This window comes from Dorea sp. D27 (genome assembly GCF_001185345.1).
Classification (GTDB): domain Bacteria; phylum Bacillota; class Clostridia; order Lachnospirales; family Lachnospiraceae; genus Extibacter.
Map to the genome: position 1 here is coordinate 424,729 of NZ_KQ236743.1, position 56,811 is coordinate 481,539.

General features: G+C 47.7%; 56 protein-coding genes and 1 pseudogene (2 of these 57 cut by a window edge). 42 read left to right on the forward strand and 15 right to left on the reverse strand.

Going from position 1 to position 56,811, the window contains the following annotated elements:
* The 4 genes from HMPREF0980_RS02015 to HMPREF0980_RS02035 all read left to right on the forward strand — a co-directional run.
* Positions 1-632: the 3' portion of an RNA-directed DNA polymerase gene (locus HMPREF0980_RS02015; RefSeq protein ID WP_049727473.1), read on the forward strand. 1,429 nt of this gene lie to the left of the window's left edge; the window shows 632 of its 2,061 coding nt (coding positions 1,430-2,061); its start codon lies beyond the left edge, outside the window; its stop codon occupies positions 630-632.
* Between the two features lie 471 nt (positions 633-1,103).
* Positions 1,104-1,952: a methyltransferase domain-containing protein gene (locus HMPREF0980_RS02020; RefSeq protein WP_049727474.1), complete on the forward strand. Its 849-nt coding sequence runs from the start codon at positions 1,104-1,106 to the stop codon at positions 1,950-1,952.
* Positions 1,949-2,779, forward strand: a complete 831-nt coding sequence (locus HMPREF0980_RS02025) for a restriction endonuclease (protein WP_049727475.1) — start codon at positions 1,949-1,951, stop codon at positions 2,777-2,779. The genes HMPREF0980_RS02020 and HMPREF0980_RS02025 overlap by 4 nt, the downstream gene beginning before the upstream one ends.
* Positions 2,780-3,371: 592 nt before the next feature.
* On the forward strand, positions 3,372-5,126 hold the full coding sequence (locus HMPREF0980_RS02035; RefSeq protein WP_049727476.1) for a DUF262 domain-containing protein: 1,755 nt from the start codon (positions 3,372-3,374) through the stop codon (positions 5,124-5,126).
* A 575-nt stretch (positions 5,127-5,701) separates the two neighbouring features.
* Here the strand turns inward: HMPREF0980_RS02035 and HMPREF0980_RS20000 are convergent.
* Positions 5,702-5,776 (reverse strand): small, acid-soluble spore protein, alpha/beta type, encoded by a 75-nt coding sequence (locus tag HMPREF0980_RS20000; protein ID WP_442855426.1) that lies wholly within the window; start codon positions 5,774-5,776, stop codon positions 5,702-5,704.
* Positions 5,777-6,165: 389 nt separating this feature from the next.
* Here HMPREF0980_RS20000 and HMPREF0980_RS02040 point away from each other — a divergent pair, with 389 nt between their 5' ends.
* From HMPREF0980_RS02040 to HMPREF0980_RS20005, 5 genes and pseudogenes are all read left to right on the forward strand, one after another.
* Complete coding sequence (locus HMPREF0980_RS02040) at positions 6,166-6,777, forward strand: class I SAM-dependent methyltransferase (RefSeq protein WP_242847321.1); 612 nt, start codon at positions 6,166-6,168, stop codon at positions 6,775-6,777.
* A gap of 44 nt (positions 6,778-6,821) precedes the next feature.
* Positions 6,822-7,229, forward strand: a complete 408-nt coding sequence (locus tag HMPREF0980_RS02045) for a DUF3795 domain-containing protein (protein WP_049727477.1) — start codon at positions 6,822-6,824, stop codon at positions 7,227-7,229.
* Between the two features lie 15 nt (positions 7,230-7,244).
* A complete protein-coding gene (locus tag HMPREF0980_RS02050; protein ID WP_049727478.1) occupies positions 7,245-7,547 on the forward strand; it encodes a DUF3795 domain-containing protein in 303 nt (100 codons plus the stop codon).
* Between the two features lie 16 nt (positions 7,548-7,563).
* The gene (locus HMPREF0980_RS02055; RefSeq protein ID WP_049727479.1) at positions 7,564-8,349 is read left to right on the forward strand and encodes an EFR1 family ferrodoxin; all 786 of its coding nucleotides are present in this window, start codon (positions 7,564-7,566) and stop codon (positions 8,347-8,349) included.
* Positions 8,350-8,529: 180 nt separating this feature from the next.
* Positions 8,530-8,697, forward strand: a pseudogene (locus tag HMPREF0980_RS20005) (GNAT family N-acetyltransferase); the annotation flags it as partial.
* Between the two features lie 6 nt (positions 8,698-8,703).
* Here HMPREF0980_RS20005 and HMPREF0980_RS02065 read toward each other — a convergent pair.
* Positions 8,704-9,180, reverse strand: a complete 477-nt coding sequence (locus tag HMPREF0980_RS02065) for a flavodoxin (RefSeq protein ID WP_049727480.1) — start codon at positions 9,178-9,180, stop codon at positions 8,704-8,706.
* Positions 9,181-9,358: 178 nt separating this feature from the next.
* Between HMPREF0980_RS02065 and HMPREF0980_RS02070 the strand changes: the two genes are divergently transcribed.
* Complete coding sequence (locus tag HMPREF0980_RS02070) at positions 9,359-10,672, forward strand: IS30 family transposase (RefSeq protein WP_049727481.1); 1,314 nt, start codon at positions 9,359-9,361, stop codon at positions 10,670-10,672.
* Positions 10,673-10,722: 50 nt separating this feature from the next.
* On the opposite strand, the gene HMPREF0980_RS02075 is transcribed toward HMPREF0980_RS02070, so the two are convergent.
* A complete protein-coding gene (locus tag HMPREF0980_RS02075) occupies positions 10,723-11,850 on the reverse strand; it encodes a zinc-dependent alcohol dehydrogenase (RefSeq protein ID WP_049727482.1) in 1,128 nt (375 codons plus the stop codon).
* 180 nt (positions 11,851-12,030) lie between these two features.
* Positions 12,031-12,201, reverse strand: a complete 171-nt coding sequence (locus HMPREF0980_RS19075; protein ID WP_198146140.1) for a hypothetical protein — start codon at positions 12,199-12,201, stop codon at positions 12,031-12,033.
* Positions 12,202-12,465: 264 nt separating this feature from the next.
* Between HMPREF0980_RS19075 and HMPREF0980_RS02080 the strand changes: the two genes are divergently transcribed.
* The 3 genes from HMPREF0980_RS02080 to HMPREF0980_RS02090 all read left to right on the forward strand — a co-directional run bounded on the left by HMPREF0980_RS02080 (position 12,466) and on the right by HMPREF0980_RS02090 (position 14,527).
* Positions 12,466-12,753, forward strand: a complete 288-nt coding sequence (locus HMPREF0980_RS02080) for a hypothetical protein (RefSeq protein ID WP_049727483.1) — start codon at positions 12,466-12,468, stop codon at positions 12,751-12,753.
* Between the two features lie 95 nt (positions 12,754-12,848).
* Complete coding sequence (gene rsmH, locus HMPREF0980_RS02085; protein ID WP_049727484.1) at positions 12,849-13,901, forward strand: 16S rRNA (cytosine(1402)-N(4))-methyltransferase RsmH; 1,053 nt, start codon at positions 12,849-12,851, stop codon at positions 13,899-13,901.
* 47 nt (positions 13,902-13,948) lie between these two features.
* Positions 13,949-14,527 carry a DNA-3-methyladenine glycosylase I gene (locus HMPREF0980_RS02090; protein ID WP_049727485.1) on the forward strand — a complete coding sequence of 193 codons (579 nt, stop codon included), beginning with the start codon at positions 13,949-13,951 and terminating at the stop codon, positions 14,525-14,527.
* Between the two features lie 32 nt (positions 14,528-14,559).
* On the opposite strand, the gene HMPREF0980_RS02095 is transcribed toward HMPREF0980_RS02090, so the two are convergent.
* On the reverse strand, positions 14,560-15,123 hold the full coding sequence (locus HMPREF0980_RS02095) for a YdeI/OmpD-associated family protein (protein WP_049727486.1): 564 nt from the start codon (positions 15,121-15,123) through the stop codon (positions 14,560-14,562).
* A 175-nt stretch (positions 15,124-15,298) separates the two neighbouring features.
* On the opposite strand from HMPREF0980_RS02095, the gene HMPREF0980_RS02100 reads away from it, so the two are divergent.
* Entirely contained in the window at positions 15,299-16,291 is a 993-nt protein-coding gene (locus tag HMPREF0980_RS02100) for a DnaJ C-terminal domain-containing protein (protein ID WP_049727487.1), read from the forward strand.
* A gap of 61 nt (positions 16,292-16,352) precedes the next feature.
* Here the strand turns inward: HMPREF0980_RS02100 and HMPREF0980_RS02105 are convergent, their stop codons facing one another.
* Positions 16,353-17,429: a GGDEF domain-containing protein gene (locus tag HMPREF0980_RS02105; RefSeq protein ID WP_049727488.1), complete on the reverse strand. Its 1,077-nt coding sequence runs from the start codon at positions 17,427-17,429 to the stop codon at positions 16,353-16,355.
* Between the two features lie 176 nt (positions 17,430-17,605).
* Between HMPREF0980_RS02105 and HMPREF0980_RS02110 the strand changes: the two genes are divergently transcribed.
* On the forward strand, positions 17,606-19,711 hold the full coding sequence (locus tag HMPREF0980_RS02110) for a penicillin-binding transpeptidase domain-containing protein (protein WP_049727489.1): 2,106 nt from the start codon (positions 17,606-17,608) through the stop codon (positions 19,709-19,711).
* Positions 19,712-19,784: 73 nt separating this feature from the next.
* Positions 19,785-20,960 carry a DUF6070 family protein gene (locus HMPREF0980_RS02115; protein ID WP_049727490.1) on the forward strand — a complete coding sequence of 392 codons (1,176 nt, stop codon included), beginning with the start codon at positions 19,785-19,787 and terminating at the stop codon, positions 20,958-20,960.
* Between the two features lie 8 nt (positions 20,961-20,968).
* Here the strand turns inward: HMPREF0980_RS02115 and HMPREF0980_RS02120 are convergent, their stop codons facing one another.
* From HMPREF0980_RS02120 to HMPREF0980_RS02140, 5 genes are all read right to left on the reverse strand, one after another.
* Positions 20,969-21,397 (reverse strand): DUF2871 domain-containing protein, encoded by a 429-nt coding sequence (locus HMPREF0980_RS02120; RefSeq protein WP_049727491.1) that lies wholly within the window; start codon positions 21,395-21,397, stop codon positions 20,969-20,971.
* Positions 21,394-22,074, reverse strand: a complete 681-nt coding sequence (locus HMPREF0980_RS02125) for a hypothetical protein (RefSeq protein ID WP_049727492.1) — start codon at positions 22,072-22,074, stop codon at positions 21,394-21,396. The genes HMPREF0980_RS02120 and HMPREF0980_RS02125 overlap by 4 nt, the downstream gene beginning before the upstream one ends.
* Positions 22,075-22,139: 65 nt before the next feature.
* On the reverse strand, positions 22,140-22,694 hold the full coding sequence (locus tag HMPREF0980_RS02130; protein WP_049727493.1) for a TetR/AcrR family transcriptional regulator: 555 nt from the start codon (positions 22,692-22,694) through the stop codon (positions 22,140-22,142).
* Between the two features lie 150 nt (positions 22,695-22,844).
* The gene (locus HMPREF0980_RS02135) at positions 22,845-24,638 is read right to left on the reverse strand and encodes a BlaR1 family beta-lactam sensor/signal transducer (protein ID WP_049727494.1); all 1,794 of its coding nucleotides are present in this window, start codon (positions 24,636-24,638) and stop codon (positions 22,845-22,847) included.
* Position 24,639: 1 nt separating this feature from the next.
* Entirely contained in the window at positions 24,640-25,026 is a 387-nt protein-coding gene (locus HMPREF0980_RS02140; RefSeq protein WP_049727495.1) for a BlaI/MecI/CopY family transcriptional regulator, read from the reverse strand.
* Positions 25,027-25,188: 162 nt separating this feature from the next.
* Between HMPREF0980_RS02140 and HMPREF0980_RS02145 the strand changes: the two genes are divergently transcribed.
* On the forward strand, positions 25,189-25,776 hold the full coding sequence (locus HMPREF0980_RS02145) for an NAD(P)H-dependent oxidoreductase (RefSeq protein ID WP_049727496.1): 588 nt from the start codon (positions 25,189-25,191) through the stop codon (positions 25,774-25,776).
* An 87-nt stretch (positions 25,777-25,863) separates the two neighbouring features.
* Here HMPREF0980_RS02145 and HMPREF0980_RS02150 read toward each other — a convergent pair whose 3' ends face one another.
* Entirely contained in the window at positions 25,864-26,181 is a 318-nt protein-coding gene (locus tag HMPREF0980_RS02150; RefSeq protein WP_198146141.1) for a winged helix-turn-helix transcriptional regulator, read from the reverse strand.
* Positions 26,182-26,390: 209 nt separating this feature from the next.
* Between HMPREF0980_RS02150 and HMPREF0980_RS02155 the strand changes: the two genes are divergently transcribed.
* The 7 genes from HMPREF0980_RS02155 to HMPREF0980_RS02185 all read left to right on the forward strand — a co-directional run bounded on the left by HMPREF0980_RS02155 (position 26,391) and on the right by HMPREF0980_RS02185 (position 37,367).
* A complete protein-coding gene (locus HMPREF0980_RS02155) occupies positions 26,391-27,230 on the forward strand; it encodes an SIR2 family NAD-dependent protein deacylase (RefSeq protein WP_049727497.1) in 840 nt (279 codons plus the stop codon).
* Between the two features lie 9 nt (positions 27,231-27,239).
* Positions 27,240-27,854 (forward strand): 4Fe-4S binding protein, encoded by a 615-nt coding sequence (locus HMPREF0980_RS02160; protein WP_049727498.1) that lies wholly within the window; start codon positions 27,240-27,242, stop codon positions 27,852-27,854.
* Positions 27,855-29,393 carry an ABC transporter permease/substrate-binding protein gene (locus HMPREF0980_RS02165; protein ID WP_049727499.1) on the forward strand — a complete coding sequence of 513 codons (1,539 nt, stop codon included), beginning with the start codon at positions 27,855-27,857 and terminating at the stop codon, positions 29,391-29,393.
* Positions 29,394-29,402: 9 nt separating this feature from the next.
* A complete protein-coding gene (locus tag HMPREF0980_RS02170; protein ID WP_049727500.1) occupies positions 29,403-30,146 on the forward strand; it encodes an ATP-binding cassette domain-containing protein in 744 nt (247 codons plus the stop codon).
* 87 nt (positions 30,147-30,233) lie between these two features.
* Entirely contained in the window at positions 30,234-32,654 is a 2,421-nt protein-coding gene (locus HMPREF0980_RS02175; protein ID WP_049727501.1) for an ATP-binding protein, read from the forward strand.
* Positions 32,655-32,675: 21 nt separating this feature from the next.
* Positions 32,676-35,999, forward strand: a complete 3,324-nt coding sequence (locus HMPREF0980_RS02180) for an ATP-binding protein (RefSeq protein WP_330375816.1) — start codon at positions 32,676-32,678, stop codon at positions 35,997-35,999.
* Positions 36,000-36,233: 234 nt separating this feature from the next.
* Positions 36,234-37,367: a glycosyl hydrolase family 18 protein gene (locus HMPREF0980_RS02185; RefSeq protein ID WP_049727502.1), complete on the forward strand. Its 1,134-nt coding sequence runs from the start codon at positions 36,234-36,236 to the stop codon at positions 37,365-37,367.
* On the opposite strand, the gene HMPREF0980_RS02190 is transcribed toward HMPREF0980_RS02185, so the two are convergent.
* Positions 37,352-38,359 (reverse strand): NAD-dependent epimerase/dehydratase family protein, encoded by a 1,008-nt coding sequence (locus tag HMPREF0980_RS02190; RefSeq protein ID WP_049727503.1) that lies wholly within the window; start codon positions 38,357-38,359, stop codon positions 37,352-37,354. The genes HMPREF0980_RS02185 and HMPREF0980_RS02190 overlap by 16 nt on opposite strands.
* Before the next feature lie 184 nt (positions 38,360-38,543).
* Between HMPREF0980_RS02190 and HMPREF0980_RS02195 the strand changes: the two genes are divergently transcribed.
* A complete protein-coding gene (locus HMPREF0980_RS02195; RefSeq protein ID WP_049728293.1) occupies positions 38,544-39,128 on the forward strand; it encodes a TetR/AcrR family transcriptional regulator in 585 nt (194 codons plus the stop codon).
* 42 nt (positions 39,129-39,170) lie between these two features.
* Here the strand turns inward: HMPREF0980_RS02195 and HMPREF0980_RS02200 are convergent, their stop codons facing one another.
* Positions 39,171-39,794, reverse strand: a complete 624-nt coding sequence (locus HMPREF0980_RS02200) for a DedA family protein (protein WP_049727504.1) — start codon at positions 39,792-39,794, stop codon at positions 39,171-39,173.
* Positions 39,795-40,003: 209 nt separating this feature from the next.
* On the opposite strand from HMPREF0980_RS02200, the gene HMPREF0980_RS02205 reads away from it, so the two are divergent.
* The 13 genes from HMPREF0980_RS02205 to thiI all read left to right on the forward strand — a co-directional run bounded on the left by HMPREF0980_RS02205 (position 40,004) and on the right by thiI (position 54,187).
* Entirely contained in the window at positions 40,004-40,795 is a 792-nt protein-coding gene (locus HMPREF0980_RS02205; protein WP_049727505.1) for a Cof-type HAD-IIB family hydrolase, read from the forward strand.
* Positions 40,782-41,387, forward strand: a complete 606-nt coding sequence (locus tag HMPREF0980_RS02210) for a YdcF family protein (RefSeq protein ID WP_198146142.1) — start codon at positions 40,782-40,784, stop codon at positions 41,385-41,387. Before HMPREF0980_RS02205 ends, HMPREF0980_RS02210 begins: the two co-directional genes overlap by 14 nt.
* A gap of 72 nt (positions 41,388-41,459) precedes the next feature.
* Positions 41,460-42,275, forward strand: a complete 816-nt coding sequence (locus HMPREF0980_RS02215; protein WP_049727506.1) for an alpha/beta fold hydrolase — start codon at positions 41,460-41,462, stop codon at positions 42,273-42,275.
* Between the two features lie 124 nt (positions 42,276-42,399).
* Complete coding sequence (locus HMPREF0980_RS02220) at positions 42,400-43,371, forward strand: leucine-rich repeat protein (RefSeq protein WP_049727507.1); 972 nt, start codon at positions 42,400-42,402, stop codon at positions 43,369-43,371.
* Between the two features lie 32 nt (positions 43,372-43,403).
* Complete coding sequence (locus HMPREF0980_RS02225) at positions 43,404-44,708, forward strand: vWA domain-containing protein (RefSeq protein ID WP_049728295.1); 1,305 nt, start codon at positions 43,404-43,406, stop codon at positions 44,706-44,708.
* Positions 44,705-46,201, forward strand: coding sequence for an AAA family ATPase (locus HMPREF0980_RS02230; RefSeq protein WP_049727508.1), 1,497 nt, complete (start codon positions 44,705-44,707; stop codon positions 46,199-46,201). The genes HMPREF0980_RS02225 and HMPREF0980_RS02230 overlap by 4 nt, the downstream gene beginning before the upstream one ends.
* A gap of 71 nt (positions 46,202-46,272) precedes the next feature.
* The gene (locus HMPREF0980_RS02235; protein WP_049727509.1) at positions 46,273-48,339 is read left to right on the forward strand and encodes a GGDEF/HDGYP domain-containing response regulator; all 2,067 of its coding nucleotides are present in this window, start codon (positions 46,273-46,275) and stop codon (positions 48,337-48,339) included.
* On the forward strand, positions 48,332-49,213 hold the full coding sequence (locus HMPREF0980_RS02240) for a glycoside hydrolase family 25 protein (protein ID WP_242847322.1): 882 nt from the start codon (positions 48,332-48,334) through the stop codon (positions 49,211-49,213). Before HMPREF0980_RS02235 ends, HMPREF0980_RS02240 begins: the two co-directional genes overlap by 8 nt.
* Positions 49,214-49,440: 227 nt before the next feature.
* Positions 49,441-50,007, forward strand: a complete 567-nt coding sequence (locus HMPREF0980_RS02245; protein ID WP_049727511.1) for a manganese efflux pump MntP — start codon at positions 49,441-49,443, stop codon at positions 50,005-50,007.
* Between the two features lie 10 nt (positions 50,008-50,017).
* The gene (gene prmA, locus HMPREF0980_RS02250) at positions 50,018-50,980 is read left to right on the forward strand and encodes a 50S ribosomal protein L11 methyltransferase (protein WP_049727512.1); all 963 of its coding nucleotides are present in this window, start codon (positions 50,018-50,020) and stop codon (positions 50,978-50,980) included.
* A gap of 1 nt (position 50,981) precedes the next feature.
* Positions 50,982-51,722 carry a 16S rRNA (uracil(1498)-N(3))-methyltransferase gene (locus HMPREF0980_RS02255; protein WP_049727513.1) on the forward strand — a complete coding sequence of 247 codons (741 nt, stop codon included), beginning with the start codon at positions 50,982-50,984 and terminating at the stop codon, positions 51,720-51,722.
* Positions 51,723-51,762: 40 nt separating this feature from the next.
* Positions 51,763-52,923: a cysteine desulfurase family protein gene (locus HMPREF0980_RS02260; protein WP_049727514.1), complete on the forward strand. Its 1,161-nt coding sequence runs from the start codon at positions 51,763-51,765 to the stop codon at positions 52,921-52,923.
* A gap of 82 nt (positions 52,924-53,005) precedes the next feature.
* On the forward strand, positions 53,006-54,187 hold the full coding sequence (thiI, locus tag HMPREF0980_RS02265; RefSeq protein WP_049727515.1) for a tRNA uracil 4-sulfurtransferase ThiI: 1,182 nt from the start codon (positions 53,006-53,008) through the stop codon (positions 54,185-54,187).
* Between the two features lie 74 nt (positions 54,188-54,261).
* Here the strand turns inward: thiI and HMPREF0980_RS02270 are convergent, their stop codons facing one another.
* On the reverse strand, positions 54,262-54,495 hold the full coding sequence (locus tag HMPREF0980_RS02270; protein ID WP_049727516.1) for an HPr family phosphocarrier protein: 234 nt from the start codon (positions 54,493-54,495) through the stop codon (positions 54,262-54,264).
* A 196-nt stretch (positions 54,496-54,691) separates the two neighbouring features.
* On the opposite strand from HMPREF0980_RS02270, the gene mtaB reads away from it, so the two are divergent.
* The 4 genes in view from mtaB to HMPREF0980_RS02290 are tightly spaced (at most 57 nt apart) and all read left to right on the forward strand, a layout consistent with a single transcriptional unit that may run on beyond the window.
* The gene (gene mtaB / locus HMPREF0980_RS02275) at positions 54,692-55,975 is read left to right on the forward strand and encodes a tRNA (N(6)-L-threonylcarbamoyladenosine(37)-C(2))-methylthiotransferase MtaB (protein WP_049727517.1); all 1,284 of its coding nucleotides are present in this window, start codon (positions 54,692-54,694) and stop codon (positions 55,973-55,975) included.
* A gap of 57 nt (positions 55,976-56,032) precedes the next feature.
* A complete protein-coding gene (locus HMPREF0980_RS02280) occupies positions 56,033-56,296 on the forward strand; it encodes an IreB family regulatory phosphoprotein (protein WP_006442140.1) in 264 nt (87 codons plus the stop codon).
* Between the two features lie 5 nt (positions 56,297-56,301).
* The gene (gene ruvX / locus HMPREF0980_RS02285) at positions 56,302-56,733 is read left to right on the forward strand and encodes a Holliday junction resolvase RuvX (protein WP_049728296.1); all 432 of its coding nucleotides are present in this window, start codon (positions 56,302-56,304) and stop codon (positions 56,731-56,733) included.
* Between the two features lie 18 nt (positions 56,734-56,751).
* Positions 56,752-56,811 carry the 5' portion of a DUF1292 domain-containing protein gene (locus HMPREF0980_RS02290; RefSeq protein WP_049727518.1) on the forward strand. 201 nt of this gene lie beyond the right edge of the window, so 60 of the gene's 261 nt are visible here — the first part of the coding sequence; the start codon lies at positions 56,752-56,754; the stop codon falls past the right edge of the window.

The window sequence follows — 56,811 nt, forward strand, 5'->3', positions numbered from 1 at the left end:
ATATAAATGACGAAACGGAATTTTTAGATTCGACAGATGTATTTCAGAAACTAATATCTAAATATGCTGTTGTATTTGAGAAATCTAATATAAATGATGTGGTAAATCTAATTTTACTTTGTTCAGAAAAAGGGATAGAAATACCGTATAGACAAGAATGTAAAATTGAAGAAAAGATTAAAAAGGAAGATAATCCTATACTATTTGCTACATACTTAATATATGCAAAATATGATTCGATTTATTTTGAAAAAATATTGAATGAAATTGAGAAAATTTTAGAACTTAAATTGGATGCTATATTAAAAAAAGATAACATACTTACATACAGAGAATTTTGGTGGATTATAATTTTCAATAAATGCCCCTTTATTAAAGGAGCATTGCAAAATAAGTTTGATATACTAATTGCCAATAGATTTTCATTAACAGTTACTGATTCCTCAAATGCAGTTAATATTTGTACACATCTTTTAGGGGATTTTTTCTTGAACAGTAGCAAACAATTTTTCGAATGGGATATATCAAGGAGAAGTTTTCTTAAGGAAATTACGTTTAAAACATATGAAAGAAGTGTATTTAAGAATTACAAATTCAATTATAATTTTATGGAGTTTAATAGTTTGGAGTGAGAAATTGTTATTTATTAATTTACTTTAGACTAAATGAAGAGGGGTAAATATCTCAAAAAGGGTAAAAGGGGTGAAAAGATATAAAAAGGGGTAAGAGGGGTAAAAATCCAAACTTGGCACTCTATAACAAAACGAAGGGGAGAACCTTTTGCCATGTAGTATAAAAGACAACTTTCACCGCATGTTGAAACCGTCGTGCTTCTGGCACGAAAAGCCCAGTAAATCAAAGGGTTTCGGGGTTTTTCTTGAAATGTGTAGGTGTGCTTTTGGGGTGTTTTGAGTAAAATATGTTTCCTATTACTGGGGTGGGGAAGGAAAATGAACGTTTTGGCAAAAGAGAAAATGAATGCAATTACGGAAACGATTGGAAAAAGTCGCTGCGTGGGGATTAACTTAAGCTAGAGTTTATTTGATAAGATATAGAAGTGAAGCAATAAAAGAATATAATATTGTATAAGAAGGGTGGAGCGTATGCCTGTTATTGGAGATTCATCAGCAATTTTGGAATTTGAAAAAATGCTTCCTCAACATCAAGCAGCTATTACATTAATGAATTCTGTACTACAGAATCCGTTAGTAGATAAAGTTAATTGGCTAGATTTAGCATGTGGAAAAGGACAGATAATTTCTCAGCTAAATGAAAATTTAACATTAGAAAATAGAAAGAAAATTACTTATTATGGCTATGATATAAATGTTGATTACACTAAGATAGTGAGTAAAATAGCCGATAATCTCAACTTTATGGATTATGTCATACATATTGGAGATTTGTCATCATTTGATAATATCTTACCAAAGGACTTAAAGTTTGATTTTATAACTTGTACAAATGTAACTCATGAAATTCATCCACAGAAATTTTTAGAAATAATACTTGGAGTAATAAAGAGACTCAATGCATATGGGCAGTTATTTCTTTATGATATGGAATCTTTATCAAATCCAGAATTAGGAGCATTGCCCCTAAAAGCGAGTGATATAAAAAGACTAGTTGAAACAATTTTAAGAGTGGCAGGAAGTGATTTTAAAGTATGTCCATCTACATGGTCACATAGAACATGTAAAGGATGGTCGCTCGTTATTAATCGCAATTATTTAGGAGTTAGTAATGATAATTTTGTGAAATCTACTACAAAAATTTTAGATGCCCTTCATAATGAAATAGGTATGATGTTAAATATGAAGTTAACTGAATGCAAACAGGTACTAGATACATTTACATCATATGGAACAGAAACAAGTGATGAAGAAGAACAAAAGATGACATCTCTGTACGAATTTTGGTCTTTACATAAAGCATTGGAGGATTTGATATGAGTTCTGTTTTTATTTCTTATTCATACGCAGATATATTAGCAAGAAATATCGTAGAAGGTTTGAAAAAATCAACTATAGAAAATCTTGCTATACTAACAACATACCAAGGGATTGGAGGTAATAATCCAGAAACACAATTATTTGACGCTATTAGAAAATGTGATTATTTTGTTTGTATATTTGATAATTATAGTCCGAATGTTATGCTTGAATTAGGATATGCATTGGGGAGAAATAAGAATATTATTTTGGTTGGAGATTATAATGAGATCCCTTTTGATTTGCGAAACTTTGACTATATAAAGAGGAATGAAAATATAAGTGATGTATTAATGGAATTGAACAAACGGATATATTCCAGCGAGATATTACCCAAAGAAGTTATTTGTTATAAAGATTATAAAGAAAATATTTTACATGCTTTGAACGAACAAGAATTTTTAGATGGTTTGAGTTATAGAGATTTTGAAGAATTGATTTATGAATATTTAAAAGCACAAAACTTGCCTGTAAATTATCAACCATTAACCAGAGATAGAGGATACCATTTTTTACTTCCAACAATGAATTGTATCATTGAAATAAAGAAATATAGTAAAAATAATAAAATATCGTTATCTGTGATTAGAGCATTGTTAGGAACAATGGTTGAAAACAATATGAGCAAAGGAATTATAATTTCAAGCTCTGGTTTTACACAATCAGCAATAAATTTTGTTCAAAACTTAAAACAGAAGATAGTATTGTTATCACTGGATGATTTGTTAAAGATTGATGGTAATTTTGTTTCTTTTATAATGAGGGAATATGAAAATCAACCTTTTTGATAATTATCTAATATAGTTATTAATCATCATAGTATATATAAAGTGGATGAGAGCATTTCAACGATTTCTATTCTGATAGAAAGGGGTTTAATGCTATAAACATTAAATGCGGCGACTGTTATAGTTCTAGCCAGGAGAATAGGCAAATAAATGTTGATGAGGTAAGTTTATACTTATACCATGTAGTATAAGACTTCGGTCTCACCGCACGTGGAGACGGTTGTCAAATTATCCATCAAAAGAGATACACCGAAAATTGAGGTTGCAATACAACCATCCAATGTGAGTAATTACACGCCAGAGGAAAAGGCTACTTATTTAAATATCTAGCAGTATATCAAGGATAGATATAGCGTGAATGTGCATACCAGTTATATTGCCCAGGTTAAGCGGATGTGTAGGCTTGATGTGGGTGAGAACTATAATAAATCTAAGAAGGAAAAAGCAGATGTGAAGCAGTGTCCGCCGGAGAAGATGGAATATATCAAAGATTCGCTGAAATATTTTAAACTTTTGTAAGAAGCATATATGTGTAAAGAATTAGAAGATAGTAGAAACGATATAGAATTAAGAAATTATGGAGGATCAAATAATGGCTTATGAAACACCTTTAACGATATTTGAGGTTATGAGGGATATTTCTAATAATAAGTATGTGCTACCCTCAATTCAAAGAGAATACGTATGGGATACTACACAGATAGAAACATTATTTGATAGTATAATGCAGGACTACCCTATTGGAGCATTCCTTTTTTGGGAAATCAATAAAGATAGGCTTGGGGATTATGATTTTTATGAATTTCTTAAAAACTATCATGAAAAGACTTCTACTCATAATAAAAAGGCTAACCTTAAAGGAGAAGACCGGGTGACAGCAGTTCTTGATGGACAGCAACGTTTAACTTCCATGTATATAGGGTTGAAAGGTTCTTATGCATACAGGCTAAAAAACAAGCAAAGAACAAACGCTAATGCTTATCCTATAAGAAAATTGTATTTAAATTTAATTTCAAAGGCGAAAGATAGTAGTAATAAATATGATTTTCAGTTCTTGACATGTGATGATGCAATACATACCAATGAAGAATATTGGTTTGAAGTTGGTTGCATTTTAGATATGGAAGATTTGGGCGATGTAGCTACCTATGTGACTGATAATATAAGTTATTCCGAAGACCATCAGTATTCAAGAGAGCAGGCTAAGTTTGCCACAAATACACTTTCACAGTTACATAAGGTGGTTCATACATCTCGTACTTTGAGTTATTATAAGGAAAAATCAACAGAGCTGGACAAAGTTTTAAATATTTTCATCCGTGTAAATAGTGGTGGTACAGTGCTTACATATTCAGACCTTTTACTTTCGATTGCATCTGCACAATGGGAGAATCATGATGCAAGAGAGGAAATAATTGAATTTGTTGATGATGTAAATTCAATTGGTGGGGGATTTAGAATTAATAAGGATTTTGTATTGAAAGCAGCACTTGTCCTTACTGATTTTTCTGATATAGCATTTAAGGTGGATAATTTTAATAAGTCCAACATGATGAAGATTGAGTTAAATTGGGATAACATCAAAAGGTCAATTAAGCAGACGGTCAATCTTATATCCTCGTTTGGCTATTCAGGAGAAACATTAGGTTCTAATAATGCACTCATTCCAATAGCATATTATTTAATGAGTATTGGAATGCCGGATAATTTTGTTGATTCAAATTCGACTAAAGACAATCGAAATAAGATTAAGAAATGGCTTGTTTTATCATTGCTTAAAAAGACGTTCAGTGGTCAGCCAGATAATGTAATTCGACCAATTCGTGAAATTATTAGAGAAAATAAAGTTTTAGATTATCCAATTGATAAAATCATTGAAAAGTTTAAAGGTACAAATAAGTCCATTCAGTTTACAGAGGATGACATTGATGAATATTTGTTGAAGTTAAAATATGGTATAAAAGAAACTTTATCAACGCTTATGCTTTTGTATCCTTCGTTAGATTTCAGTAATAAATTTCATGTAGACCATATGTATCCGAAGAGCAAGTTTAAGAAGAGTTATCTTAGGAAGATAGGGGTACCGGAAGATAAATTGGATAAATATATTAATACAATAAATGATATCAGTAATTTGCAGCTTCTTGCAGCACAACTGAATGAAGAGAAACTAAACACAGATTTTGATGAATGGTTTAACAAGCAGTATAAGAATGAAAGTGAAAAGATTCAATATAGAAAAATAAACTATCTTCCAGAAATGGATTATAGTTATGCTAATTTCTTGGAAGTTATGGATGAACGAAGAAAGCTTATGAAAGCTGAACTGGTAAAGATACTTCTATAATTGAGGGCTTTGTTTCTAACATGAACAAATAATATATACTTTCAACAAGAAATGGTATATTAAGGATAAGTATAAATAACAGACTTTATAAATAGAACCAGACAACTTAATTGTCGGGTTCTGTTTTTTTAGATAGCAATCATTCAGATTGCCGAGAGGAATAAGTAAATCAGTACATCTAATCATTATTTTCATCTAATAAAATTTTAAGTGATTTTATCACATCTGTTATAATTTTCAATTCGTGTGGTTTACATGAACTGAGAATATCACTGATTTCATTTGTCATTATTGTTCTGTTCACTTGGTGAGCATTGAAAAGAAGAGCATCCGTCGAAACAGATAAAGAATCGTCTATTTTAACCAGCACAGCAAGGCTTAACTTGGTGTTTCTGTTTCTATATGGCTCATATGGGTTGCAGAGATTCTTACCATATCAGTAAGTTGTTTTTGTGACAGACTGTATGCTTTTCTGTATTTACACTGTTTTATTTAAGCATTTTTTTAAAATTCCCTGAACCTAAAGACAAATTCACTGAGGAAATTATTGAAATTTCTAAGAAAATATGTAGTACCTAATTTTCTTGCTGCTCAATCATTTTCTTAACCATATAACCACCAACTGAAACAGACAATACAGGAAATGCCACTCAAGTTGAATCTATAACATACAATAAGAATCGCTATAATTTTTACGATTATTTTTCGACAGATAACGATACTTGGTATGTACAAGACTAATCCGCGGGAGCAAAGCCCCAAGACGCAGCTCTTTCGCCTATCCCTTACTATAATAAAAATAAGCATATAGTCAATAGTTTTAATTGACTATATGCTTAGTGCACTAGCCGTAGAGTAACATCTACGGCTTTTATTCTTGCACGTAATTGTTCAACGATAGCCATACTTCTTATAAAGTAATAAAATAATACGAATGGCTTTTGAGCGGGCCGCCCAAAGCCCTAATAGTGTCCTTGTCATAGACAGTTTATCCTAAATGTAGTAAACTGAACTCACTAGAAAACAGAATTTTGGAGGAATGGATGTGGGGAAAAAGACGGAACAGTCACAAAAAGTATATAATAAGATGGCGTGGGAATATGATAATGCCCCGGAGGGAAATTATACAAGGCCCCATAAAAATGAAATCATTAAAAAGGCTGCAATCGGGGATGGGGATAATATCCTGGACGTTGCCTGCGGTAATGGGTATCTGCTCGGAGAACTTTCCAAAAAGGCTAGAGTCAATGCATTTGGCATTGACATTTCGGAGAGCATGATTGCCGTTGCCAGAGAAAGATATCCGGATTGTACTTTCGCAGTGAGTCCCTGCACCCCTCTCGGTTTTGAAAACGAGAGTATGGATGTCATAACGGTATCCTGCGCCTTCCATCATTTTGAGACGCCCCAGGTGTTTGCCAATGAATGTATGCGGGTCTTAAAGAAAAATGGAAGAGTCTTTATTGCCGAACCGAATTTCTCGCCCGTGGTACGGTGGCTCGCCAATGTGGTGGTGTATCCAATTTCAAAAACGGGCGACGTGAGAGTGTATGATCAAAAAGAAATTCGGTTATTCTTTGAACTGGCTGGATTTACTGATATGGAATCGTACACGACAGGCAGCGTGTTATTTTTCACAGCAGGAAAATGAATGCCATTTTGCCAGACGTAAAATGGGAATAGGAGCGATTGGATATGAAGATGCCAGAAAAGATAGAACCAGCCATGTTTGCGCCCTGCGGGATGAACTGTCTCGTTTGTTATAAGCACTGCTATCATAAAAAGCCATGTGCAGGATGTTTGAAATGTGACATGGGAAAACCGGAGCACTGTAGAAAGTGCAGGATAAAAGATTGTGTGACAAAGCAGCAGATTACATATTGTTTTGAATGTACCGAATATCCGTGTAAGCAGATAACGCGGTTGGAGAAAAGTTATAATACCCGTTATCGTGCCAGCCTGACGGAAAACAGCCGGATGGTTAAGGATTATGGGCTGGCCGCATTTTTAGAACGGCAAAAAGAGAGGTATACGTGTCCGGAATGTGGTGGGATTATATCAATCCATGATGCGGAGTGCAGCGAGTGCCAGTATAAAGTGTAATGAGGAGAAATGAATATGGAAAAAAAGATGAGCTGCTGCGGTATGATATGCTCTGATTGTGAGTATTATCCAGCAGAGTGCCGGGGATGCCGGGAGATAAAAGGAAAGGTATACTGGCTGGAGTACACGGGGGAAAGCTGCTGTGATATTTTTGAATGCTGTAATAATCAAAGAAAATACGAGCATTGCGGACAGTGTGCGGAATTGCCATGCGGCCGCTATGAGCGTGATGACCCGACAAAAACACCGGAAGAAAATGCGGCCGATTATAATATGCAGATGAATAATTTAAGTTCTGGAGGCCGGGGAAAAGAATAAAGGAAGAAGGTTTTGGATGGTTGGTATATATTTCAGCGGTACAGGTAATACAAAATTCTGTGTGGAGAAGTTTTTAACCTGTTATGAAGGCAGAGCAGAGGCATTTCCCATTGAAGACGTGCAGGCAGCCGCCGCGGTAAAGCAAAACGAAGAAATCGTATTCGCGTATCCGGTATATTTTAGCAATCTGCCGAAAATAGTGTACGATTTTATAGACAGCAATCAATCAATATTTTCAGGAAAGAAGATATTCATTATTGCGACCATGGGATTATTCAGTGGGGATGGAGCGGGGTGTTCTGCAAGGCTGCTTGCAAAATGCGGAGCTTGTATTTCAGGCGGGCTTCATCTGAAAATGCCGGATTGTATCGGGGATGAAAAGGCGCTGAAAAGAACGAAGGAACAAAATCATCTTCTTGTAAAAGAAGCGGAGAATAAGATAAAGAAAGCAGCAGAGAGTCTAAAGCAAGGCACGCCTGTGAGGGAAGGACTTGGCTTTTGGTATCATATGGCAGGCTTATTCGGTCAGAGATTGTACTTTTATAATAAGACTAAGAAGTATACGGATAAGCTGCATATTGACAGAGAGAAATGCATCGGGTGCGGAATATGCGTATCCGCCTGTCCGATGGAGAATATATCACTACAGTCGAAAAAAGCCCGGCAGCAAGGAAAATGCACCATGTGCTACCGGTGCGTGAATCATTGCCCAAAGCAGGCAATTACGCTGTTGGGTAAGAAGCTGTATGAACAATGCTCAATAGAGAAATATATAGAAGGAGACGAGCAATGCTGGAGTTAAGATTACTAAAGGACAGTGATATTCCGCTGGTAGAGACCTGACTGAATTAAGAGCACGTGAAGAGGTGATATGAAATTCCCCATCTCGGTGTTACGATTGAAGAGTGGATGAACGAGATAAAGGAGCGCAATGGGGAATTTCAATGGTTAACATACCTCATTGTAATGTGGCGGAGGACTAGGTAAAAATATGGTTTCCCTGCTTGTTGATAAAATCTTTGCTTTCCCGGATGCCCTTAGGATTACCGCCGATATCGATGAGAATAACAAGGCATCTGAAAGAACATTATTATCCTGCGGTTTTGAGCTGGCTGATTCTGAAAAAAGCCGTTATGTGATACAGAAATAACGATAGTTACAGCCATTTTGCCGCCCAGTCCGAAAGCTCCTTGCCGGATACGCTTACGGGAAAGCATTTGCCGTCTGATACTTTTGCATCGGGTGCAAGAGCTGCCATGTTTCTGCCGGAACTGCCCATGCCGCTTCCGCCGGATGTTGCGAAAGGGATAACGGACTTGCCGCTGAAATCACAGGATTCCATGAAAGTGTCGATGATAGACGGTTCTCTGTACCACCAGATCGGGAATCCGACGAATATGACATCATACTGTGCCATATCTGTTATTTTAGTACGCATTGCCGGACGGCAGCTTCGGTCATTCATTTCGATGGAACTTCTGCTGTTTCTGTTCTGCCAGTCCAGATCTGCATCTGTGTAAGGTGTCTCTGGCTGAATTTCAAACATATCTGCTCCAATCTCATCTGCCAGCCTTTCTGCCAGTCTTTTTGTTACACCACTTGCGCTAAAGTACGCCACTAATGATTTGCTCATAAGAATCCTCCTTGTATTGTAACGTTGGTTGCGGTTATTCCGCTGTCTACAAGTTGAATATACAACTTGAAGTTCACTTCAAGTCAATAGGAATTTTGAAAATTGTAGTAAAATGTAATAGTTAATTCTTGATTCACCATTTAAATTCGTGATTGACGATTTTACTCTTACACGGAATATGCTATGGTTATATTGGCTAGTGGATTCCTCTGGAAAAGGACTGAATGATGGACTCTCTTTTGCTGCAATCGCTCGAAAGATAGACAAGCATCCCAGCACCATTGCAAAGGAAGTGAAGAAATACCGTACCTTCCAAAAGCGGGAAACGGATCCAAGGCATCCTCTCCGGTGTGCGAGATTTAAAGAATGTTCCCTACGCTTCCTTTGTGACAAGCCCAATTGTGTGAAAGTCTGCAAATACTGTTTTGATACCCGGCTCCAGATCCCCATATGCTATCCCTTATGCCCGGAGTACATGGAACCGCGATGTCCTGCCATTACGAAGGCGCCGTACGTATGCAATCACTGTGCCAGGATTAGAACCTGTAACAAAAACAAAGCCTTCTATATGGCTCAGAATGCAGATGAATCCTCACATGGGCTGCTGGTATCCTGCCGTTCCGGTATTAATCAGCATCCTGCCGATATTGCCTTGCTTGATGATTTGATCTCTCCCTTGCTAAAAAAGGGGCAGTCTCTTGCACATATTTATGCCTTTCATGGACATGAAATCCCTTGTAGCCGTAAAACGCTATATAACTACATTGATCAAGGCATATTTACCGCCAGGAACATAGATATGCGGCGGAAAGTACGTTATAAATGCAAGCCACGCAAAAAAGGAACCCGGGTCAGCCTTGCCGCCAAGGAATTCCGGATGGGCAGGACCTATGAAGACTTCCAAAAATATATGAAGGCCCACCCTCAGTCCCCTGTCGTTGAGCTTGATACGGTGGAAGGGGGACGTGATAACAGCAGACAGGCTTTTATGACAATGCTCTTTCGGAACTGTTCCCTGATGTTGATTTTCGTTCTGGAAGAAAAAACACAAGACCATGTGATTGAAGTGCTTGATACGCTAAGTGAAAAACTGGGAATCGAAACATTTCGAGAGCTTTTCCCCGTCATCCTGACCGACAACGGGATCGAATTTCAATTTCCAGTGCGCATGGAATGTGATAAGGCTGGTGAAATCAGGACAAGAATGTTTTATTGCAATCCGAATGCCTCCCGGCAGAAAGGGATGCTTGAAAAGAACCACGAATACATTCGTTATGTGATTCCTAAGGGAGAAAGTTTGGATTTATATGACCAGGCTGATGCTGAGCTCCTTATGAATCATATCAACAGCGAAGCAAGAGACAGCCTGAATGGATGCACCCCATTCAGACTGTCTGAGCTTCTCCTGGACAGCAAGCTTCATAAGCTGCTCAGGTTAAAAGAGATCCGACCGGATCAAGTATCTTTGAAGTCATCGTTGCTAAAAAAATAGAGCCATGACCAGGACGGAATCCACCACCGAATTTAATCTTACATAAAGAATTACGGCTTTAAAATGACTTTGATACAGTCCTCCTCTTTTTTATCAAAGATGCTGTAAGCATGGCTTCCTTCTTCTAGAGAAAGCTTGTGGGTTATGATGTCTGTCGCATCAAATTCTCCTTTTTGGATTTTCTCCAGCATCAGATCAACGTATCTTGTGGCAGGGCACTGACCCATCTTTAAAGAGATATTCTTGGAAAAGAAGTTTCCAAGAGGGAAGTTGTTATATTTATTGCCATAGACTCCGACAAACGCTACCGTGCCGGTTTTCCGGATGCACTGAGAAGCCGTCTCTATCGCTGACTTTGAACCTCCCTGCAATTTGAGCGCAGTTTCTATCTTTTCCATGACCGAGGTCTTGCCGTCCAGCCCCACGCAATCGATGACGGAATGAGCCCCTCCGTGCGTGATCTCTTTTATATGTTCCCCTACCTGTTCAAATTCTTCAAAATTCAGGGCTTCTACGCCATAGCCTCTTGCGTGCTCCAGGCGGTAGCCTACACGGTCGACAGCGATGATTCTGCCGGCCCCTTTCTGAATACACCACTTGATCGTCATCAATCCTATAGGGCCGCACCCCAATACAGCAACCGTATCCCCGGCCTTCACGTCAGCGATTTCTGTGCCCCAATAGGAAGTGGGCAGGACGTCTGTGACGAATAGGACCTGCTCGTCCGTCAGTTCATCGGGTACCTTTTTCGGTCCTACGTTGGCATATGGAACCCGGATATACTCTGCCTGGCCGCCGGCGTAATTGCCATGATATTTGCTATAGCCGAACAATCCGCCCGATTCCGCATAGTCATTAGAATTATCACACTGGCTGTTTTCTCCTTTATCACAATATTCGCAGTGCCCGCATGCGACGGGGAAAGGAATTACCACCCTGTCCCCTTTTTTGAGATTTTTAACTTCCTTTCCAACCTCTTCGACGATTCCCATTGTTTCATGGCCCAGGACATATCCGTCATACATCCCTTTTACCAGGCCATGCACCAGATGAAGATCTGAGCCGCAGATAGCGGCGGAAGTGACCTTTACTATAATATCGTCCTCTTTTTCTATCTTCGGATCCTCTACCGTTCTGCATTCGACCTTCTGCAGTCCATCAAATACGACAGCTTTCATTGCAATCCCCCCTGTTATCATTTGAAAATATTATCTGTAGATAAAGCAGATCTATACCCGGAAAATCTGTCGTAGGATATTCACTTCATCGCAAAAGCAGGCCCAGTCTTGCTGCAGTTCGGACATTGCGGCTGGATAACGGAAAAGGAGACTGCCATACATTCCGGCAATCTCCTTCGTTTATTCTAACTCTATCTTCCCATGCTTATTCTCGAACTCTGCGACATGCTTTTTCATTAAGACTTCTAATTCCCGGTTGGCAGAACGTGCATTATATTCCGCGACATAGCGGAACATCTTGAGCAGCTGGGCGTCTGTCCTGACCGTAAATTTTACAATATCAGATGGCATAATAGAACCTCCAAAAAGAATTTGTGGTTATTATACCGTCTAATTGACGGCAATATTCCGAACTGACGTCTAGGTGACGGCGTAAAATGTAAAATAATACAATATAGTGCCGGCATCATATAGTCGGAAAGACGGTTGAATTATATTGACGTCAATATGACGGCATAATATAATGTGAACATAGAAAAAGTCTCAGGATAAGAATGCTATCACAGGGTAAGATAGTAGTATCAAGAACAACAAATTTTACCAGAGGAGAGTCATATGAGTAATATTAAAGAACTGGTCAAACTGGCTGCTGACAGTATGAAGAACCGGACATTGGATGAACTGCTGGAAAATGACAGAGAATTCCAGAACAGGCTTGAAGAGGAGAAAGAAGCGCACAAAGCGATGAAGGAGCTGGACTTGACAGAAGAGCAGAGGACTGTGGTGGAGACCTTGGTTTCAAGGAAAGATGAAACCGAGTACGATTACCGCGTGAATGCCTATATGGCAGGCATGATCGATGCTTATGAGATTTTAAAACAGTTTGACTTGACCAAGGAGTAGACACGCCGCTACCTTTGCAATTGGCAAACCAAACCGAAATATGATAAGATATAAGGACAGTGGACATACGGCAGCAGATTCAGAGGATGGTAATAATGGAAAAACAAGAGAAAAAGCACAAGCGCCGCCCACGATATTCGGGCGCATATCCAAAGAGATACGAAGAGAAATACAAGGAGCATCAGCCGGAGAGATATTCTGATACAGTATCCAGAGTCATCCGGAAGGGCAGTACGCCCGCCGGCATGCACATCTCTATCTGTGTGCGGGAGATTCTGGATTTTCTTCAGATACAGCCCGGTCAGAAAGGGCTTGACGCTACCCTTGGATACGGCGGACACAGTGCGAAGATGCTGGAATGCCTCAAAGGGCAGGGTCATCTGTACGCTTTGGATGTAGACCCAATCGAGTCGTCAAAGACAGCAAGGCGGCTGGAAAAAATGGGATATGGGCCGGATATCCTCACAATCCGGCAGCAGAACTTTGCCGATATCGACGAGATAACCCGTGAAGCTGGTTTATTTGACTTTGTGCTTGCGGACCTGGGCGTCTCTTCTATGCAGATCGACAACCCGGACCGGGGATTTACGTATAAAGCAGAAGGCCCCCTGGATTTGCGCATGAATCCTCAGGAGGGCAAAAGCGCCGCGCAGAGGCTCAGGGAGATGACGCAGGAAGAGCTGCAGGGGATGCTTATAGAGAATTCGGATGAGCCTTACAGTGCTGAGATCGCGGAAGCAGTCACGAGGAAGATGAAAAGAGGCGGGGCAATCGACACGACGACACAGCTTTATGAGACGATTGGCGAGGCGCTTGCGTTCCTGCCGGATAAAGAACGGTATGAGGCAGTTAAGAAATCGAGCCAGAGAACGTTCCAGGCGCTTCGCATTGACGTTAATAACGAGTTCGAGGCCTTGTACTCGTTTTTAGAAAAGCTGCCGGATATACTGGCACCAGGCGGCAGGGTGGCAATACTGACATTCCATTCAGGTGAGGACCGCCTTGTGAAGAAGTCGTTTAAGGAAATGGAACGAAGCGGAACATACAAAGAGATATCACGTGAGATCATACGGCCGTCACTGGAGGAGTGCAGGCAGAATGGACGCGCCCGCTCGACGAAGATGCGGTGGGCAGTCCGGGCAGACTGACAGACGCATCGGTGTGGGTTAATGTACAGCAGAGAAAAGGAGACGGGATGGAACGTTGTAAATGGTGCCTTTGTAACGAGAAGATGGTAAAATACCACGATGAAGAGTGGGGCATACCGCTTCATGACGACGGCAGGCAGTTTGAATTTTTAATGATGGAAGTGATGCAGTGCGGACTGAACTGGAATATGATGATACAGAAAAGGGAAATCTTCCGCGACTGTTTTGACGGATTTGACTACGAGAAAGTAGCCCTATATGAAGAGGACGATATCGAAAGGATTATGCAGACAGAAGGGATGATAAGATCCAGGCGTAAAATAGAGGCAGTAATCCACAACGCCCGGTGCTTTCAGAAGGTGCGGGAAGAGTTCGGCTCTTTCAGCGCATATCTTTGGAGGTTTTCGGACGGGAAGACCATCTTCTATGAGGGGCATGAAAGCGGAGAGCTGCCGGCAAGAAACGGGCTGTCTGATGAAGTCAGCCGGGACCTGAAGAAGAGGGGATTCAAGTACCTCGGCTCCATCACCGTATACTCCCATCTTCAGGCGTGCGGGATTATCAATGACCACGTGAAGGAGTGCTTCCGTTACGAGGACGTGGCAGGGCGCGTTCCGAACATTTGATAAAATGCTCTGAAGGACGGGGCTTAAGGATATCACATCGGTTTTAAATTCTTCTCCAGGCGTCCGACCATCCATGCAAGGCGTTTGGAGCGTCCTGCCTCGGTCTTGGCATCCAGGTATGCTCTCGTATACGTCTTCTGAACAGACGGAGACATCCTCTGAAAATTAGAATATGCCTGTCCGTGCTCTTTCAGCAGGCCGGCTACCATCGCAAGCTGTTCCTCAGTGACGGCTGCAGGGCCGGCCGGCTTGTCCCATCTGCCGTTTTTCTTTGCCTCTTCAATTTTCGCCAGGCCATAGTCGGTCATCAATCCACGCTGAATCAGATCTTCTGCTAACGCCTTATTCTTGGAAGACCACTTGCTGTCGCTTCTGCGTGCAGAAAAGTATTTGACATAGGATACGTCATCAATGCGTTTCATCAGTCCGTCGATCCAGCCGAAACAGAGCGCTTCTTCCAGCGCTTCGCCCGCTTTTACCGTCATCAGCTCCCGCGTCTTACCGAACAGCAGCCAGACACCGTCGCCTGACGTGCAGTTATCCTCCAGCCAGCGTCTGAACTCATCACGTGTTTTAAAATGCAAAGGTTCATTCATAATTGCCCCTCCTGTTTTGCAAAAAATGAAACAGTAATTTGTTAATTATACCATGCTGCATGACGTTAGAGGAAGCAGAATCTTCCCAAAATCTGATTGACTTGCGGAAAAATAAATGTTATATTACATATAGAACAAATGTAATAACTGCAAAAAAGGCAGTGAGGTGATGACAATGGCAGTAAAAAGAGATTATTATGATATTCTTGGAATTGATAAGAAAGCAGAAGATGCCGCAATAAAGAAGGCATACAGGAAGCTGGCGAAGAAGTACCATCCTGACACGAATGCCGGTGACGCACAGGCAGAGCAGAGATTTAAGGAGATAACAGAGGCATACACGATATTGAGCGATCCGGAGAAGCGGAACCTGTATGACCAGTTCGGCCATGTCGCCTTTGACGGAAGCGGGCCGGGGGCAGGTGCCGGCGGTGCTGCAGACACAGGCGGCGCATACAGGGAGTACCATTATGAGAACGGTAATATGGACGACATCTTTGGTGATATTTTTGGCGACATCTTCCGAGGTGGCAAATCAGGCGGCTATGCTTATGACGGCTTTAGGGAAAATGGCTTCGGACGGTCAGAGTTCCGGGCGAAAGGTGCCGATATACGGGCAGAGGTGTCCGTTAGTTTTGATGAAGCAGTATTTGGCTGTGATAAGATTATCAGTTTTCAGGACATGGAGAAAGGCGGCGGGGCGGTACAGTCTCTTCAGGTCCACATACCCGCGGGCATAGAGAGCGGCAAGAGCATCCGGCTCAGAGGTAAAGGCATGCCCGGTGTTAACGGAGGTGCATGCGGCGATTTGCTTTTAAAAGTGCAAGTTGGCGGAAAGCACGGATTTGAGCGGAAGGGCCAGGATGTGTTTACGACAGCATCCGTACCGTTTACGACGGCCGTATTCGGCGGTGAAGTACGCGTACCGACGCTTTATGGAGATGTAATCTGCAAGATTCGGGAAGGGACCCAGTCGGGGACAAAGATACGTCTCAAAGGCAAAGGGATCGTATCCATGAAGAACAATAAATCCCACGGCGACCAATATGTGACAGTACAGATTGAAGTCCCGAAGAACTTAAGCCAGGAGGCCAGACAGAAGCTGAAGGAATTTGAACAGGCGTGTAGGTCAGGCGGTCACGGAAGGAAAAAGAACAGCGCGTCATAGTCTGTGTAGCTGTATGGGGATGCAGCTGGTAAGTGAGGGACTGCCGTATTGTCCCTGTACATTAAACCAGCTTTCCCGACACGCAGTTCCTTCCGCTTTGCTTTGCGCAGTAGAGCGCTTTGTCGGCTTCGTTCAGCAGATTCATAAACTGCTCCTCACTGGTTACTTTCCGGCTGCTGATTCCGATGCTGACACTGACGTACCCGTCTCCTGCGACGTGTGGAATCTTCAGATTGTGGATTTCATGCAGCAGCTTCTCCGCAAACGCAGCCGCTTCCTCTTTGCCGGCTTCCTGCAGTAAGACTAAGAACTCTTCTCCGCCGTAACGCACGGCAATGGATTCGGACCCGGCGGAAAGCCTGAGGATGACGCCCGCCACAGACTTGAGCACTTCATCGCCTGCCATGTGGCCATACGTGTCGTTATACTGTTTGAAGAAGTCCACGTCCAGCATCAGCGCATGAAGTTCGGCGCTTCCCTTTTCCAATAGGTTCTGCTTGTACTGCTCCAGATATATGCGGTTTGACAGTTTCGTGAGCCCGTCCTGGTTGGACAGGTATTCAAACTTCTGATTCAGCTGCAGGAGCCTGCCGTACGTATAGACATAAAATCCGTTCAGGGCAAGTGAAAATACAAAGTTGCCGACGTAGAGAAACGGAAACCGAAGCAGAAAATTCTGCGTGTATACCGGGGGAAGGGTGTGTTGCAGCGGAGTCCATAATAATGCAATTAGGACAGACAGGCCGATACCGCTGAACAGGATGGCCGGCTTCATCTGCAGGATAAAGAAGCAGATAAACGGGAACAGGCAGAACCAGAGGGCGGCAAAGCCTTCCACAAGCCCGCCTACGACGTAGAGCGTGAACATACCGAGCAGAATAAAGGCCATACAGAGGGAACCCGCCAGATATCTGCCGGTTTTCTTCGTGTACAGATAGATGACGATACAGAAGACTGCACTGATGCCGGTCTCAAGGCCCAGGCGGTATTCTGCCTTTATCATATTTAAGACAGTCATAATAATGGAGATGCCCGCGCCGGCAATACAGAACAGGCGAAGCTGCACACAGAGCCTGTTTGTCATATTTACAAACATTTCTTCGAGCAGCCCTCTGAAAAACTTCTTCAGATAATTCATGTAAATCCCCCTTCGTTCATACAGATAATATAAGCGCGTCCATATTATGGTATGGATGCGAAAAAACTTGACACGGAAATACTACAAGTGTAAGATTTAGAAAAGAGCATAAAAAGATAATAAAATCAGGCATTACTATATAACAGTTCTGAAATATTACTTTCAGGGAGGGAAGTATGCGGTACAGAAACAACACACACAAAAAAAGTAAACCTATATTGATACTATCGGCCGCTGCGGGGATAATCTTAACAGCCTGCGCCATTTCTGCCGTCATATATTTCAGCTCCGGCAGGGGCAGGGAGACGCCTCAGGAACTTCTGGCCGAATACATGAACCATATCCCAGAAAAGGAATATGGGAAAATGTATGCGATGCTGGATAAGGAGACGGCCCGGAATATAAGCGAAGAAGAGTTCATAACACGCAATTCCGCCATATATGAGGGGATTGGGACAGAGGACATGGTCATCAAAGTAACAGAGTATGACGAAGGCAAGAGAGCGGTAAAATACCATGCTTCATTTGACACCGTGGCCGGAAATATCAGTTTTGATAACGAGGCCACGTTTGTAAAAGAAGGAGACGGCTGCCGCCTTGTATGGAAGGACAGCCTTATCTTCCCCGGCCTCGAAGCGGATGACAAGATCAAAGTGTCTGTAACGCAGGCGGAAAGAGGGCGGATTCTGGACCGGAACGACCGTGTCCTTGCAGGAAAGGGGACGGCTTCTTCCGTAGGAATCGTACCTGGCAAGCTGGAGGACAGAGAACGCGCGGTGGAAGAGGTAGCAGAACTGCTCGCTCTTGAGCCGGAGGCGATAGAGAAAAAGCTGGATGCACAATGGGTGAAGGAAGATTCCTTTGTCCCGGTCAAGACGGTGGCTAAAGTGAGCGAATTGGATCTGCTGGCAGTGGATCCGGATGATGAGGCAGCCGTGGAAGCCAGGAGGCAGGAAAAGCTCCTTACTGTCCCCGGCGTCATGATTACAGATGTAGAAGTGCGGGAATATCCGCTGAAAGAAGCGGCCGCACATCTGACAGGCTATGTCCAGGGCGTAACGGCAGAAGACCTCGAGGAGCATGCCGGGGAGGGATATGCATCGAACAGCGTTATCGGTAGGAGTGGTATAGAAGGGCTGTACGAGAAGGAATTAAAAGGCAACGACGGATACAGTATCAATATGATGGATAGTGACGGGAATCTGAAGAAAGTGCTTGCGAACGTTATGGTAGAGGACGGACAGGACATAAAGCTTACGGTGGACGCTGAGATCCAGTCTGCCCTGTATGAACAGTTTGAAGAGGATAAAAGCTGCTCCGTCGCCATGAATCCATATACAGGAGAAGTGCTGGCGCTTGTCAGTACGCCTTCCTATGACAGCAACGGTTTTATAATGGGGATGACGGATGAGGAATGGACGGCGCTCAATGAGGACGAGAAGAAACCGCTGTACAACCGCTTCCGCCAGGTGTGGAGCCCGGGTTCTACGTTTAAGCCGGTCACCGCTTCCATCGGTCTGGATTCGGGGGCGATAGATCCGGAGGAAGACTTTGGGAAAGAAGGGCTTAGCTGGCAGAAGGATGCGTCATGGGGGTCTTATCACGTGACTACGCTCCATGCATATTCACCTGCTGTGCTGGAAAACGCGCTGATCTATTCCGACAATATCTATTTTGCAAAAGCCGCACTGAAAATCGGGGCGGAAGAATTGCAGGAATCCCTGCAGAAAATCGGTTTTGGAAAGGAATTGCCTTTTGAGATATCAATGTCCGTCTCACAATATTCTAACACAGAGAAGATTGAGACTGAGATTCAGCTTGCCGACAGCGGTTACGGCCAGGGGCAGGTGCTCGTCAATCCGCTGCATCTGGCAGGCATCTATACATCCTTCTGCAATGACGGCAATATGATCAAGCCGTATCTGCGGTATGAGGAGGAGCCGAAGAAGGAAATCTGGATACAAGACGCATGCACACCCGAGGCAGCGGGCCGGGTGCTGGAAGGGATGAAAAAGGTCGTTAATGATTCCAACGGCACCGGATACGCGGCTCACAGAGAGGATATCATCCTGGCAGGAAAGACCGGCACAGCGGAAATCAAGGATTCAAAAGAAGATACTGCCGGAACGGAGCTTGGATGGTTTGCGGTATTAACGCCGGATAAAGAGTATGAAAGGCCGATACTGGTCGTAAGCATGGTCGAGGATGTGAAAGACATCGGAGGGAGCGGCTATGTTGTCGGCAAGGATAAAGATGTGCTGGATGTGTATCTGCCACGTTGAGGTTCAGGCTGCTTCTGTCTCGGAAGTAGTCTGGCTTTAAATATTACAGATGTAAGAATAAGGAGGAAGGCTTATGAACCGAAGAGGAGTCATAGTATTATGCATATTCCTGACGCTGCTGACAGGAGGCTGCGGCAGGTCTTCAGGACCGGATGACGGAGTCCGGAAGGAAGAAGGCGCAGGGATGCCCTTTGAAGAGTCGATTCAGATAGCGAAAGGATATCGTGATATATACAAAAAAGCTGTGAAAGAAGATGCGGTCGGAACATTTGAGACGACACGCCTCATTGTAGAGCGTATCGGAAAAGAAGGATATGCGGCAAGCGATTTTTATAATCAGGTCAATATGGAGAATCCGGAAAAGGTAAGGATGTTCGCAAGGCAGGTTGAAGAGAAGAAAGAAGCCGGGGTATCGCTGTTCATCGTCAATGACAGTGGAGGATTTACGCGTTATGATCTTAAGACAGCTAACGGCAATGTGGATGTACTAAAGAGTTCGCTCTACTGGGAGGGGGGCGTGCCAAAGTCCGATTATAAGGAAGCGTACAGGACGAAGACATGGGTCTGTGATGAGGAGGGCTACCTGTTCTTTGAGCGTAACAGCCTGACCGGAGCCGGCAGCGGCCGGGTGGCCGTACGGCTGCAGCCGCTCGATGATTCGTGCAGAGAGCTGAACCGGAAGTATTTGCTTCCGGCCGGGTATCATCAGAACAATATGTTTACGACCGACTGGGATGAGGACGATTACAGGAACCTGAACCTATATGATCTGTATGAAAAGCTGTACACGATGAAGACAGGGAAAGCCGCACCTTATGAGTTCGCTCTTACGGGCCGGACATATGAAGTTCCGGAAGAGGAATTTGAAGCTGTATTCCAAGATTTCTTCCAGATAGACAGCCAGGCGATCCGGCAGAGGACTACCTACTATGAAGAAAAGAACACTTACGAGTACAGGCCCCGTGGACTGTATGACAAGGGTACTACGCCGGATGTCCCGTTTCCTGAGGTGGTATCATATGAAGAGAATGAGGACGGAACGCTCAAACTGACCGTCAATGCGGTCTGGCCCAAGAAGAGCCTAGAAAAAGCGTTCCGCCATGAGGTAGTCGTCAGACCGCTTAACGGGGGCGGATATCAATATGTATCCAACCATGTCGTGCCATCGGATGAGAACGTGGAGCCGGAATGGTATATGGACAGGCTGACAGAGGAACAATGGCAGGAATACTATGGGGGGAACGGATAGCACATCATTCAGTCACGCTGAATCGTATCCACATAACAGTTTTTCAGTGCAAGCATAAGTACGACCAGTGCAGCTGTTATCATGATGTGCGATATTCCGGCAATTCCCGAAATCGCCGCATCTGCACCTTTGCCCAGCGGCAGTGCCCGAACCTGCGTGATTCCGCGGACCAGGAGCATGACTGCCATAAGAGGCAGGGCAATATTATACAATATCAGGAAGACTTTGAACTTCCGGTTCTGCAGGAGACGGGAATCCCTGCAGAACAGCATCAGGATAAGGAACAGCAGCGTGCCGAGCACGATCAGGTGCACATGGGTGAATGCCAGCGTGGTCCTGCCGCCAAAAGCCATATATTTTGTGTATTCGCGGTAGAATACGCCAGAGGCTATGCCGGCCAGCAGATAAATAAATGAAATACGCCATAATTTCTTCATATCGTATCAACTCCTTTCAAATGTCTGTTCATGTCAATATAGCCAATGAGCACGGTCCACACATAAGCGCATGTCTTAGGAATCATCAGCATTCCTACCGCGGGGACGGTATCGGCGAACAGCACGACAGGAATATAAAAAGCGAAGCTTAAGACTATCGTCAGCCACATCAGCCGGAACGGCCCGTCGTTATGCGCTCCTGCAGATTTGTAGAAGAGGACGATGATAAGCAGCCCCATGAGGGCGAATGGGATGTTGCGTCCGATGCCCCAGCCAAGCGGAGCATCGGCAGATGTCCAGCCGTTCTGGGGAAACAGACAGAGTATAATGCGCAGCAGTGCAAGCGCATAGACAGTGGCGGTCAGGCCTATATGCCCCGTTATGCGGTAGCGAAGCCGCCAGACATAGTAGAGCAGTATGTAAAATACGGTCATGGTTATAGATGTGATAAATTTTCCGATGCCGAGTACGGCAGTGTATTGGCTGAGCCCTGTCGTACAAAGTGCCACGGCGCGGGGAACGAGATGAAACGCATCACCGGCCCCGAGTGTCACAGCCATGACGCCGAAGAGCAGATACTGCTTTGTCCCCCGGCTTCTGCGGATCATAAGTATTCCGAGCGTGATTACTGTAATAAGGTAGACTGCATCAAATGATGTCTCCATAATTGCCTGCATTGTCAGGCACCTCCTTTTCGTCTTTTCCAAACAGCGATGATAGCGTCAGTTTACAAGGGCACAGGTCAGTATATGCAGCGGGAGACGATCTCGAGCAGCGGCCTGTAATTGTCCTGTCCGTTTAGCAGCATAGATGTAAAAACGGTAAAGATGAAATCCACAAATTCTTCCGCGGTCAGGCCGGTACCGAACGCGTCAGGACGAACGTTCCTGTCATTTTTCAATACCTGCGCCAGGCGTTCTTTTATGTGCCCGAAATACTGCTGCATTACGAGCCGCCCCCTCTCTTTCTCTCCAGCCGCAAAGCTGACGGAATGGAAGGTGAAAAATCCCGGATACCGGGCGCATCCTTTCTGTACGCGCTCAAACAGCCAGATCAGACAGCCGGAGAAGGAATCGGACTCCGTACAATCGCCCATATGAAAGATATCGCGCCACACATCTTCTACGGCGGCACTGAGCAGTTCCGCCTTGGACGGAAAGTAATTGTACAGGGACCCCACCGCTATGTTGCAGGCATCCGCTACGGAGCGCATGCTGACGGCAGATATGCCCTTTTCCATGACAATGCCCCGGGATGCGGCAAGTATGGCTTCTTTAGACGTCACGCCTTTATTCATCGCAATCTTCTCCTTACAAAAATGAATATGAACAGTGTTCATTATAATCTAAACAACACGGCCTGTCAAGATGCCGGAGATATCTTTGTCGTCTTGACAGGCCGCATATTGCTGCACCGTATTGTACATTGGTCAAGCTGGGATACCGTGTCAGTCAAGGAGCTGCATGTCTGACAGGATGGACCTTGCCGCCTGTGAAGCGGCAGCTCCCGTGGCTTCGGCATCCCCCTGAATATTGGCGGCGAAGAAGCAGGTACGGTCCGGCAGCTCCACCCAGCCGACGAACGAGCCGTTCACATCTTTTCCGTCCACACGCCCGGTTCCAGTCTTGCCATAAAGAGCCGCATCTCCCTCTTTTGACAGGAACAGGGCGTTCTTTACTTCATCTATGTTTGGTTTGTCCGCTGGAACATCATATCCATACAGATGCTTTAAAAGCTCGACCTGTTCGATGGCAGAGATTTTAAGAGAAGATTCCATCCAGTAGGAATCTATCCCTCCGCTGCTGTCCTCGTTGCCATAGTGCAGCCTCGTCAGGAAATCCTTTACCGCCGTAGCGCCGGCCTGTCTGTCGATAGACTGGAAATACCAGTTTACAGAGCTTTGCATGGCTGAACCCAGGTCCTGGTCCTGATTCCATTCATCAAATGGATAGTTCTGTCCGTCCCATTCCATCTGTGTCGTTCCAGGGGAGATGACACCGGTCTCCAGGCCGAGCAGGGCACCGTAGATTTTATAGGTCGAGTTGGGCGGTACGCGAAGAGCTGCCTGCTCCTCGTCATATATGAGCCAGGAGTCCGCCGTATCGTCATAGAGTACGAAGGTGCCGTCATATCCGCTGAAATAAGAGGACAGGTCGGGGCGTGATATCTGTTCTTCTTCTGCGGCAAAGCTGTAATAATCCTCGCCTGAGGCGTAAGTAGAAAGTGCAGGAGCAGCGCCGAGCAGAACCAGTGCGGTAAGACAGTAGACGCATCTCCCCAGTATCCGTTTCGATGCAGTCTCCGGCTCGTATGAGGAGATGTTCAGTATCCTCTTCCTGAGCTGTACGAGATTCCCTCCCATGCCGGAGGCAAAGGGGAAGGGGGCGAGAGAAATCTTCTCGGCAAAGCTGATAAGCGTATGGCCATATGTTTCATAATCTGCTGCATCCAACAGCCCCAGAACGGCGGAATCACATGCGGTCTCCCGGTCGCTGTGCATCTCTTTGAAAGCGATCCACACGAACGGGTTGAACCAATACAGTATTTTGACGGCATTCATAAGATTGTTGACGAGGGCGTCTTTATGCCTGTAATGCTGAAGCTCATGCAGCAGCATGTACCGCATATCAGACGGATTATAATCAGATATGAGATGGAGCGGCAGGTAGATGCACGGCCTTATGAGTCCTGTGATGACTGGAGATTTTAAGAAAGCGGTGGCGCGGATTGGTATGTTGCGGCTGATGCCTGCCTCACGCAGGCAGCTGTCGTAAAGCGCCAGAACTTTAACGTTCTGAAGCTCCACGGACGACCGTCTGATGTCATTCAGCCGAAGGGCGGAACGAATCAGCAGCGCAGTCATGGCAAGCATGCCTGCCATCCATATGACAAGCAGCAGCGTCCCTGCGGAGGCAGGTGCCTTCCGGCTCACTGAGATGCTGAAATCATCAATCCAGCGAGATGAAATGTCCTGCCGTACAGTACGTGCAGCTCCTTCAGCTGTCGACATACCGGTCCCCGAACGGACATCCCCTTTGGTGAACCATGATATTACCCGGCCGAATCCGGGCATACGCACAGGAAGAAACGGTACGGCGAGAAGTGCGAGCAGAAGGAACCAGAGCTGGTACTTCCTGCGGGCTGACAACAGCCTTTTCAAACCATACCTGACCGCCAGGAGGATACCGACGATGGCAGCAATAAAAACATTACATATGAGAAAGCGGACGCTAAAATCCATATTACTCCCCTCCTTTTTTGGAACTGCTGGAGAGAAGGGAGCGAAGGGAGCGGATGTCCTCTTCTGACAGCCTGTCCTCTTCAAGGTAGGCAGAGAGCATAGCGGTGATATCCCCGTTATAGAAACGTTTCAGAAAGGAGCTGCTTTCCGCGTTCACATATTCCTGCTCTTCCACAAGCGGGGTATAGACGAAGACCCGGCTCTGTTTCTCATAAGTGAGGGCACCCTTGTTCACAAGCCGCTTGATGAGAGTCTGGACTGTCTTAGGGCTCCAGTCTGTAACAGCAGTCAGCCGTTCTGTTATCTCGTTCGTGCTGACCGGAGCATACTTCCATACGATCTTCATCACTTCATATTCGGCCTCGGATATCTGGGGCAGTGCTGCCATAACAACTCCTCCTTAAATCTTACGATTGTAATAGATAGATTATATCGTTTCTGCCGGGCATTGTCAATAAATACGGGCGTCACCGGACTGCTCCAATATGTATTTGAAATAACAGGCGGGAGGTGGTAACATAGGAGCAGAACACATTTTTTGGAGGTCAACGTGAAAGTATTATTTGTAGACAGTTGTACGAAGGAAGGCATGGCGTCAAGGACTAGAAGGCTCTGCCGTATTTTTTTAGATGAATGGAAGAAAAACCACCCGGACTATGAGGTGGATACTCTCGTGTTAAAAGAGGAAGGCATGATACCACTGACAGAGGAGGATATCGTTCGGCGTGACGACCTTGTCAGGGCGGGGGAGCTCAGCCACCATATGTTCCATTCTGCGAGACAGTTTGCCGGTGCGGACCGGATCCTTATAGGCGCCCCGTACTGGGACCTGTCCTTTCCGTCTATGCTTAAGGTTTATATCGAGCACATCTTCGTGAATGGGATTGCATTTGCGTACGAAGGGTCCAGGTCGGTTGGGCGCTGTTCTGCTGAAAAGCTTATGTATATACAGACAGCGGGCGGTTATGTAGGAGATAATGAACCCGGAAGCATATATCTGGAAGCAGTATGCGGAATGCTCGGTATCCCCGGTTTCCGGTACATCTGTGCGGAAGGCATGGATATACAAGAGATAGACAGGGAGCGGCAATGGAGCGAAGCAGTGGAGAGGACCGTGAGGGAGGCGAAGCAGTGGTAAGGAGCTGTTCTTCCTGGACAGCTATACTTTCCGCATGTGAAAAAGCGGGCGCTGTACTCTACAAGGTACAGTGTCTGCTTTTATCGTCTACAGGGATGATTTATATGTACGGCCCCATACCGTCATGGCATCCAGAACCGGTTCCAGGCTGTATCCGGTCTCTGTCAGCGTATATTCGACACGAGGCGGTACCTCGGGATAGATTTTGCGTGTCAGGAGACCATCGGCTTCCATTGCGCGCAGATGGCTGGTAAGCACCTTTTGTGTAATTCCGCTGACAGACTTCATCAGTTCGCTGAAGCGCTTTGTACCACTTAGCAGATCACGGATGATAAGCACTTTCCATTTGTCGCCAATCAATTTTAGTGTCATCTCTACAGGACACTCAGGGATATCTTTCAACATATGTTCCACCTCCAAAGCATAGTATCTTCCTATATCCACTATAGGACAGACGCGGAGGAACCGCAAGGTATATTTTAGAAACAAGGTATCTGAATGGAAGCTATGCCACTTTGAAGTGCGTACTTCCATTGTGAGAGGAGATGAAATAAAATATAGACAGGCATGAAGAAGGACAGGGCAATATTGCAATAGCGGTTGGAGGTGAAAGGATGGATGCCGTGAAAAGACTACATGATTTGATTATGGAGGCGGACGCTGTCGCCATAGGGGGAGGAAGCGGCCTCTCCGCGGCAGCAGGATACGAGTATTCGGGAGAGAGGTTTCAGAAGAATTTTGCGGAGTTTATAGACAGGTACGGTATGACAGACATGTACAGCGCGGGCTTCTATCCATTTCCGACAATGGAAGAAAAGTGGGCATACTGGAGCCGGCATATCTACTGTAACCGTTATGACCAGAAGCAGTCCCGCCTGTATATGGATATACGCAGCCTGGTGGACGAAAAGGAATATTTTGTCATAACGACGAACGTAGATCACCAGTTCTGGGCAGCAGGCTTTGATGAGGACAGAATCTTTGCGGTCCAGGGCGATTACGGACAGTTCCAGTGTGCAAAAGCATGCCATAGCAGACTGTACGACAACGAGCGGCAGGTACGTGAGATGATCCGGCAGCAGCACGGCTTAAGGATACCGGCCGCTCTCATCCCGAAGTGCCCGGTATGCGGGGGGAATATGGAAGTACATCTTCGCTGTGACGGGTATTTCATCGAAGACGAAGCATGGCACGCGGCATGTGGAAGATACGAGCAGTTTATCAGAAGAAACAGCGGGAAAAAGTTGGTTTTTCTGGAACTTGGCGTTGGAATGAACACCCCTGGAATTATCAAGTATCCGTTCTGGCAGATGACGGCAAAATATGAACATGCCTTTTATATCTGCGTGAACAAAGGCCAGGCATGGGCGCCCGCGGAAATCAGGGATAAGGCGCTGTGCGTAGACACAGACATAGCAGAAGCAGTGGAACAGCTCATGAACGATAGAACATAAGGAGGTGCGATGATGAACGCACAGGATTGTCTCAACATGCTGAGAGAGATCAAAGATGTTGCATTTGCGACCGTTGATGCAAAAGGTAAACCTCAGGTGAGAATGATAGATGTGATGCTCGTGGAGGAGGAGAAGCTTTATTTCTGTACGGCGAGGGGAAAGGCCTTTTACAAAGAGCTGGTGCAGTCAGGGAACGTCGCGGTTACGGGCATGAACCAGAGGTACCAGATGATAAGGCTGAGCGGCCCGGCACGCAGGGTGGAAGATCAGAAGGAGAAGATAGACCGTATATTTGAAGCAAATCCTTCAATGATAGACGTATATCCCGGGGAGAGCAGGTACATACTGGAAGCATTCCGTATTGAAAACGGAGAACTGGAATTCTTCGATCTTGGACAGCCGCACGTTTACAGGAAAACGTTTCTGTTCGGAGAGCATAAGAATACCGTGAAAGGGTATTACATTACAGACAAGTGTACCGGTTGCGGCGTCTGCCGGGATATCTGTCCACAGCAGAGTATACTTGGGAATACGCCGTATGAGATTGTGCAGGAACACTGCCTGCACTGCGGACTTTGTTATGAGAGCTGTCCGGCAGAGGCAGTCGCAGGAAGGGAGCTGTAGATGATGCAGAATATTTGGATTATGCTTACAGAGCGGAGCGGTTTTTTTGCGAAGCTGCTGCTCGAACATTTGGAGATATCGCTCGTCGCAATTTTGACGGCCATAATATTCGGAGGGATAGCCGGAATACTTATCAGCGAATATGACAGGGCCGCAAAACCGACGCTCGGAGTGATTGGATTTCTTTATACCATTCCGTCCATATCTATGCTTGGGTTCCTCATCCCATTCTCCGGAGTGGGAAATGTCACAGCGGTCATCGCGCTCACGGTCTATGCGCTGCTGCCGATGGTGCGGGCTACCCACACCGGCATTACGAATGTGGACGCAGGCATACTGGAGGCGGCCAAAGGAATGGGCAGCACCAGATTCCAGATGCTCTATAAGATCAAGCTTCCGCTGGCAATGCCGGTTGTCATGTCAGGCATACGGAACATGGTGACCATGACGATAGCGCTGGCCGGCATCGCTTCCTTTATCGGAGCGGGCGGGCTTGGCGTGGCAATCTACCGCGGCATCACCACGAACAATGCGGCCATGACGATGGCGGGGAGCCTGCTCATTGCAATCCTTGCCCTTGTCGTCGACTTTATCCTCGGTATCGTAGAAAAGAGTATGCAGAGGACGGGGGCGAAGGCAAAAGGGAAGGGAAGAGCTGCCAAGATTACGGCCGGCCTGCTGTGCTTCGTCCTAATAGTGGCCGGACTTGTAAATTTCAATAAAAAAGATACGATACAGATTGCGACCAAGCCGATGACAGAACAGTATATCCTGGGAGAGATGCTCCGTATCCTGATTGAACAGGACACGGACCTTGAGGCGGAGGTGACACAGGGGGTAGGCGGCGGGACGTCTAATATCCAGCCTGCGATGGAAAAGGGAGAGTTTGATATCTATCCGGAATATACCGGTACAGGATGGAACATGGTGCTGAAGGAAGAGGGGCTTTATACGGAAGACTTGTTTGAGAAGATGGAACAAGAATATAAGGACAAATATGACATGCAGTGGCAGGGGATGTATGGATTCAACAATACGTATGGCCTTGCAGTTCGAAAAGAGGTAGCCGACGAATATGGTCTGAAAACATGTTCCGACCTGCAGAAGGCAGCCGATAAGCTTACCTTTGGGGCAGAGTATGATTTCTTCGAGCGGGAGGATGGTTATGACGCATTGTGCGAGGCATACGGATTCCGGTTCGGCAATACGATGGACATGGATATAGGGCTTAAATACGAGGCGATAAAGCAGGGAAAGATTGATGCAATGATCATCTTTACGACGGACGGCCAGCTCAGCACGACGGATGTAACGGTGCTGGAAGATGACAGGCAGTTCTATCCGTCCTATATGTGCGGCAATGTCGTACGCTCCGAGATGCTGGCAGAGCATCCCGAACTGCTGGACGTGCTGGACAAGGTGACGGATATTCTCACGGATGCCCGGATGGCTGAGCTGAACAATAAGGTGGAGGCAGAGGGGATGGAACCGAAAGATGTGGCAGAACAATTTTTAAATGACGCAGGACTGCTCAGGTAGGAGGTCATAATGAATAAAGCGATAGAGTACCGGGATATCAAGAAGGTCTACGGTGGCAAGGCAATCATAGAAGGATTCAGCATGTCAGTAGAACAAGGAGAATTCGTCACTGTCATAGGCTCCTCCGGGTGTGGAAAGACGACGATACTGAAGATGGCCAATGGGCTTGTTACTCCGACCGGAGGCTCGGTCATTGTCAATGGCAGGGATATTCGGGATGAAAATATGATAGAGCTGCGCCGGAATATCGGCTATGCGATACAGGGAAGTGTCCTGTTTCCCCATATGACGGTGGAACAGAACATATCGTACGTACCGAATCTGCTGAACAGGAAGAATAAAAAGAAGACGAAGGAAGCGGTGAGCAAATGGATGGGTATCGTGGGCCTTGAAGAAGAGCTGAGGGGCCGATATCCGTCAGAGCTGTCCGGAGGGCAGCAGCAGAGAGTCGGAATCGCAAGGGCGCTTGCGGCATCTCCGGATATACTGCTGATGGATGAGCCGTTCGGAGCTGTCGACGAGATAACGAGGGGACAACTGCAGACTGAACTGAAGCAGATTCATGAAAAGACGGGAATCACGATACTTTTTGTGACCCATGACATATCAGAGGCATTGAAGCTCGGTACGAAAGTGCTTGTGATGGATCAGGGAAAGATACAGCAGTACGGTACGCCTGCGGAGCTGCTTTTAAGTCCCGGGACAGAATTTGTAAGCAGGCTGGTGGAGAAAGAAAGGCAGGATTTATGTTAGTAGAAAGCCCTTTCTATTTTTCTCCTTTACGTGTATAATAGACGTATCTTATTAGACGGATATGGACCGGGATAAGGAGATGAACCTATGTCTGCCGACAATCTGGCTGATCTACTCGATGCGCTGACCGATATGAGCGTTTATGTTATAGAAGAAGAGACACACAGGCTGCTGTACTTTAATGAACGCTGTCGGGAAAACGGACGGGGCAGAGCCGTGATAGGCGCCAAATGCCATGATGTATGGCCTGAGGTGTGTGCATGCTGCCCTCTGAAGAGCCTGGGGGACAGGACATCCTGCCATATCGTGTGTCCGGATCCGCTGCTTCACACGACTGTTGATGTGACAGCCAGCCGGATTACTTGGGACGGGAGCGTACGTGCGATAGCAGTGACCGCTTCCCCTCACAGGCTTGACCTTGAGGAAGAACAGGATATCAGGAATATACAGCATATGTATGCGCAGAGCCTTGTTACTGTATTTGACGAATGTATCATCGCCAATCTGACAGACGACTATTATGTCAACTGCCAGAAAGATACATTCTGGACAGATATACCGGAACAAGGCAATTTTGGCGTGGAAAACCGTAATTATGCTGCCAAGGTGATTCATCCGGATGATCTGGAACAGTTTAATGCATGCTTTTCCCGAGAGGCGATGCTGGAGTCGTTTATTAGCGGGAAGAAGCGGATTACGAGGCGGCTGCGGCGTCTGTCCAAGGATGGCGGATATCGCATAGCAGAGTTTGCCGTGGCAAGAATAGACGCTGCAGATGAGCGGGAATGCTGGTGCGTGCTCGTATTTCATGATGTACACGATGAAGCCATGCAGGAACAGCAGCTTAATGTAGAAATCAGCCAGCTTGCGACGGCGGCGAGAGCAGCCTACCAGATGCTCATCGCTGTCAACCTGACCCGGAATACGTATCACATGCTCGAATATGAGCGGTCTCAGGTCAAAAGACCGGACGACTACGGCAGCTTTGATGATTTGATTGCGTTTGAACTGGCCGGTGTCCATCCGGATTACCAGGATGAGTTTATGAGGAAGTTCCGGCGGAGTGCCCTGATCAGCACGTATCTGCAGGGGGAGCGTATCGTGTCCATGGAAGTGCCGCATCTCGGAGAAGACGGCGGCTACCACTGGAATTTTACGCAGGTCGTGAGGGTAGAGAGCCCACATACGGACGATCTGATTGAGATTACGCTCTCGAGAAATATTGACGAGGAGCGGCGGATACAGGAAGAGACGATTGAAAAGGAACGAAGGACGAAGCAGATGCTGGAGGAGGCGCTGGATAAAGCGGAGCGGGCGAGCCAGGCAAAAAGTGATTTCCTGTCCAGGATGAGCCATGACATCCGTACGCCGATGAATGCCATTATCGGCATGACAGAACTTGCATTGATGAATACAGGAGATGAAAAGAAGGTCAGGGAGTATCTGGAAACGATTGCCGGTTCCGGCAGACGGCTGCTAGAACTTATCAACGAGGTGCTGGATGTAAGCAAGATTGAAAGCGGTACATTCGAGCTGACGGAAAGAGAGCTTGACCTGCATGAACTGGTGGACGAGGCGGCCGATATGCTCCGGGTATCGACAGAGAAGAGGAATCAGACATTGCGCGTCGATGTTGACAAGGACATACATTCGAAGGTTCTCGCAGATGCGGGAAGGCTCAGCCAGATTCTTGTAAATGTCCTGTCCAACGCGTCCAAATATACGGAAGAGGGAGGCATCATCTCTCTTTCCTTGCACGAGCTCAAAAAGGAAGAGAACGAGATAGGCACTTACGAGTTCATTATCAAGGACAATGGAATCGGCATGGAACCGGAATATGTGGAACATATATTTGAACCGTTCAGCCGTGCGGATGACAGCAGGATAAGCAAAGTCACGGGAACGGGACTTGGGATGACGATTGTAAGGAACCTCATAGCTATGATGGGCGGTGATATTCAGATTGATAGTGAGTACAGGAAGGGGTCGAAGTTCACGATTACCTTGTATCTGACGAAATGTGACAGCCCGGCTATTGCAAAACCGGTGGACACGCAACGGGAGCCAGAGTCTTTTTCCGGACTCAGGGTCCTTCTCGTAGAGGACAATGAGCTGAACAGGCAGATTGCGACGGAGATGCTGGAACTGCTCGGAACACAGGTGGACGGCGCGGAAAATGGCAGACAGGCGGTAGAAGCGGTGCGGTCACGCCCGCCCCTTTATTACGATATCATCTTTATGGATGTGCAGATGCCGGTAATGAATGGATATGAAGCCGCAAAAGAGATTCGCGGCTGTGGGATGGAGCGGATTGAGGAACTGCCGATCATCGCGCTGACTGCCGACGCTTTTGCCGAAGACGTCAGGCGTGCCCGTCAGGCAGGCATGAACGGACATCTTGCGAAACCTGTATCCATGGAGCAGTTGAAAAGGATATTGGCTAACAGTACCGCGTGGAGGAAACGCAGCGGTAGAGAACCAGCTGGCGGTGCAGAAGCGGAAAGATAAACGAATGTGGGGGAGGACAGCGTGAAACTAGAAGAGAGAATATGCCGGCAGCGTATGGAAGAAGCGAAGAGGCTGGCCAGCGTCATGATGCATAAGCACTATTGTGAGAATGATATAGAGGGGGTTACGGCCCTCTTTGCCCCTCAGATTTCCTGGCTTGGGGCGGGTGAGGAAGAATGTGCGTCAGGGCGGGAGGCTTGCGTGAACCGGTTTCGGAATTATAAGGGCGCGATTCCAAGATGTAACATATCGGAAGAGGAATATGATGCCATCTGTCCTGAGTCAGATGTCTATATTGTGATGGGACGCATGTGGATTGAGACAGACCGAAGTGCCGGTATGTACCTGAGAGTACACCAGAGAGTAACCTATGTGTTCCAGGAGACGGAAGAGGGGCTGAAATGTGCACATATCCATTGCTCAAACCCGTACCAGGAGATGGTAGGAGATGAGAAATTCCCTGATAAGATCGGGAAGCAGTCGTATGAGTATATCCAGGAGCAGCTGTCCAGTCTTGAAGAGGAGATAAGGCAGAGGAACCGGCAGTTTGAGGTAATCATGTCCTCCATCGCGGGCGGCCTTAAAATCAGCAATGACGATGATACATATTCCTATGCGTTCGTGAGCCAGGAGGCGGCCGCGCTATTCGGTTATACGGTAGACGAATTTATGGAGGCGACGGGAGGATCTGCAGTAGGCAATGTCTATCCTCCGGATCTTCCGAAGGCATTGGCGGACTGTGCCGAGGCATTTAAGGACGGCGGCCTCATATATTCGACCAAGTACAGGGTGCGCTGCAAGGACGGAAGCCTCAAATGGGTGATGGACAGCGGGAAGAAGTCGATGGATGCAGACGGCAGGTGGATGGTGAACAGCCTGTATCTTGATATAACCCGTTCCGAGCAGGATGCACAGCGCCTGAGGGAACAGACCGAACTGCTCACAAGCATATACGCGACGGTGCCGTGCGGGATCATACGGTTCGTCAGACACAGGGACAAAAGCTTCAGCCTCATATCTTTGAACAGGGCAGTCATAGCGCTTATGGGCTATGACAGCATGGAATCCGGTAAAAATGACTGGCATGACGGCGTGATGGGAGCGGTAATTGAAGAGGACAGAAAAATTCTGGGCAATGCGTACGGTATGCTCAAGAGGATAGGGGACCGCCGGGACTGTGAATACCGGGTGCGCTGGAGAGACGGATCCATCCACTGGATGGACGGTACGAGCATGATTGTAGGAGTGACTCCGGAAGGCGAAGATATCCTTCAGCGCACGGTGGTAGATGCCACACAGCGCAGAATCCTGCAGCAGAGGCTGGACCGGGAACACGAGATGTACCGGGTGGCGATGGAGGCCAGCTCTGCCATCATGTTTGAATATCTGATGGATTCTGACACGTTCATCAGCTACGAACCGAGAACCGGAAGAGGAGTCCTCCGCAATGAGATACAGGACTACTCTAAGGTCCTGCTGAAACATGAAATTGTACATCCTGACGACGTCTCTACGGTTATTGACAATATATGCAACGGCCGTACGGAAGTGTTTGAGGTGCGTTGTTCCACGCCGGAAGGGCGGCCGGGAGCATATGTCTGGCATCGGGTGAACAGCAGGCTTATGCTGGAAGGCGGGCGGCCGATCCGCGTGGTAGGCGCGCTTCATAATATACATAAGATGAAGTCAAAGCTGTCGGAGAGCAGCGAGCGGCTGCGGATGAACCAGTCGGCGCTTCAGGCGATCAATGATGTGTACGTAAGCATATTTTATGTAAATCTGCAGGAGGACAGCTACTACGCCGTACGTCTGCCGGAGGCGGACAGAGGCGAAAGCCTTTCCCGAAGCGGCAGCTACTCAGGCGAGTTGTGCGGCTATTTGTTAAAAGACGTGGCGGATGCAGACAGGGAAAAGGTTGCCGGCATCTGTGACAGAGACGGCATTTACAGGAAACTTGCCGGGCGTTCCGGACATCTCGAGGTCGAGTTCAGGCATAAGAAGTCTGCCTGCTGGTTCCGGATGGAAGTCCATTTGACCGCGGCAGGCAGCAGTGCCGAAGAAAACGCTATATTCGCATTCAGGAACATCAGTGCGGAAAAGCAGAAGGAGCTGGAATACTATGAAGAAGAGAAAAAAGCCAAGCTTGCACTGGAAGAGGCGTATGCTTCCGTAAACCGTGCAAACCAGGCAAAATCCGACTTCCTGTCCAGAATGAGCCACGACATCCGCACTCCGATGAACGCGATTATGGGGATGGCGGCAATTGCCCGGAACAGTCTTGGAGACGATGAAAGAATTACAGACTGCATGTCCAAGATTGACCTTTCCGGCAGGCATCTTCTCGGTCTGATCAATGAAGTGCTGGATATGTCGAAGATCGAGTCCGGAAGCATGAGCCTCAGTGAAGACGTCATCATGCTGGACAGCTTTCTGGAGGAAGTATCGGACATAATCAGGCCGGACGCTGAACAGAAGAACCAGCATTTTCATGTCGTAAGAAAAGAAGGAAAGCATGGAGCAGTGTATGGAGACACTGTCCGTCTGAAGCAGATATTGATAAACCTGCTTTCTAACGCTGTAAAATATACGCAGGAGGGCGGACATATCACAGCCAGCCTGGAAGAGAAGCTGTCAAGCGAAAGCGGCGTGGGATGTTTTGAGTTTATCGTGGAAGATGACGGTATCGGCATGTCGCCGGAATTCCTTGACAAATTGTTCCTGCCGTTTGAGCGGGCGGAGGACGAACGTGTCAGCCAGATTCAGGGAACAGGCCTTGGCCTTTCCATAACTCTTAATCTTGTACAGATGATGAACGGTACGATTCAGGTAGACAGCCGCTTAAACGAAGGCACAAAGTTTGCCGTCACGGTATATCTGAAACTAGTGCAGGATGACAGCAGTCCGGACGCCGCCAGGGAGGAGGAGCCGGTAGAAGCAGAATATAAATTTGTGCCCGGCACTCGTATTCTTCTGGCAGAGGACAATATCCTCAATCAGGAGATAGTTGTGGATCTGCTGTCTATGAACGGCATCGAGACAGACTGTGCAGACAATGGCAAAGCGGCTGTGGAAACGTTCCTTGCAAATGCGCCTGGAACGTATGCCCTCATATTGATGGATATTCAGATGCCGGTCATGGACGGGTACAGCGCCGCCAGGGCGATACGGAGTCTCGGCGATGCAGGAGAGAGGCCGGATGCCGCACATATTCCTATCATAGCGCTAACAGCCAACGCGTTTGTGGATGATGCATACCGTGCAAAGCAGGCCGGTATGGACGCACATGTAACAAAACCGCTGGAAATCAACCGGCTGCTGCAAATCATGCATCAGCTCACCAATTAATACATTCGACATACAGCTGCTGCGGTATCCTTTTTCGCTTATGTCACGGCTAACGGTGTACAGTTCGCGAAGCTGTATCCGGAACAGAGTGCGGAGACCCGGTTTGCAAGAAGGGGGCACGGGTATCTCTATGCCTTCTGCAACAGGCACGGCCTGTTCAGGATGAAAGTGTAGCGAAAGCTTGCTGCAAGTAGTGCATATACTAAAAGCAACAGACATTGATATGAGGATTATATGGAGATACATGTAGTAATGGAAGGAGATAATATAGACAGCATCGCGGCGGCGTACGGCGTAGAAGTCTGGAAGCTCATCTATGATAACCAGCTCATATATCCGTACCGGCTTGCGATCGGGCAGGCGCTGCTTATCCAGACAGGGGCGAGAAGTCCGCAGAGAAGTATATATGTGAGCGGATATGCCTATCCGTTTATCAGCAGATGGGTACTTCAGCAGACATTGCCGTTTTTGTCCGAACTGCCGATATTTTCATATGGCTTTACGCCGGAAGGGGAGCTTGTCCCCCCGCTTCTGGATGAGCGGTGGATGATACGGGAGGCAGTGAGGTATGGGACAGAAGCAGTCCTGACGCTGACGCCGCTCGGGCCGGACGGCCGCTTCAACAACAGCCTTATCAGCGCGGTCGTATACAACAATTATGCGTCAGACGCCCTTATTTCTAATCTTCTGGAGGTTATGAGAGAAAAAGGATATAGTGGCCTTGATATTGATTTTGAATATATACTGCCTGATGACCGTGACGCTTTCACACGATTCGTATGGAAGACGGCCGAAGCCATGCGTGCCGCCGGCTACTGGCTTTCAATTGCCCTGGCGCCGAAATCGTCGGCGGAACAGAGAGGCCTTCTATATGAAGGCAAGGACTACCATGCACTGGGGGAGGCCGCCGATCACGTGCTGCTCATGACTTATGAGTGGGGATATACTTATGGGCCGCCGATGGCGGTAGCCCCTCTGCCACAGGTGCGGGATGTCGTTGAATACGCGGTAACGGAGATACCTGACTGGAAGATCAATCTCGGGATACCAAACTATGGATATGACTGGCCCCTTCCGTACGAGAGGGGAGTGACACGGGCGCAAACGCTTGGAAATGTGCAGGCCGTCCAGCTTGCCATAGCGAGAGGCGCCTCTATACGGTTTGACGAGACCGCGCAGAGCCCATACTTTAACTATGTGGAGAATGGCACGGAACATGAGGTGTGGTTTGAAGATGTGAGAAGCCTCCAGGCAAAGTTCGGCCTCATAACGGAGTATGGGCTGCGGGGCTGCGGCTACTGGCAGATTATGCAGTGGTTCAGGGCCAACTGGCTGCTTCTGCGGGATAATTTCTATATACTAAAATAAGGTTTTGCATTCTTGCCACGAAGCCAAAGGACGGTGTCCTCAAGGGTGGAACGAATGTCGCGGGGCATATATCCAAGTTGGGAGGTCGCCTTGTCGTGGGAAAAGCGGTCGTTACTCTGCAAGGTGTAAAGAGAGTATCTTGTATACAGGGGCCGCCTTTTCTTCATACGTAACCATCGGCTTATGGCAGGGCATGCTGCTCGGGCCATCCATATGGGAAGGACAGGTAGACGGCGTCCTCCTGCTGCCTCCCGCAGCATGTGTATGATATCGCATATCTCATAGTGCCTGTTGGACAGTATGTAGCATTCGCCGGCGCCCCCTTTTTCCAGAGCGAGCAGGCATCCTTCCGCGACATCCCGCACGTCTACGAAATCATATCCGCCGTCGACACAGGCCGGAAGCAGACCGTCCAGGTAGTCTTCCACAAGCTGCATGAGATAGCTGCCGGAAAGGGCGCCCGGGCCAAGCATGCCAGAGGGATGGACGATGACAGTGTCCAGACCTCTGTGAGCCGCATTGAGGACAGCCTGTGACGCCTCCGCTTTCGTCCTGGCATACCCGCCACGTACCTTTTCCGGCGAGAAACAGGAAACTTCCTGTAGTACGCTTAGATTATCTTTTTCTGGTATCGCATGGACGGAACTTACATAGAGAAATCTTTTTATCTTGTATTCCATACAGAGGGAGAGCATATTTTCCGTGCCTCTGACATTCACATTATAAACTTGCTCAGAAAGCTTCCATGATATGTCGACGATGCCGGCTGCATGTATAACGAATACTTCTGCGCCGGCAGTATTCTGGAAGAGCGGGATAAGGCTCCTGGTATCCGTTACATCCCCTTTGGTATAGCAGACTTTTTCAAATAGCTGTTCCGTGTCGCCGGGCAGGATGAGGCCCCTGATCTCGGAGCCCGTTTTAAGCAGCTGGAGTATGATGGCTCTCCCAAGGTGACCGTTGGCTCCTGTGATGATATATACCTTTTTCATAAGAAACACCTCCTAAGCTATATGGACACGGTGTTGATTATCTATCATATATGTATTATAATATATGATATGTCCGTATACAATCGACAGCTTGAGGACGAATCGTGTGTTACCAGACATATGTGGAATGTCGTGTCTGATATTGGACAAATTCTATGAAATTACAGCGAAAGGGGATAACAGAATGAGCAAGAACGATTACCGCGCAAGAGTGACCAGGATGCTCATCAGAAAAGCATTTACGGCGCTTCTTGGAGAGAAGCCCATTCAGAGCATCACGGTAAAGGAACTGTGCCTGAAAGCAGGTATCAACAGAGGCACGTTCTATGCCCACTATATGGATATATATGATCTGCTTGAAAAGATGGAGGATGAGATGACTGCTGATTTCAAAAAGTCGCTGGAACCGCTTCTGAGCACACGTGATAAGGAACTGACTCCGCTTAATATTACGACGGGAGTGTTCCAGTGCCTGAAGGACAATGCGGATATTTGTACCGTGACGCTCGGCCCCTATGGAGACAAAGAATTTGCCGCCCGTCTGATACAGATAGGGCAGGAGAAGTGCGTGGAGACGTACACCCGTTATTTTGAGGATGCAACGCCCCGCCAGATAGAGTATTTTTACGCATTCGTCAGCGCGGGGTGCATCGGCGTGCTTGAGAAGTGGCTGGCAGAGGGAATGGCGGGAAGTGCCCAGGAAATAGCGGCTTTGACAGAAGATATCATGATGTCAGGAATAGGATGTCTGAAAGGGCAGGGAGCTTAGCCGGCGGCTTTACGCTGCCTGCCTCCCTGCCCGCTGTCTGCTTTATTCCCCGTTTTTTCTGCGGGAAGCTTTACGCAGGTAACGCCAGCACAGTACCACGGCCAGTGTAAAGAGAAGGATCCGGGTAATGTTAGAATAGGCTTTGAGATATGACTGGATCGTATTCCAGGAAGAGCCCATAAAGGCACCGAGCGATACGAGGAATATGTTCCAGACAGTGCTTCCGACTACGGTATAGAAGAGGAAGAGCGGGAGCTTTATTCCTGCCATGCCGGCGGGGACGGATATCAGACTCCGGATAATCGGTACGCACCTTCCGAACAGGATAGCCTTCTGCCCGTGCTTTTCAAACCAGCCGGTCGTCTTTTCCACGTCCTTTTTTTCGAATCCAAGCCTTCGGAGCGCCTTTGTCCGAAGCAGAGCTTCCAGTCTTGGCGGCGTGAGCAGGCATCCCGCTTCGTACAGTATCATGGCCCCGGTAGTAGAGCCGAGAGTAGAGAACAACACAACTCCCGGGATAGTCATATCCGTGCAGGTAGTCATAAATCCCCCGAAGAAGAGGATGACCTCAGAGGGGATAGGTGGAAATACATTTTCAACGATAATGAGAAAACAGATGCCTAAGTAACCAAACTGGTTCATGACCTGAATAACAAATTCCTGCATATAATTGACCTGCCATTGATTAATCTATCCAATATATATGACGTGGCAGGCAAGGACAATGACAATTTATTTTATGAAGGAAGCGGCTGGCAGAAAAAAGCACCGTGACATTCCCGCGGCAGGATGATAAAATATACTTATTGGACTTCAGATGTCTAATCAAGGCAATTTAAAATAATCTTTAGGTGGACAAAGAGAGAGGTGCAGGGATGAGACAGGCCGCATTATTTTTTGATATTGACGGAACTTTGCTGAGCGAGAATACAAGGGAGATACCTCAGAGCACGCTGGACGCGCTCCGAACCGCCAGGGGGAACGGACATCTTGCCTTTATTAATACCGGCAGGACTTATGGATGCCTGCCGCCGGAGACGGTCCGGATGCAGCTGGACGGATACTTGTGCGGATGCGGCACTTACATATTATATAAGGACGAGGTGCTGCTTGAAAACCATATTCCGAAAGAGAGGGGAACCGAGCTGATCGACTGTATGAAAAGGTGTAACCTGGAAGGCCTTTGCGAAGGCACGGAAGACGTATACTTTTCCAACAGGATATCCCGGTTCGAGCAGATAGAGAGCATGCGGAGATACTTCGCGCTTGCAGGTCTTGGCACCGAGTGTGCCATGGAGGAAAAGAACTTTATATATGACAAGCTGCTCGTGTATACAGACAGCCAGAGCGATAAGCAGGCTTTCCTGGACTTTATAAGTGCGGATATGGAAGCGATAGACCGTGGACAGGGCATCTATGAGTGTGTTCAGAAGAGATACAGCAAAGCGACGGGCATACGGTTTATCATGGAACGCCTCGGGCTTGATAAGGACCAGATATACGTGTTCGGTGACAGCAGCAATGACCTGTCCATGTTTGAATTTGCAGATCACGCTGTGGCAATGGGCGTGCATGATGCCGTCCTGGAGCCGTATGCGGAGCATATCACGGGAAAAGTGGAAGAGGGCGGAATCAGAAAAGCTATGGAGCATTATGGACTTATATAATGTACGGAGGCGGACGAAGCGATTCGTGCAGATGGCGTGCGGTTTTTTGTTTCTGAACGTACTTATATTCTGCACGGTGTTCCGCAAGCCGGATAAAAGATGGAAAAAGAATACCTACGACTGTGCAATCGTGTGTGGCTATCACGCTGAGGAGGACGGATCTCCTTCTCCGGTCATGAAGTCAAGAGTGGAAAAGGGCGTCTCTTTGCTGCGGAAAGGGAAAGCGGACTGTCTCCTGCTGAGCGGGGGAGCAGTGTTCAACTCCTACGTGGAGGCGGAAGTCATGGAAACGTATGCGCTTGAACTTGGAGCCTCGCAGGACATGCTGTATACGGAGACACAGGCCGTAAGCACTTATCATAATATGATGTATGCCAAAGAGGTTATGGACAAGCATGGCTTTAAGGACTGTATCATCGTGACGAATGGATGGCATCTGAGGAAAGCTGATCATTATGCGAGAAAGTTCCACCTTGACTATGTCATGTGCGAAGCGGACGATCCGGTGGAACAGACGTGGCTGTGCGGAGCTTCGTTCTACATGAAGACGTGGTGGAACATGTACAGCAATCTGTTCAGGGGGTACTGGTAAGCGGAGGAATCCTTGCACGGTGGGATGCGGATTTACATATATTGATATAAAAGACAGTTTCGAGGATTTTAAATGTTTTACGTGAAAGCAAAGGACGGGGTGAAGCTGGCCGTGTATGTATATAATCCGGAATGTACAGAGACGGTATTCTTACTGCACGGCTGGCCTTTATCCCACGAGATGTATGAGTATCAGATTCCGCTTCTTGTACAGAATAACTACAGAGTGGTGCTCATGGATATCAGAGGTTTTGGGAATTCGGACTCCCCGGCATGTGGTTATGACTACGACACGCTTGCGGATGACGTGTACAGGGTAGTACGGGCACTTAAGCTATACCGTTTCGTGCTGACCGGCTTTTCCATGGGTGGCGCGATCGTGCTGCGTTATATGAAGAATTACCGATCTTACGGTGTAAAGAAGCTGATACTTCTTGCGGCGGCAGCGCCGTGCTGGACGAGAAGGGCCGGGTTTCCGTATGGCCTGACGAAAGAATATGTAGACGGCCTCATCTGCATGGCAGAGACGGACCGTCCGCAGCTGGCAAGAAATTTCAGCCATGAGCAGCTCTTTGCCAGCTGCCAGAGTGAGGCGGCAAAAAACTGGTTCGAGCTCATTGCGCTGTCCGCGTCTGGAATCGCGACGATTGAGACTGCATACTCCCTTCGGGATGAAGACGGCAGAAAAGACCTTGACGCGGTGCGGGTGCCGACCACTCTTATCCATGGGACGAAAGACACGGTCGTATCGAACGATCTTGTGAAAATACAACATAAATGCATCGAAGGTTCTAAGCTCTATCAGCTCGATAAGAGCGGGCACGGAATCGTATATGACCAGCTGGAGGAATTTAACTGTATATTTATAAAAGAAGTAGGAAAGCTCTAAACAGGCGGACAGCGTGCAGCGGTGAAGATTCATTTTATGAGTCGGCATGGCTGCATCCTGTCCGTATTTACCTGATGCAAATCGGGGCATCCAGGGAAAGGCTTCAGTATAAGAGGAGGAAGTTATGGGAGGACAGCAGTGCCCGGAAATCCACTATAAGAAAGACGGGGGCAGGGTAGTCCTGACGGGCTGCTATGGTATAGACGGGAAATTATATATACCTGATGAGATAGAAGGACAGACGGTAGATGGGATAGGACCTTATGCATTTTCCGAGGCAGGAACGGAGGCGGATAACGTATATTTAAGTCCTGAGGCCGGGTATCTCAGCAATCGGCACAGAATCTGTGCGGAAGAGGTGGAAGAGATCCGTCTTCCGGGACAAGTCCGCGAGATAGGCAGATATGCATTTTACCGGTGCAGGAATCTGAAGAAGCTTATACTGTCCGACAGCCTGCTCGACATCGGCGGGGGAGCATTTACCGGGTGTCGTCTCAGGGAGGTGGAGATACATTTTTACAGAGGAGAGAAGTCTGCTCTGAAGTCTGTCGTGGATGAAATCCGCTATGCCGTGCACGCGGTACTGTATCATCATGTAGCGGATAATAAGGTACAGATGGCGAGGCTTCTCTTTCCGGAGCATTATGAGGAAGCTGTAGAGAATACACCTGCCCGGCTGCTCGTGACACACCACCACGGTTCCGGCGGATATTACCGGCAATGTTTTTACAGCCATGAGGTGGATTATAAAAAATATGACGAGCTTCTTCCTTATGCGGTAGCGGAGGAAAAAGAAGAGACGGTGATTGAACTTGCCTTCGGCAGACTCATGTACCCTTATCGGCTATCGGAGACGGCAAAAGCAGCTTATATGAGCTATCTTGGGGAGCATATGGAGGCTGTGGGAAGATATGTGGCGGAGCACGAAGCGTTCGATGAGACAAGGTTCCTCTCCAAAGAAGGATGCTGGTCATCAGGGGCTCTTGAGGAAGCCGTCACGAAAGCTTCTCAGCTTAGGCGTACAGAACTGGTCGGTGTGCTGATGAACGAGAGGCAGAAGCTGCCGGCGGGAAAGAGAAAACGATTTGAATTATAATCAGGAAAGAGGGTGCAGACAATATGGATGACATGCAGAAGATTACAGAACAGCTCGAGACCGTTGGACGTCAGATCCTTTTCACGTCCAGAAACGAACTTTACATGAAGATGCGTTTTCTCGACGTGGCCCTCTGCAGCTTTTCTTATATCATGGACGAAAATATAGAGACAACGGGTACAGACGGATTCGCGATTTATTTCAATCCCCGTCATCTCGGAGGCATGTACAGGACGGAGAGGATACTCGTCAACCGTATATACCTTCATATGGTGCTGCACTGTATCTTCCGGCATATGACAGGAAGAAAAGGACGGGATTCCAGATACTATGACCTTGCATGTGACATCGTGGCAGAGTATATTATAGATGGGATGCGGCACCGCTGTATCTTGAGAAGGCGTTCCGTCCTCCGCAGAGAGGTATACCGGAGGCTGGAAGGAAAGATGAAGGTGCTGACGGCCGAGAAAGTGTATAGCGCGCTGACGGAGCGGGAAATGGGCGGGCGGGAGCTTATGCGGCTGGAAGAAGAGTTCAGAATCGACAGCCATAGCCGCTGGCCGGATGAGGATGACAAGAAGCAACAGCAGCAGATTCAGAACAAGTGGCAGGATATCAGCGAACAGATGGAGACAGATATGGAGACGTTCTCTAAAGAGGCTTCTGCTGATTCGGGACATCTCATAGACCAGGTGAAAGTGGAGAACCGCCAGCGGGCCGACTACCGCCAGTTCCTGCGCAAATTTTCTGTACTGAAGGAAGAGGTGGCGGTGGATCCGGATTCTTTTGACTATGTGTTCTACTCATACGGACTTGAACTGTACGGCAACATGCCGCTCATAGAACCGCAGGAATGGCGTGAGGTACAGAAGGTGGAAGAGTTTGTGATTGTCATTGACACATCGATGTCATGTTCCGGAGAGCTGGTGAAGAAGTTCCTGGAAGAGACTTACGCGGTGCTCAGCGAAAATGACAGCTTCTTCCGCAAAGTAAACATCCATATCATACAGTGTGACGATACGGTGCAGACAGATGAGAAGATAACAGATGAGGAAGAGCTCAGGCGCTATATGGACAATCTGACCCTGTACGGCGAGGGAGGAACCGACTTCAGGCCGGCGTTCACTTATGTGGACCAGCTTTTGAAGGAACGGGCGTTCAGCCGTCTGAGGGGACTTTTGTATTTTACAGACGGCCGGGGGACATATCCGTCGAAGATGCCGCCATATGAAACGGCATTTGTATTTTTCAATGAGGATTATGAAGACACAGACGTGCCTCCGTGGGCGATGAAGCTTGTGCTGGCGCGGGAAGACATAGAAGGAGACAGCAAATGAATATAAAACGTGCGAAGAGAGAGATAAAAGATTCGATAGAGGCCTATCTGAAAAAAGATGACTTTGGCGAGTATATGATACCCGCGATCAGGCAGAGGCCGATACTGCTCATGGGCCCGCCGGGAATCGGCAAGACGCAGATTATGGAACAGATTGCTAGAGAATGCGGTATCGGGCTTGTCGCCTATACGATTACGCACCACACGAGGCAGAGCGCGATTGGCCTTCCCTTCATCCAGGAGAAAGAATACGGGGGAAGGAAATACTCGGTGACCGAGTATACGATGAGCGAGATCATATCTGCGGTATATGACAAGATTGAGCAGACGGGAATGCGGGAAGGCGTCCTGTTTATCGATGAGATTAACTGTGTGTCGGAGACGCTGGCGCCGACGATGCTCCAGTTTCTCCAGTGCAAGACGTTCGGCAACCAGAGGGTGCCGGAAGGATGGATCATCGTTGCGGCAGGGAATCCGCCTGAATATAACAAATCGGTCAGAGACTTTGATGTCGTAACGCTGGACCGGATCAAGAAGATAGACGTGGAGGAGAACTTTGAAGTCTGGAAGGAGTATGCATATACGGCTGAGATCCATCCGGCGGTCCTCGCGTATCTGGAACTGAAAAGGGAGTATTTCTACAAGATAGAGACGACGGTGGACGGCAAGATGTTTGCCACCGCCAGAGGATGGGAAGATCTGTCCCAGCTGATCAAGACTTATGACGTGATTGGGAAGAAAGCGGACAGGGAGGTGGTATACCAGTATATCCAGCATTGGAAGATTGCAAAAGACTTTGCGAATTATCTGGAATTGTTTGCGAAATATAAGAAAGATTACGGGCTGCAGAAAGTGCTGGACGGGCAGTATGGCAAAGATGTACTGGAGCAGCTCAAGTATGCGCCTTTTGACGAACGCCTCAGCGTCGTCGGAATCCTGACGGGAAAGCTCGGTGAACTGTTCCGGGACTATGTCATGACGGACCGGTATGTGACGCTCCTGCACGGCTATCTGCTCAGGATGAAGGAGGGAGATACGCTGGCAGCCGCCACTGCCGCCGCCCAGGAAGAGCACGACAGGCTTCGGAAAGCCGAGCAGCTAAGCCGGCGGGAGGAGGAGATTTACAGAAGGATGCTGGGTACGCTGGAATCATACGGGCAAATGGTCAGAAAAGAGCACCTGCCTCAGGAAGCTGTATTCGGCCGGGTAAAGGAAGCGTTCCGGAAGGAGGCCGGCTTGAGAGAAGCAGCCGCCGCAAGAGCGGGCAAGGCGCTGGATCATGCCTTTGATTTTATGGAGGATGCGTTCGGGGACAGCCAGGAGATGGTGTCTTTCATCACAGAGCTGAACACGAATTACTACAGCATCCAGTATCTGAAGGAATATGGCTGTGATAAATATTACCGTTATAATAAACGACTTCTCTTTGACGAGCAGCATGAGGCTATCATGAGCCGCCTGGACGAAGTGGAAGAGAATATGATTAACCTTTGAAAATAAGCCGGAATGTGATATGATAGAGGAAACTGTAACTGAAATTCTATTTGATGTGGCAAGGTAGGGGTATGGACAAAAGACACAAAATATTAATTGTAGATGATACGGAGATGAACAGGTCGCTGCTGTCCGACATGCTCGGTGACGAATATGAGATTGCGGAGGCGGTAAATGGCCTGGAGGCGGTGCAGTATCTGCAGAAAAATGAAAATGACATCGCAATCATTCTTCTGGATATCGTAATGCCGGAGATGGATGGTTTTGAAGTGCTTGCGATGATGAATAAAGGGAAATGGATTGAGCACATTCCGGTCATCATGATATCGGCGGAGACGTCGTCAGCCTATATCGACCAGGCCTATGACCTTGGCGCGACAGATTATATTAGCAGACCGTTCGATGTGAAGACGGTCCGGCGCAGGGTCAGCAATACGATTATGCTGTACGCAAAGCAGAAGATGCTGCAGAGCATGGTGACGGATCAGATTCTGGAAAAAGAGAAGAATAACTATCTTATGGTAGAGATTCTAAGTACGATTGTCGAGTTCCGTAACGGTGAGAGCGGGCTTCATGTCATGCATATCCGCATTATCACAGAAATACTCCTCAAAGCGCTTGTACGCCATACGGAGGAGTACAGTCTCAGCAGCGCGGCTATCGCTCTTATCACGAACGCATCCGCTCTGCACGACATCGGCAAGATATCCATAGCGGAAGAGATATTGAACAAGCCCGGTAGGCTGACGAAAGAAGAATTTGAGATTATGAAGACCCATTCCGCCATCGGGGCGGAGATGTTAAGAAGCGTGCCGAACCACCAGAACGAGGGGCTTGTTAAAGTGGCTTATGAGATATGCCGCTGGCACCACGAGCGGTATGACGGAAAAGGATATCCCGACGGGCTGAAGGGAGAAGAGATTCCGATAGCGGCGCAGGTCGTGTCGCTTGCCGACGTGTACGATGCTCTTACGAGCGTACGCGTCTATAAGCCTGCCTATGCCCACGAGAAGGCGATGGAGATGATACTGCACGGAGAGTGCGGTGCATTTAATCCTGTCCTGCTGGAATGCCTGATTGAAGAGGGAGACCATATTTCCAGAGAACTGAAGGTGCGTTCCCTCGGTGGAACGATGCACAATGAGATGAGGAATATTACATCTGAACTTCTGGAAACCGGCGGAATAACGGCTTCGGACCGTACGCTGAACCTTTTGGAGCAGGAGCGGATAAAGTACCAGTTCTTTGCCTCCATGTCCCAGGAGATACAATTTGAATACAATGCGGAGACAGATATGATCATGCTGTCCGAGTGGGGTGCCAACTATCTCGGAACAGACGAGATAGCCCTCCATCCTATGGATAATGCCATGATAGTCGAGATTATAGACCGTGAGGACCTGTGCGAGATACAGAGGAACTTGCGAAGCGCCACTCCGGCGCATCCTGTCGTCAGCGGCATATACCAGCTGCGTATCCAGGGCAGGGAGCGCTGGTGCAAGCTGATAGCCCGTGCGCTTTGGAGCGACGAGGAGAAGCGGATCTATAGCGGCTCTATCGGCAAGATGATCGATGTTCATGAGGAGCGGCTGGAGATGAACATGCTGAAGCAGGCCGCGGCCCAGGATATGCTCACCTCGCTGTATAACCACGCGAATGCACAGAAGATCATTACTGCTATGCTGAAGGAAGATACGGACTGTAAATATGGGCTGATCTTGTTCGACCTGGACTTTTTCAAGAACGCAAACGACCAGCACGGTCATCTGTTCGGGGACCGGGTACTGAAGTTCGTGGCGAAGAAGATACTCCAGAACATAAGAAGCGAGGATATAGCGGCAAGGGTCGGCGGGGATGAATTCCTTATCTTTGCCGAGTACAGGGACGATTTCTCTTATGTCGTCAACCGCATCTTTGATTCTCTTGCGGACTATTATTATAATTTTAAGATATCCATCAGCATGGGCGTTGCCATATATCCGAAAGACGGGACTACATATGAGAAGCTGTTCCAATGTGCCGATCAGGCTTTATATTCATCCAAACAGGAGGGGAGGAACCAGTTCAAGTTCTACGAAGAATCCATGGAGAGCTGCCTCTCCGTCATCTCTCCTATGGATAATGAGATTGATGACTAAGCTTAAGGCCCTTGGAGTGCTGGCAGCGGTGCTGCTCCTGTATGGCTGTTCTGCGGCCGGCTCCGGACGGAAGAACGGTGACACCGCGGAGACGGAAGGCGCCGTGCATGAGGAGCCCGCCGGGAATACTTATAAGTTTGTCGATGTAGAGGGCGCAGAGTATGAGGCGGCTTACATCGAGGGACTGCCGCTGTGCGGTTATGATTACGGGCGGCTGAAGGAGAAGGACGGCTTCAAGTATTATACGGATAAGGATGGAGCGAGGATATCCAGGACCGGGATTGATGTCTCTGAATTCCAGCAGCCGGTGGATTGGGGCAAGGTCAGCGCAGCGGGGATAGAATTTGCTATGGTGAGGGTCGGATACCGGGGATACGGCAGTGCCGGAAAGCTTGTGGAAGATAAGATGTTCCGGTCACACATGGATGGCGCCCTCGGGGCAGGGCTTGCCGTGGGGGTCTATTTCTTTTCCCAGGCAGTGTCGGAGGAAGAGACGCTTGAGGAGGCGCAGTTCGTACTGGACCGTATCCGAGGGTATGACATTACATATCCGGTCGTGTTTGACACGGAAGAGATAAAGGACGATACGGCCCGGACAGACGGTCTGGACAGGGACCAGTTTACAGACAACTGTATCGTTTTCTGTGACCGGATAGAAGAGGCAGGCTATGACAGCATGATATATGCCAACATGAAATGGATGGCGTTCACGCTGAACCTAGAAAGACTTGCAGGCTATGCCAAATGGTATGCGGATTATGAACCTGTCCCCCAGTGCCCGTATGAATTCGCCATGTGGCAGTATACAGAGTCGGGAAAGGTTCCCGGGATTGGCGGGAATGTAGATTTGAACGTGTATTTTGAGAACGATTAACAAATGGTATTTTTTGTTGACAAGGCACCTGCCAGACAGTATAATATCAACTATCGGTAAGGGAGTAGTTGGCGCCTGGGCGTAGTATTGTCAACATGCTGATGAGATACATCTGGCATTACTTTAAATAATGAGACTTATCCGTGGATACGCCACGGATGGGTCTTTTTTATAGTATGGGAAGCTCTTCGTTCTGATACTAAAGCTAAAATAAGGAGAGATACAATATGGCATTGTACGAATTGTTTATCATTGCAGTAGGGCTGTCGATGGATGCGTTCGCGGTTTCTGTCTGTAAGGGCCTCGCCATGAAAAAATGCACTTGGACGAAGGCGGGCGTCGTCGGTTTATATTTTGGACTGTTCCAGGCAGTTATGCCGTTTGCAGGATATATGCTGGGAGTACAGTTCAAGGAAGTGATAACGTCGGTGGACCACTGGATAGCATTTATACTGCTTGGCATTATCGGGGTAAATATGATGCGGGAAGCACGCGGCGCCTGTGACAGCTGCGAGGATACGGACGAATCCCTCGATGTGCGCACGATGCTCGGGCTGGCGGTGGCGACGAGCATTGACGCGCTGGCAGTTGGAGTTACATTTGCGTTCCTCCATGTCTCAATCGCCCCGGCGGTGAGTTTTATTGGCGTGATTACATTTACAATATCTGTCGCAGGTGTTAAAATAGGCAATGTATTCGGAACGAAATATAAATCCAGAGCGGAGCTGGCAGGCGGGGCAATCCTCATCCTTATGGGGTTCAAAATCCTGCTTTCTCATCTGGGAATATTATAGGAGAATGTATATGAAGTGGAATCAATTTCGTTTAAAGACGACGACGGAAGCGGAAGATATCGTGAGCAGCATGCTGATGGACCTGGGCATACAGGGCGTGCAGATAGAGGACAGGATACCTCTTACGCAAGGGGACAAGGAGCAGATGTTCGTAGACATCCTTCCGGAGATCCCTGAGGATGACGGGTCGGCATACCTGACTTTCTACCTCGGCGAAGAGGAAGACACGCAGGCCATTCTCGGGCAAGTGCACAAAGAGCTGGAAGATATGAAATGCTATGTGGATGTGGGGACATGCATGATAGAAGAATCACAGACCGAGGATGTAGACTGGGTGAACAATTGGAAACAGTATTTCCACCAGTTCACGATTGATGATATCCTTGTGATTCCGTCCTGGGAAGAGGTGGAGGAGAAGGACAGCGGCCGCCTCGTCATCCATATCGATCCGGGAACCGCGTTCGGGACCGGGATGCACGAGACGACGCAGCTCTGCATCCGGCAGCTCAGAACATATGTGACGCCGGATACGGAGATCTTAGATGTGGGCTGCGGAAGCGGAATCCTTGGAATGCTGGCGCTCAAGTTCGGCGCCAGATATTCGGTGGGGACGGATCTTGATCCATGTGCCATCGATGCCACCCATGAGAATATGGAAGCGAACGGAATCGGCAGAGGACAGTATGAAGTCATGATTGGAAATATCATTGATGACGGACAGGTACAAGATAAGGTCGGATATGACCGGTATGATATCGTCGCGGCCAATATCCTGGCGGATGTGCTCGTGCCGCTTACGCCGGTTATCCTTCCGCATCTGAAGCCGGGAGGAATCTATATTACGAGCGGCATAATTGAGGAAAAGGAAGCGGTGGTTGTAGAAGCCGTGGAGGCAGCCGGGCTTACGGTACTGGAAATCAACCATCAGGGAGAATGGGTCTCTGTCACAGCAAGAAAGAACCAGGAGAAGTAGGATGCAGCATTTTTTCGTAACACCGTCCCAGGTCAGGGACGGCCTGATCTTTGTGAAAGGACGGGATGTCAACCATATGAAGAATGTCCTGCGTATGAGGCCGGGCGAGGCTGTGGCCGTCAGTGACGGCGACAACCGGAAATACGTGTGTACTGTGGACCGGTACGAGGAGGGGCACGCTGTCTTACGCATATGTGAGGAGCAGCCGGAAGACACGGAACTTACGTCCAGAATCTGTCTGTTCCAGGGACTGCCAAAGCAGGACAAGATGGAGCTGATCGTACAGAAAGCTGTGGAGCTCGGTGTCTCGGAGGTAGTGCCTGTCGTGACAAGGCGTTCCGTGGTAAAGCTGGATGAGAAGAAGGCGGAGAAGAAGACGCAGCGGTGGCAGAGCATTGCCGAGAGCGCGTCCAAGCAAGCCGGACGTGGCTATATCCCGAAGGTTGCACAGGTGGCTGGCTTCGCGGAGGCGCTTTCACAGGCCTCCAATCTGGATGTGCTGCTCATACCTTATGAGCTGGCAGAGGACATGCAGGAGACGAAAAAGGTCATAGCTTCGATTGTACCCGGCCAGTCTGTCGGCGTGTTTATAGGACCGGAAGGCGGATTCGAGCGGGAGGAAGTCGAGGCAGCCATAGAAGCGGGGGCCAGGCCGATTACGCTTGGCAGACGGATCTTAAGGACAGAGACAGCAGGGTTAGCAACTTTGTCTGTACTTATGTTCCATCTTGAGGGGTACTGACATAATCTATTATTGAGAATAAAAAGCAGGAAGTGGAATTATGAGAGAAATATATTTGGACAATTCTGCAACTACGAGAGCTTATGATAGCGTGGGGGACCTTGTGCGCAAGGTGATGTGCGATGATTATGGCAATCCATCCTCCATGCATGCGAAGGGCGTGGAAGCGGAGAAGTATATAAAGCAGGCCAAGGAAAGACTGGCGAAGCTGTGGAAAGTTCAGGAAAAGGAGATATTTTTCACCTCCGGCGGGACAGAGAGCGACAACCTGGCCCTTATAGGTGCCGCAAGGGCAAACAGCCGGGCGGGGAAGCATCTCATAACATCGTCCATAGAACATCCGGCCATCATCAATACGATGCGATTCCTGGAGGAAGAGGAAGGGTTCCGGGTGACATTTCTGCCAGTTGACAAATATGGAAGAATCCGCCTGGATGCTCTGAAGGCCGCTTTGTGCGATGAGACAATTCTCGTGTCGGTCATGTATGTAAATAATGAGGTTGGGTCTGTACAGCCTATTGACGAGGCGGCAAGCATCGTCAAGGCATATAACCGTAACATACTATTCCATGTGGACGCGGTGCAGGGCTTTGGAAAGTACCGCATATATCCGAAACGTATGAAGGTGGATATGTGTTCCATCAGCGGACACAAGATACATGGTCCGAAGGGAACCGGCGCCCTCTATATCGGGGAACAGGTGAAGATAAGGCCTGTCATATACGGCGGGGAGCAGCAGAAGAACATCCGGTCAGGAACCGAGAACGTGCCTGGAATCGCAGGTCTTGGGCTGGCTGCAGAGACGATTTATACGAATCTCGACGAAAAAGTAGCATCGATGAGGAACTTGAAAGCACATTTCATAGACGGAGTCCGCAAGATTGACAATACGACCATCCACGGACTGTATGACGAGACATCCGCCCCTCATATCATCAGTGTCGGGTTTGCCGGAGTCCGCAGCGAAGTGCTGCTGCACGCGCTGGAAGAAAAGGGGATATACGTGTCATCCGGTTCCGCATGTTCCTCCAACCATCCCGGAATCAGCGGGGTGCTCAAAGGAATAGGCGCAGAGCAGGAATACCTGGACGCCACGCTCAGATTCAGCATGTCCGAATTTACGACGAAAGAAGAGATTGACTATACGCTGGACACACTATATAATATAGTACCAATGCTAAGGAAATATGTCAGACAATAACGAAAAATATGAAAGGGGTCAGACCCCTGCGAAGCCAGGGGTCTGACCCCTTTCAAAATTCAGAGAGGATTCAGAAAATACGATGAGATTTCATACATTTTTGTTAAAATACGGAGAAATTGGAATTAAGGGAAAAAACCGGTATTTATTTGAAGACGCCCTTGTGCGTCAGGTGAGGTATGCCCTGCGCGACGTGGACGGCGAATTCTATGTACACAAGTCCCAGGCGAGGATTTATGTGGATTGCGATGGCGAGTATGACTATGAGGAGACGGTAGAGCATTTGAAAAGGGTATTCGGTATCGTCGGCATCTGTCCTGTCGTGCGCATGGAGGACAGGGGATTTGAGGAGCTGAAGAAGGATGTGGCCGCATATATGGACGAGCTGTATCCAGACAAGAAGATGACGTTCAAGGTGGAGGCGAGACGTGCCAGAAAGACTTATCCGAGGACGTCCATGGAGATGAACCGTGATATTGGCGAGGCGGTTCTGGAAGCGTTTCCGGATATCCGCGTAGATGTACACGACCCGGATGTGATGCTTCATATCGAAGTGCGGGATTCTATCTATGTGTATTCCAAGATTATACCTGGACCGGGCGGAATGCCGGTAGGTACGAACGGGAAGGCGATGCTGCTTCTCTCCGGAGGAATCGACAGCCCGGTGGCCGGCTATATGATATCGAAACGGGGTGTCGGAATCGAGGCCACTTATTTCCATGCGCCGCCGTACACGAGCGAGCGGGCGAAGCAGAAGGTCGTGGATCTGGCTAAGATCGTATCCAGATATGCGGGGCCGGTAAAGCTCCACGTCGTGAATTTTACAGATATCCAGCTCTATATCTATGACCAGTGCCCCCACGATGAGCTGACGATAATCATGCGGCGGTACATGATGCGGATTGCAGAGCATTTTGCCAGGAAGGATGGATGCCTCGGCCTGATCACCGGGGAGAGCATAGGGCAGGTGGCCAGCCAGACGATGCAGAGTCTTGCGGCGACCAACGAAGTGTGTACGCTTCCGGTCTATCGGCCGGTCATCGGGTTTGACAAGCAGGAGATTGTAGATATCGCGGAAAAGATCGATACGTTTGAGACGTCCATACAGCCATTTGAGGACTGCTGTACAATTTTCGTGGCCAAGCATCCGGTGACGAAGCCGAACGTAGAGGTAATCCGCCGTTCAGAAGAAAAGCTGTCTGCAAAAATAGATGAGCTTGTTGACAAGGCGCTGGAGACCGTGGAAATTATAGAAGTGAAATAGTTCTGAATATGAAAAAAGCCTGCCCGCTCATATGAGGCGGTGCAGGCACATTGATTTTCTATGTTTTTTAATATTTAGTCTACGATATATGGTTTCAGGATTTCTAAAACGGTATCCACATCGTTGTCTGCATGAATGTTCAGGTCGATTGGCTTGGATAAATCGAGGCTGAAGATTCCCATGATTGACTTTGCATCGATGACATACCTTCCGGATACTAAATCAAAATCATAATCAAATTTAGTGATTTCATTAACAAAAGACTTTACTTTGTCGATTGAATTTAAAGAGATCTGAACTGTTTTCATTGGACTTAACCCTCCTTGGCTTTCTTTTCATGTTCTATAAACATCTTAAGAGTACAAGGTATAAAAGTCAAGGAACAAACTGCCAAAGAAATTGGAAAAAATTCGTTAAAACTTACAACAATTTGTATACTCTGGGCCGGCATGCCACAGACGCGCTTCTGCCGGCTGAGGGCATCAGTGGATTAGGAGAATCAGTATGAAGAAAGTAGCGCTGCACAACCTGGGGTGCAAGGTCAACGCCTATGAGTCAGAGGCGATGCAGGAACTTCTCGCACAGCACGGATACGAGATAGTGCCATTTGAAGAAGGGGCAGATATATACATTATCAATACATGCACTGTCACAAATATGGCGGACCGCAAATCAAGGCAGATGCTTCACCGGGCGAGGAAGATGAATCCGGACGCAGTTGTCGTGGCCGCGGGGTGTTACGTGCAGGCCCAGGGCGAGGGGGCGGACGACTGCATTGATATCGTGATAGGAAATAACCGCAAAAAGGATTTGATACAGATTCTGAAGGAGTATGAAGACGGCAGATGGGAAGCAGGAGAAGGCCTTGTGGACATCAATCACACCGACGAGTACGAGGAACTGAACTTAAGCCAGACGGCAGAACATACGAGGGCTTACATCAAAGTGCAGGACGGATGCAACCAGTTTTGTTCCTACTGTATCATCCCGTACGCAAGAGGACGTGTCAGGAGCAGGAATAGGGAGAGCGTGCTGGCGGAGGTCAGGAGGCTTGCAGATAGAGGATATAAAGAGGTGGTGCTTACGGGAATACATCTCAGTTCCTACGGCGTTGACACAGGTGACACCCTGCTTGGACTGATTCATGCAGTACATGAGACGGCGGGTCTGGAACGCATCCGGCTTGGCTCCCTGGAACCGGGAATCATAACCGCGGAGTTTGCCGGAGCGCTTGCCGGGCTTCCGAAATTCTGCCCTCACTTCCATCTGTCGCTGCAGAGCGGCTGCAATGCCACGTTGAAGCGGATGAACCGCCGCTATACGGCAGAAGAATATGATGAGAAATGTAAAATGCTGCGTGAATATTTCCAAAATCCGGCGCTGACAACGGATATAATCGTCGGTTTTCCGGGTGAGACGGATGTAGAGTTTGAAGAGTCCAGAGCTTTTATCGACAAGGTGGATTTCTATGAGACACATGTATTTAAATATTCAAAAAGAGAAGGAACAAAAGCCGCTGCGATGGAGAATCAGGTGCCGGATGAGGTGAAGGCGGCACGCAGCGGCATACTGCTCGAACTGAGCCGCAGAAAGCAGGCGGCTTATGAGGCAAAGCTTTTAGGAACGACGGCTGAAGTGCTGGTGGAAGAAACTGTCATGCGAGACGGGGAACTTTATGCAATCGGCCATACGAAAGAATATGTCAAAATTGGACGAAAAGGGTCAGAAAATCTTACAAATAAGGTCATAAATGTAGAAATTGAGAGCCCTTTGCAAATAATTCATTGAATTTTCGGGTGCTATGGTTTAGAATGAAATAGAAGTATTTTTGGAGGACGTGAGTATATGAAGGATTTAAGTAACACCCAGTTTTTTCAGGTAGAAAGCGGTCCACAGATTCAAGCAAAAGATATTCTTGAGATTGTGTACAAAGCATTAAGTGAAAAAGGTTATAATCCGGTCAATCAGATCGTTGGATATATTATGTCAGGAGACCCGACATATATTACGAGCCATAACGGTGCGAGAAGTCTGATTATGAAGATGGAACGGGACGAACTTGTAGAAGAGATGCTTAAGACGTATATTGAGCATAACGGCTGGGTATAATGTCTATGAGAATTATGGGACTGGATTACGGCGAAAAGACTGTCGGTGTAGCTGTCAGCGACCCGTTGGGGCTTACGGCCCAGGGTGTTGAGACGATTTTTCGCAAGGGAGAGAACAAGCTGCGCAGGACATGTGCCCGGATAGAGGAGCTTATCCACGAGTATGAAGTGGAGCGAATCGTGCTTGGGCTTCCGAAGCATATGAATAATGATATTGGAATACGGGCGGAACAGTCATTGAAGTTTGGTGAGATGCTTAAAAAGCGGACCGGCCTTGAGGTCGTGATGTGGGATGAGCGTCTGACTACGGTAGAAGCAGAGCGGACTTTAATTGAAAATAAGGTGAGACGTGAGGACCGCAAGAAGTATATCGATAAGATTGCGGCTGTTTTTATATTGCAGGGATATCTGGATTCCATATATGTGGGACAAGAATAATCTGTGTGAGGTGTTTTAATGGAGAAAATCAAGTTCATGTCTGAAGAGATGCAGGAAGAAGCAGAATTTTTTGTACTG

Bases quoted from the DNA above. Each gene is read 5' to 3' on its own strand.
- HMPREF0980_RS02025 (WP_049727475.1), top strand. From the start codon at position 1,949: ATGAGTTCTGTTTTTATTTCTTATTCATACGCAGATATATTAGCAAGA.
- HMPREF0980_RS02050 (WP_049727478.1), top strand. From the start codon at position 7,245: ATGGAAAAAAAGATGAGCTGCTGCGGTATGATATGCTCTGATTGTGAG.
- HMPREF0980_RS02235 (WP_049727509.1), top strand. From the start codon at position 46,273: ATGGACAAAAGACACAAAATATTAATTGTAGATGATACGGAGATGAAC.
- HMPREF0980_RS02210 (WP_198146142.1), top strand. From the start codon at position 40,782: ATGGACTTATATAATGTACGGAGGCGGACGAAGCGATTCGTGCAGATG.
- HMPREF0980_RS02230 (WP_049727508.1), top strand. From the start codon at position 44,705: ATGAATATAAAACGTGCGAAGAGAGAGATAAAAGATTCGATAGAGGCC.
- HMPREF0980_RS02170 (WP_049727500.1), top strand. From the start codon at position 29,403: ATGAATAAAGCGATAGAGTACCGGGATATCAAGAAGGTCTACGGTGGC.
- HMPREF0980_RS02225 (WP_049728295.1), top strand. From the start codon at position 43,404: ATGCAGAAGATTACAGAACAGCTCGAGACCGTTGGACGTCAGATCCTT.
- ruvX (WP_049728296.1), top strand. From the start codon at position 56,302: ATGAGAATTATGGGACTGGATTACGGCGAAAAGACTGTCGGTGTAGCT.
- HMPREF0980_RS02040 (WP_242847321.1), top strand. From the start codon at position 6,166: ATGGATGTGGGGAAAAAGACGGAACAGTCACAAAAAGTATATAATAAG.
- HMPREF0980_RS02190 (WP_049727503.1), bottom strand. From the start codon at position 38,359: ATGAAAAAGGTATATATCATCACAGGAGCCAACGGTCACCTTGGGAGA.
- HMPREF0980_RS02045 (WP_049727477.1), top strand. From the start codon at position 6,822: ATGAAGATGCCAGAAAAGATAGAACCAGCCATGTTTGCGCCCTGCGGG.
- HMPREF0980_RS02120 (WP_049727491.1), bottom strand. From the start codon at position 21,397: ATGAAGAAATTATGGCGTATTTCATTTATTTATCTGCTGGCCGGCATA.
- HMPREF0980_RS02205 (WP_049727505.1), top strand. From the start codon at position 40,004: ATGAGACAGGCCGCATTATTTTTTGATATTGACGGAACTTTGCTGAGC.
- prmA (WP_049727512.1), top strand. From the start codon at position 50,018: ATGAAGTGGAATCAATTTCGTTTAAAGACGACGACGGAAGCGGAAGAT.
- HMPREF0980_RS02240 (WP_242847322.1), top strand. From the start codon at position 48,332: ATGACTAAGCTTAAGGCCCTTGGAGTGCTGGCAGCGGTGCTGCTCCTG.
- HMPREF0980_RS02220 (WP_049727507.1), top strand. From the start codon at position 42,400: ATGGGAGGACAGCAGTGCCCGGAAATCCACTATAAGAAAGACGGGGGC.
- HMPREF0980_RS02100 (WP_049727487.1), top strand. From the start codon at position 15,299: ATGGCAGTAAAAAGAGATTATTATGATATTCTTGGAATTGATAAGAAA.
- HMPREF0980_RS02055 (WP_049727479.1), top strand. From the start codon at position 7,564: ATGGTTGGTATATATTTCAGCGGTACAGGTAATACAAAATTCTGTGTG.
- HMPREF0980_RS02270 (WP_049727516.1), bottom strand. From the start codon at position 54,495: ATGAAAACAGTTCAGATCTCTTTAAATTCAATCGACAAAGTAAAGTCT.
- HMPREF0980_RS02150 (WP_198146141.1), bottom strand. From the start codon at position 26,181: ATGTTGAAAGATATCCCTGAGTGTCCTGTAGAGATGACACTAAAATTG.
- HMPREF0980_RS02065 (WP_049727480.1), bottom strand. From the start codon at position 9,180: ATGAGCAAATCATTAGTGGCGTACTTTAGCGCAAGTGGTGTAACAAAA.
- HMPREF0980_RS02165 (WP_049727499.1), top strand. From the start codon at position 27,855: ATGATGCAGAATATTTGGATTATGCTTACAGAGCGGAGCGGTTTTTTT.
- HMPREF0980_RS02125 (WP_049727492.1), bottom strand. From the start codon at position 22,074: ATGCAGGCAATTATGGAGACATCATTTGATGCAGTCTACCTTATTACA.
- rsmH (WP_049727484.1), top strand. From the start codon at position 12,849: ATGGAAAAACAAGAGAAAAAGCACAAGCGCCGCCCACGATATTCGGGC.
- HMPREF0980_RS02280 (WP_006442140.1), top strand. From the start codon at position 56,033: ATGAAGGATTTAAGTAACACCCAGTTTTTTCAGGTAGAAAGCGGTCCA.
- HMPREF0980_RS02160 (WP_049727498.1), top strand. From the start codon at position 27,240: ATGATGAACGCACAGGATTGTCTCAACATGCTGAGAGAGATCAAAGAT.
- HMPREF0980_RS02185 (WP_049727502.1), top strand. From the start codon at position 36,234: ATGGAGATACATGTAGTAATGGAAGGAGATAATATAGACAGCATCGCG.
- HMPREF0980_RS02140 (WP_049727495.1), bottom strand. From the start codon at position 25,026: ATGGCAGCACTGCCCCAGATATCCGAGGCCGAATATGAAGTGATGAAG.
- HMPREF0980_RS02035 (WP_049727476.1), top strand. From the start codon at position 3,372: ATGGCTTATGAAACACCTTTAACGATATTTGAGGTTATGAGGGATATT.
- HMPREF0980_RS02255 (WP_049727513.1), top strand. From the start codon at position 50,982: ATGCAGCATTTTTTCGTAACACCGTCCCAGGTCAGGGACGGCCTGATC.
- HMPREF0980_RS02090 (WP_049727485.1), top strand. From the start codon at position 13,949: ATGGAACGTTGTAAATGGTGCCTTTGTAACGAGAAGATGGTAAAATAC.
- HMPREF0980_RS02075 (WP_049727482.1), bottom strand. From the start codon at position 11,850: ATGAAAGCTGTCGTATTTGATGGACTGCAGAAGGTCGAATGCAGAACG.
- HMPREF0980_RS02215 (WP_049727506.1), top strand. From the start codon at position 41,460: ATGTTTTACGTGAAAGCAAAGGACGGGGTGAAGCTGGCCGTGTATGTA.
- HMPREF0980_RS02135 (WP_049727494.1), bottom strand. From the start codon at position 24,638: ATGGATTTTAGCGTCCGCTTTCTCATATGTAATGTTTTTATTGCTGCC.
- HMPREF0980_RS02105 (WP_049727488.1), bottom strand. From the start codon at position 17,429: ATGAATTATCTGAAGAAGTTTTTCAGAGGGCTGCTCGAAGAAATGTTT.
- HMPREF0980_RS02080 (WP_049727483.1), top strand. From the start codon at position 12,466: ATGAGTAATATTAAAGAACTGGTCAAACTGGCTGCTGACAGTATGAAG.
- HMPREF0980_RS02245 (WP_049727511.1), top strand. From the start codon at position 49,441: ATGGCATTGTACGAATTGTTTATCATTGCAGTAGGGCTGTCGATGGAT.
- HMPREF0980_RS02095 (WP_049727486.1), bottom strand. From the start codon at position 15,123: ATGAATGAACCTTTGCATTTTAAAACACGTGATGAGTTCAGACGCTGG.
- thiI (WP_049727515.1), top strand. From the start codon at position 53,006: ATGAGATTTCATACATTTTTGTTAAAATACGGAGAAATTGGAATTAAG.
- HMPREF0980_RS02195 (WP_049728293.1), top strand. From the start codon at position 38,544: ATGAGCAAGAACGATTACCGCGCAAGAGTGACCAGGATGCTCATCAGA.
- HMPREF0980_RS02130 (WP_049727493.1), bottom strand. From the start codon at position 22,694: ATGAATAAAGGCGTGACGTCTAAAGAAGCCATACTTGCCGCATCCCGG.
- HMPREF0980_RS02020 (WP_049727474.1), top strand. From the start codon at position 1,104: ATGCCTGTTATTGGAGATTCATCAGCAATTTTGGAATTTGAAAAAATG.
- HMPREF0980_RS02070 (WP_049727481.1), top strand. From the start codon at position 9,359: ATGCTATGGTTATATTGGCTAGTGGATTCCTCTGGAAAAGGACTGAAT.
- mtaB (WP_049727517.1), top strand. From the start codon at position 54,692: ATGAAGAAAGTAGCGCTGCACAACCTGGGGTGCAAGGTCAACGCCTAT.
- HMPREF0980_RS02200 (WP_049727504.1), bottom strand. From the start codon at position 39,794: ATGCAGGAATTTGTTATTCAGGTCATGAACCAGTTTGGTTACTTAGGC.
- HMPREF0980_RS02260 (WP_049727514.1), top strand. From the start codon at position 51,763: ATGAGAGAAATATATTTGGACAATTCTGCAACTACGAGAGCTTATGAT.
- HMPREF0980_RS02115 (WP_049727490.1), top strand. From the start codon at position 19,785: ATGAACCGAAGAGGAGTCATAGTATTATGCATATTCCTGACGCTGCTG.
- HMPREF0980_RS02110 (WP_049727489.1), top strand. From the start codon at position 17,606: ATGCGGTACAGAAACAACACACACAAAAAAAGTAAACCTATATTGATA.
- HMPREF0980_RS02175 (WP_049727501.1), top strand. From the start codon at position 30,234: ATGTCTGCCGACAATCTGGCTGATCTACTCGATGCGCTGACCGATATG.
- HMPREF0980_RS02155 (WP_049727497.1), top strand. From the start codon at position 26,391: ATGGATGCCGTGAAAAGACTACATGATTTGATTATGGAGGCGGACGCT.
- HMPREF0980_RS19075 (WP_198146140.1), bottom strand. From the start codon at position 12,201: ATGCCATCTGATATTGTAAAATTTACGGTCAGGACAGACGCCCAGCTG.